Source organism: Streptomyces sp. NPDC087270 (assembly GCF_044744625.1).
GTDB lineage: Bacteria > Actinomycetota > Actinomycetes > Streptomycetales > Streptomycetaceae > Actinacidiphila.
Genome location: NZ_JBIUYR010000004.1, coordinates 424,288 through 478,060 on the forward strand (window position 1 = coordinate 424,288; position 53,773 = coordinate 478,060).

Annotated in this window: 42 protein-coding genes, 1 tRNA gene, 1 other RNA gene and 1 pseudogene; 29 read left to right on the top strand and 16 right to left on the bottom strand. The window is 72.0% G+C overall.

Annotation, left to right across the window (positions count from 1 at the left end; translation table 11 throughout):
- Positions 1-352: 352 nt before the first annotated feature.
- The gene (locus ACIPAE_RS10985; protein WP_402444376.1) at positions 353-1,075 is read right to left on the bottom strand and encodes an NUDIX hydrolase; all 723 of its coding nucleotides are present in this window, start codon (positions 1,073-1,075) and stop codon (positions 353-355) included.
- An 86-nt stretch (positions 1,076-1,161) separates the two neighbouring features.
- Here ACIPAE_RS10985 and ACIPAE_RS10990 point away from each other — a divergent pair, with 86 nt between their 5' ends.
- From ACIPAE_RS10990 to ACIPAE_RS11000, 3 genes are read left to right on the top strand one after another with little or no spacing between them, the layout of a single operon-like run.
- Complete coding sequence (locus ACIPAE_RS10990; protein ID WP_402444378.1) at positions 1,162-2,919, top strand: hypothetical protein; 1,758 nt, start codon at positions 1,162-1,164, stop codon at positions 2,917-2,919.
- Positions 2,916-3,848 carry a hypothetical protein gene (locus tag ACIPAE_RS10995; RefSeq protein ID WP_402444380.1) on the top strand — a complete coding sequence of 311 codons (933 nt, stop codon included), beginning with the start codon at positions 2,916-2,918 and terminating at the stop codon, positions 3,846-3,848. Before ACIPAE_RS10990 ends, ACIPAE_RS10995 begins: the two co-directional genes overlap by 4 nt.
- Before the next feature lie 35 nt (positions 3,849-3,883).
- Positions 3,884-4,549: a hypothetical protein gene (locus ACIPAE_RS11000; RefSeq protein WP_402444382.1), complete on the top strand. Its 666-nt coding sequence runs from the start codon at positions 3,884-3,886 to the stop codon at positions 4,547-4,549.
- 119 nt (positions 4,550-4,668) lie between these two features.
- On the opposite strand, the gene murF is transcribed toward ACIPAE_RS11000, so the two are convergent.
- From murF to ACIPAE_RS11030, 6 genes are all read right to left on the bottom strand, one after another.
- Positions 4,669-6,069: a UDP-N-acetylmuramoyl-tripeptide--D-alanyl-D-alanine ligase gene (gene murF, locus ACIPAE_RS11005; protein ID WP_402444384.1), complete on the bottom strand. Its 1,401-nt coding sequence runs from the start codon at positions 6,067-6,069 to the stop codon at positions 4,669-4,671.
- Entirely contained in the window at positions 6,066-6,650 is a 585-nt protein-coding gene (locus ACIPAE_RS11010; protein WP_402444386.1) for a C39 family peptidase, read from the bottom strand. The genes murF and ACIPAE_RS11010 overlap by 4 nt, the downstream gene beginning before the upstream one ends.
- Before the next feature lie 43 nt (positions 6,651-6,693).
- Complete coding sequence (locus tag ACIPAE_RS11015) at positions 6,694-7,791, bottom strand: ATP-grasp domain-containing protein (RefSeq protein ID WP_329367550.1); 1,098 nt, start codon at positions 7,789-7,791, stop codon at positions 6,694-6,696.
- Entirely contained in the window at positions 7,788-8,576 is a 789-nt protein-coding gene (gene dapF / locus ACIPAE_RS11020; RefSeq protein WP_402444389.1) for a diaminopimelate epimerase, read from the bottom strand. Before dapF ends, ACIPAE_RS11015 begins: the two co-directional genes overlap by 4 nt.
- A 63-nt stretch (positions 8,577-8,639) precedes the next feature.
- A complete protein-coding gene (locus ACIPAE_RS11025) occupies positions 8,640-9,179 on the bottom strand; it encodes a DUF6907 domain-containing protein (RefSeq protein WP_402444391.1) in 540 nt (179 codons plus the stop codon).
- Positions 9,180-9,277: 98 nt separating this feature from the next.
- Entirely contained in the window at positions 9,278-9,823 is a 546-nt protein-coding gene (locus tag ACIPAE_RS11030; RefSeq protein ID WP_402444392.1) for an ATP-binding protein, read from the bottom strand.
- A gap of 227 nt (positions 9,824-10,050) precedes the next feature.
- Between ACIPAE_RS11030 and ACIPAE_RS11035 the strand changes: the two genes are divergently transcribed.
- Complete coding sequence (locus ACIPAE_RS11035; protein ID WP_402444394.1) at positions 10,051-11,421, top strand: sporulation protein; 1,371 nt, start codon at positions 10,051-10,053, stop codon at positions 11,419-11,421.
- Positions 11,422-11,426: 5 nt separating this feature from the next.
- On the opposite strand, the gene ACIPAE_RS11040 is transcribed toward ACIPAE_RS11035, so the two are convergent.
- Entirely contained in the window at positions 11,427-12,461 is a 1,035-nt protein-coding gene (locus ACIPAE_RS11040) for a phosphotransferase enzyme family protein (protein ID WP_402444396.1), read from the bottom strand.
- 84 nt (positions 12,462-12,545) lie between these two features.
- Here ACIPAE_RS11040 and ACIPAE_RS11045 point away from each other — a divergent pair.
- Together ACIPAE_RS11045 and ACIPAE_RS11050 are read left to right on the top strand one after the other, a co-directional pair.
- Positions 12,546-12,921 (top strand): annotated as a pseudogene (locus tag ACIPAE_RS11045) (hypothetical protein).
- A 149-nt stretch (positions 12,922-13,070) separates the two neighbouring features.
- Entirely contained in the window at positions 13,071-13,823 is a 753-nt protein-coding gene (locus tag ACIPAE_RS11050; protein WP_329367561.1) for a hypothetical protein, read from the top strand.
- 219 nt (positions 13,824-14,042) lie between these two features.
- Here the strand turns inward: ACIPAE_RS11050 and ACIPAE_RS11055 are convergent.
- Positions 14,043-14,130 (bottom strand) — tRNA-Ser (locus ACIPAE_RS11055).
- 72 nt (positions 14,131-14,202) lie between these two features.
- On the opposite strand from ACIPAE_RS11055, the gene ffs reads away from it, so the two are divergent.
- The 9 genes from ffs (at position 14,203) to ACIPAE_RS11100 (ending at position 24,517) form a co-directional block, all read left to right on the top strand.
- An RNA gene (gene ffs, locus ACIPAE_RS11060) (signal recognition particle sRNA small type) lies at positions 14,203-14,299 on the top strand.
- A 163-nt stretch (positions 14,300-14,462) separates the two neighbouring features.
- Entirely contained in the window at positions 14,463-16,970 is a 2,508-nt protein-coding gene (locus ACIPAE_RS11065; RefSeq protein ID WP_402444399.1) for a DNA polymerase III subunit gamma and tau, read from the top strand.
- Positions 16,971-17,259: 289 nt separating this feature from the next.
- Positions 17,260-17,595 (top strand): YbaB/EbfC family nucleoid-associated protein, encoded by a 336-nt coding sequence (locus tag ACIPAE_RS11070; protein ID WP_103890964.1) that lies wholly within the window; start codon positions 17,260-17,262, stop codon positions 17,593-17,595.
- A gap of 227 nt (positions 17,596-17,822) precedes the next feature.
- Positions 17,823-18,422: a recombination mediator RecR gene (gene recR, locus ACIPAE_RS11075; RefSeq protein ID WP_328465981.1), complete on the top strand. Its 600-nt coding sequence runs from the start codon at positions 17,823-17,825 to the stop codon at positions 18,420-18,422.
- Between the two features lie 163 nt (positions 18,423-18,585).
- Complete coding sequence (locus ACIPAE_RS11080; protein WP_329374168.1) at positions 18,586-19,257, top strand: DUF5063 domain-containing protein; 672 nt, start codon at positions 18,586-18,588, stop codon at positions 19,255-19,257.
- A gap of 209 nt (positions 19,258-19,466) precedes the next feature.
- Positions 19,467-20,741 (top strand): aspartate kinase, encoded by a 1,275-nt coding sequence (locus ACIPAE_RS11085; RefSeq protein ID WP_328465980.1) that lies wholly within the window; start codon positions 19,467-19,469, stop codon positions 20,739-20,741.
- Between the two features lie 482 nt (positions 20,742-21,223).
- Positions 21,224-21,880 carry a SigE family RNA polymerase sigma factor gene (locus ACIPAE_RS11090; protein ID WP_329367568.1) on the top strand — a complete coding sequence of 219 codons (657 nt, stop codon included), beginning with the start codon at positions 21,224-21,226 and terminating at the stop codon, positions 21,878-21,880.
- Positions 21,877-23,316, top strand: coding sequence for a hypothetical protein (locus ACIPAE_RS11095; RefSeq protein ID WP_402444402.1), 1,440 nt, complete (start codon positions 21,877-21,879; stop codon positions 23,314-23,316). The genes ACIPAE_RS11090 and ACIPAE_RS11095 overlap by 4 nt, the downstream gene beginning before the upstream one ends.
- A 256-nt stretch (positions 23,317-23,572) precedes the next feature.
- Positions 23,573-24,517, top strand: a complete 945-nt coding sequence (locus tag ACIPAE_RS11100) for an SURF1 family protein (RefSeq protein WP_329367571.1) — start codon at positions 23,573-23,575, stop codon at positions 24,515-24,517.
- Here ACIPAE_RS11100 and ACIPAE_RS11105 read toward each other — a convergent pair.
- From ACIPAE_RS11105 to ACIPAE_RS11120, 4 genes are all read right to left on the bottom strand, one after another.
- The gene (locus tag ACIPAE_RS11105) at positions 24,497-26,341 is read right to left on the bottom strand and encodes a S9 family peptidase (protein ID WP_402444404.1); all 1,845 of its coding nucleotides are present in this window, start codon (positions 26,339-26,341) and stop codon (positions 24,497-24,499) included. The two genes, ACIPAE_RS11100 and ACIPAE_RS11105, sit on opposite strands and share 21 nt — an antisense overlap.
- 178 nt (positions 26,342-26,519) lie before the next feature.
- Positions 26,520-27,029, bottom strand: a complete 510-nt coding sequence (locus ACIPAE_RS11110) for a universal stress protein (RefSeq protein ID WP_329367574.1) — start codon at positions 27,027-27,029, stop codon at positions 26,520-26,522.
- A gap of 258 nt (positions 27,030-27,287) precedes the next feature.
- Complete coding sequence (locus tag ACIPAE_RS11115) at positions 27,288-27,866, bottom strand: TetR family transcriptional regulator (RefSeq protein ID WP_402444504.1); 579 nt, start codon at positions 27,864-27,866, stop codon at positions 27,288-27,290.
- Positions 27,867-27,924: 58 nt separating this feature from the next.
- Positions 27,925-28,692, bottom strand: coding sequence for a GNAT family N-acetyltransferase (locus ACIPAE_RS11120; protein WP_402444406.1), 768 nt, complete (start codon positions 28,690-28,692; stop codon positions 27,925-27,927).
- Positions 28,693-28,868: 176 nt separating this feature from the next.
- Here ACIPAE_RS11120 and ACIPAE_RS11125 point away from each other — a divergent pair, with 176 nt between their 5' ends.
- The 8 genes from ACIPAE_RS11125 (at position 28,869) to htpG (ending at position 41,533) form a co-directional block, all read left to right on the top strand.
- Positions 28,869-29,738, top strand: a complete 870-nt coding sequence (locus ACIPAE_RS11125) for an NAD(P)-dependent oxidoreductase (protein ID WP_402444506.1) — start codon at positions 28,869-28,871, stop codon at positions 29,736-29,738.
- Between the two features lie 108 nt (positions 29,739-29,846).
- Positions 29,847-30,449 (top strand): GNAT family N-acetyltransferase, encoded by a 603-nt coding sequence (locus ACIPAE_RS11130; RefSeq protein WP_402444408.1) that lies wholly within the window; start codon positions 29,847-29,849, stop codon positions 30,447-30,449.
- Between the two features lie 184 nt (positions 30,450-30,633).
- A complete protein-coding gene (locus ACIPAE_RS11135; RefSeq protein ID WP_402444410.1) occupies positions 30,634-31,404 on the top strand; it encodes an SAM-dependent methyltransferase in 771 nt (256 codons plus the stop codon).
- A 196-nt stretch (positions 31,405-31,600) separates the two neighbouring features.
- Positions 31,601-35,041, top strand: a complete 3,441-nt coding sequence (locus ACIPAE_RS11140; RefSeq protein ID WP_402444412.1) for a hypothetical protein — start codon at positions 31,601-31,603, stop codon at positions 35,039-35,041.
- Positions 35,042-35,683: 642 nt separating this feature from the next.
- Positions 35,684-36,799, top strand: a complete 1,116-nt coding sequence (locus ACIPAE_RS11145) for a DUF1996 domain-containing protein (RefSeq protein WP_402444414.1) — start codon at positions 35,684-35,686, stop codon at positions 36,797-36,799.
- 346 nt (positions 36,800-37,145) lie between these two features.
- Positions 37,146-38,903 carry a discoidin domain-containing protein gene (locus tag ACIPAE_RS11150; RefSeq protein ID WP_329367583.1) on the top strand — a complete coding sequence of 586 codons (1,758 nt, stop codon included), beginning with the start codon at positions 37,146-37,148 and terminating at the stop codon, positions 38,901-38,903.
- 62 nt (positions 38,904-38,965) lie between these two features.
- Complete coding sequence (locus ACIPAE_RS11155) at positions 38,966-39,421, top strand: DoxX family protein (RefSeq protein WP_402444508.1); 456 nt, start codon at positions 38,966-38,968, stop codon at positions 39,419-39,421.
- Positions 39,422-39,565: 144 nt separating this feature from the next.
- Positions 39,566-41,533 (top strand): molecular chaperone HtpG, encoded by a 1,968-nt coding sequence (gene htpG / locus ACIPAE_RS11160; protein ID WP_402444416.1) that lies wholly within the window; start codon positions 39,566-39,568, stop codon positions 41,531-41,533.
- Between the two features lie 33 nt (positions 41,534-41,566).
- Here the strand turns inward: htpG and ACIPAE_RS11165 are convergent, their stop codons facing one another.
- Positions 41,567-42,577 (bottom strand): ADP-ribosylglycohydrolase family protein, encoded by a 1,011-nt coding sequence (locus tag ACIPAE_RS11165; RefSeq protein WP_402444418.1) that lies wholly within the window; start codon positions 42,575-42,577, stop codon positions 41,567-41,569.
- Positions 42,578-42,960: 383 nt separating this feature from the next.
- Between ACIPAE_RS11165 and ACIPAE_RS11170 the strand changes: the two genes are divergently transcribed.
- The gene (locus tag ACIPAE_RS11170; protein ID WP_402444420.1) at positions 42,961-46,077 is read left to right on the top strand and encodes an SNF2-related protein; all 3,117 of its coding nucleotides are present in this window, start codon (positions 42,961-42,963) and stop codon (positions 46,075-46,077) included.
- A gap of 54 nt (positions 46,078-46,131) precedes the next feature.
- Here the strand turns inward: ACIPAE_RS11170 and ACIPAE_RS11175 are convergent, their stop codons facing one another.
- Complete coding sequence (locus tag ACIPAE_RS11175) at positions 46,132-47,238, bottom strand: DUF4232 domain-containing protein (protein ID WP_402444423.1); 1,107 nt, start codon at positions 47,236-47,238, stop codon at positions 46,132-46,134.
- A 245-nt stretch (positions 47,239-47,483) separates the two neighbouring features.
- A complete protein-coding gene (locus tag ACIPAE_RS11180) occupies positions 47,484-48,035 on the bottom strand; it encodes a YciI family protein (protein ID WP_402444424.1) in 552 nt (183 codons plus the stop codon).
- Positions 48,036-48,288: 253 nt separating this feature from the next.
- Here ACIPAE_RS11180 and ACIPAE_RS11185 point away from each other — a divergent pair, with 253 nt between their 5' ends.
- From ACIPAE_RS11185 to ACIPAE_RS11205, 5 genes are all read left to right on the top strand, one after another.
- Positions 48,289-48,825 (top strand): EF-hand domain-containing protein, encoded by a 537-nt coding sequence (locus ACIPAE_RS11185; RefSeq protein WP_402444427.1) that lies wholly within the window; start codon positions 48,289-48,291, stop codon positions 48,823-48,825.
- Positions 48,822-50,792: an acyl-CoA dehydrogenase gene (locus ACIPAE_RS11190; RefSeq protein WP_402444429.1), complete on the top strand. Its 1,971-nt coding sequence runs from the start codon at positions 48,822-48,824 to the stop codon at positions 50,790-50,792. Before ACIPAE_RS11185 ends, ACIPAE_RS11190 begins: the two co-directional genes overlap by 4 nt.
- A 349-nt stretch (positions 50,793-51,141) precedes the next feature.
- A complete protein-coding gene (locus ACIPAE_RS11195; RefSeq protein WP_402444431.1) occupies positions 51,142-52,428 on the top strand; it encodes a cytochrome P450 in 1,287 nt (428 codons plus the stop codon).
- 275 nt (positions 52,429-52,703) lie between these two features.
- Positions 52,704-53,450 (top strand): DUF4232 domain-containing protein, encoded by a 747-nt coding sequence (locus ACIPAE_RS11200; RefSeq protein ID WP_329367596.1) that lies wholly within the window; start codon positions 52,704-52,706, stop codon positions 53,448-53,450.
- Positions 53,451-53,510: 60 nt separating this feature from the next.
- Positions 53,511-53,639, top strand: a complete 129-nt coding sequence (locus tag ACIPAE_RS11205) for a hypothetical protein (protein ID WP_328465940.1) — start codon at positions 53,511-53,513, stop codon at positions 53,637-53,639.
- Positions 53,640-53,773 lie beyond the last annotated feature (134 nt).

A 53,773-nucleotide genomic window follows, 5' to 3' on the forward strand; every position in this document is an offset into this window, starting at 1 on the left:
GGGGGGGCGCCGCCCGGGGCCCCCCCACCCCGCGGGGGCCCCCGGGCCCCCCCCGGGGCCCCCCACGACGTTGTGCCCGGTGAGGCACTGGCGGAGGATACGAGATTCGAACTCGTGAGGGGTTGCCCCCGCTTTCCAACTGTTCGTGCGGCTGTCCGACGCAGTCCGTCAGCGTCCTGACCTGTGGAACGGTGACGGTTTCGAGAGCGCACGGACGGTGCTGGACGGTGCTGAATGCAACCCGAACTGCAACTCCGCGGAACGCGGGGACCACATCGTCCCCCTGGTTCGGGGCAGCCCGTAGACCCACCGATGCGCTAACCGCAGGCACGGGATCATGCTCGCGGCGGATCTATGCGCTGTGCCCACCATTCCGTAGCAGAGGCGGGCTGAGCATCCACGCGGCCCCCCGGGTGTAGAGGGCGGCAGGGCGGCCGGTGGGGGGCAACCGCCGTTCCCCGGTGGGCCGCACGAAGCCCTTGGTATTGAGCACCTTGCGGCGGAAGTTGCTCGGGTCGAGGGGCTGCCCCCAGATCACCTCGTAGATCGTTCGCAGCTCGCTCAACGCGAATGACTCCCCGCAGAAGGCCGTCGCGATGGCGGTGTACTCCAGCTTCCTGCGGACCTCCTCCAGGGCGTCCGCGAGGATGCCGGCGTGGTCGAAGGCGAGTTGGCCGGTGGCGCTCGTGAGTTCTGACACCGGCGCCCAGTAAGCGCGTTCGGCGTCGGTGCCGCCCACGGGCACGGGAAGGTCCGGCCCCAGGGCGAGATAGGCGACGGTGACGACGCGTCCTCTCGGGTCGCGTGGCGGATCCCCGTAGGCGCCGAGTTGCTCCAGGTGAAGCCGGTTGCCGTCGATCCCGGCCTCCTCCTGGAGTTCGCGCAGGGCTCCTGCGCGCAGGGTCTCGTCCTTCCGGACGTAGCCGCCGGGCAGCGCGGCTCGGCCGAGGTACGGCTCCCGCCCACGATCGATCAGGAGCACCATCAACCGGTCACTCCTGACGGTGAAGATCGCCAAGTCCACGGTCACCCAGGAGGGCTCTACTTTGGCGGAGCCCTTCAGCTGGTCGTTCATCGGAACCCCTAAAGGTCATATTGACTTAAAGACGCCTGCGCACTTATGGTCTCATGGACCTTAACTCTGCGAGGTAGGGGCACATCATGATCAGCGCACGTGCACTGCCGGCCAAGGAATCGGTCGGCGAACCCACCGCAGCCACCCGCCACTTATGCGCGGGTGTATACGTCGATGAACGGTTCCGCGACCTTGTGATCGACGAGGTGTGCACTGCCCCGTACCGGAGGGTCGCCCCCTCTTACGGGTTCGACATAGTCCCCGTCATGCACCACGCCTGGCGGGCCGCAGCCCTGTCCACGGTCCTCCGCTTGACTCTGGTAGGAGCGGTGGCAATCCCGGTCCTGGACGGTGCCCTGCCGTGCGCCGTCCTCGTCGGGTGCGGCCTCGCCCTGCTCTGGCTCCTGCGCATCATGAGGGCGCTGCGAGAGGCCGATCGGGAGAGACGGCCGAAGAGGACATCGAAACGTCGCAAATGGGAACTCGCGATCATCAGTGGTGACTTCCTCGGTTCGCTCTTTCCCTGGAGGAAGACCGAAAAGCCGCCCGTGTTCCGGCGGATCCGTGTCGTCGCGTTCTCGGTGACCGCGACCGGCGCGGCCGTCGCTGTCGCCGATCCGGGCCAGGCACTGGCGGCCCTGGCCGTCGCCGCGGGCGTGGCGGTCATGTGCCTCGGGGTCGGCGCCACGCGGCAGCTGATGCTCAACCGCATCCACCGGACACGGAGCCTTAGGCCCGCACGCCTGTCCGGCCGGCAGCGGGTCGCGGACCTCCAGCAGCGGCACGCCTGCGTGGTCTACCGCCGGCCCCGCCACAGCGAGGACGACGAAGATGAGGAGGAGGACCCCGCCTTCTTTACGCTCTTCGGAGACAGATCACCCTTCATCGGGGCCGGTGAACTCGTCTATCAGTGGAACCCCCCGATGAGCATCCAGTTGTTGCGCCCGAGCGACGACGACGGCGCACAGCTCCATGACCTCGAACACCAGGAACCGCCTTTCCAGACGCACGAACTGGTCGACTACTTGCGCAATGCGGTGCGGCTGCTCGATACCGACAACCAAGACGTCCGGCTTCCTGCCCAAGTCCGCGACCGCGTTTACGTGGCCGAGACCGATGTGGCGGCGGATCCGTCCCTCCTCGCCCGCCCCCTGGATGGCGCGGAGTTGCGATCCGTCATCAACAACACCCCGGCAGCCAGGCGGCACCACTTTCTCGAAGTCACCACCCCCATGGCCGGGTCGGAATACGTTGCGACTGTCCTGCTGCGCGTCGGCGTCCAGGGGAGGACCTTGAGTATCTCCATGGCGGCCTGTGTTCTGGCCCACACGCCACGCTCCTTCCAACGGACTGGGGAATTCGGTCAGCACGGCGCCACGGCCGTGGTCTGGTCCGCGTTCCGCGAACTGAGCACGCTGCCGCAGGAGATCCAGAAGTCGTGGCGAATCGTCCGCCACCTCCGCGCCCTGGGAAAGGCCGCCGTGCTCCCCCGCGACCTCACCAGCGAGCCGAGACGCAATCTGTTGATAGGAAGCCGGGTGAGCATAAGAGAGACGTCGAGTCAGGCGTGGTCCAAGGTGCAGTTGGAGAAGGGCGACATCCTGGGCCAGATGAAGACGATCGAGCTGAGGTTACTCCGGGCCGCCAGTGACTTCCTGTCCACCAAGGATGTGGACATATCCGAGTTCACCAACCGTGCCATGAAAATCATCAACAGCGGGATCTTCAATTTCGGTGACAACAACAGCTTCAACAACAACGCGGTGGGTGACGCGGCCCACGTCGGTGTCTCGGGGAATCAGCCCGCGGGCTCCGGCAACTCGAGTGCAGGAGGAAATCAGTGACCGGTAACCGAGGCATCATCAGCAACGGGAACAACAACAACTTCAGCAACAACGCGATCGGAGAACACGCCAAGATTCTCGGGAGTGCCGCCTCTGCTGCCGTCGGCCCATCCGCGAGCGGCGACAGAAGTGAAACCGAGTCCACGTCTGCATGGGACATTGGGGTGGTCACCATCCTTAGCGAGGAATTACGCTCCGTGATAGACGAGTTCGGCCTGCGGCGCCACAAGGAACCGGGGGGCCTTTACTTCTACCGGGGCAGTCTCATCACTCCGGACGCGACCGTTCGTATCGTGGCTACCCAGAGCCAGAGCCAGGGCCAGCGGTCGGCGATGGGAGCCCTGGAAAACCTGAACCGCCACTACGCACCGCGGCTATGGGCCATGGTTGGCGTGGGCGGTGGCATCGACACCGAGCGAGCCCGCATCGGCAACGTCATCGTCTCCACTGACGTCGTCTACTACGAGAACCGCAAGATCAACCCGCACGGTGACGTCCGGCGCCGCGGAGAGCACCGTCAGGCGCCCGCCCCGGTCGTCCACGCCGTCAACGCCTTCTTCGCGGAGAACGGAATGCCGGCACACCTGAGCCGCCGGCTTAGTTCGAGCACCCCAGAGGCATTCGACGTCCACCAGGGACTGATCGGGTCGGGCGAAGCCGTCATCGCAGACCGGGACAGCGAGATCCGACGCTACCTCAAGGGCTACCACGAGAAAATCCTGGCCGTGGACATGGAAGCCGGAGGGCTCAGCCAGTACTGGCAGGAGCACTCTGTCCGCGGTGCGGAGAACCCCGGCTGGATCGTCATCAGAGGCGTGTCCGATAACGCCGACGAGAAGAAGGGCCATGGATATCACGAACTTGCGGCTCGGAACGCCGCGCACGTCCTGCGCGAACTCCTTCCCTTCATCTGCTCACCGCTGTCCTGACCAGCGACGTCACGCAGTCACAGGAGATGGTTCGCATGACCCCCTTCCTCCTCGGGATAGTCAGTTCACTGGCGGCCAGCGCGATCGCTCTCGGGCTCGGCCTCCTCCGGGGCTCACGTCCGCTGTGGTGGCTGATCGCCGCCTGCTCCTCGTTCACCGGCACCGGCCTCCGCCGTGTCTACCGCCGACAAGCGTCCGCAGAGCGGGACGTCGCACGCGACCTCGACGACGCCCGCTGGATCAAGGTCCTGGCGGGACGTGGCAACGTGCTCACGCGCGAGGTGTTCTCCCCGGTGTGGTCCGGTGAGTTGTCACCCGACTCCGTCCAAGTCCTGCTTCCCGACTCCCAGGCAGGGCAGAACTCCTGGCTCGACAAGCGCTCGCAAGACGTGGAGCGGTTCGACCCCGGGTACACCCAGAGCCTGCTCAGAGGCCAGGTGCGGACGAACATGGACTACCTCACCCATGCCACATCCACGCGAGGAAATGTCGAACTCCGTGAGTTCAACCTGCCCAACACCTGCCGCGTCATCGCGACAGACCGAGCCGCATTCCTGACCTTCTACAGCAGCTCCGCACACGGCAGGAACTCGCCCTGTCTGTACGTCCGGGCTCCCGGCCTGCTCTACTCCATCGCCCTCCAGCAGTTCGACATCGCATGGACGCACAGTTCCCCCGTACGCCCATTGCCTCGTTCCTGAAGTACTTCTTTGTAGCCATCATGAGTAGAGGTGCGATGGCAAACCATTGGTCGAGAGCGGCCCGGCCGGCGTTTCGCCCTTGGGGTAAAAGATCGGGGCCGGGTCCCACGCTGATGCCATTAGACGCGAGGTTGATCTGTCTGCAGGGTGTCGGCGAAGTGTTCGAGGCCGACGGAGCGGCTGGCTTTGATGAGGATGACGTCGCCCGGGGTGAGGAGGGGGGTGAGGGTGTTCTGGAGGGTGTCGGCGTTGTCCGCTGTGGCGGTTGTCAGGGTGGGGTTGGTGGTGCGGGCGGCTTCGGTGAGGGCGGTGGTCTCGGGGGATGTGCCGACCGTGACGAGGGTGTGGATGCCGAGGTCTGCGACGAGGCGGCCGATGGTTTGGTGGGCTTCGACGGCGGTGTCGCCGAGTTCCTTCATTTCGCCGAGGACGGCGATGGTGCGGCGGCCCTGGGCGAGGGCGGCGAGGGTTTCCAGGCCCGCCCGGGTGGATTCGGTGTTGGCGTTGAAGGCGTCGTTGATGATGGTGGTGCCGTCGGGGCGTTCGAGGATTTGGAGGCGGCCGGCGGAGATGGGGGCGGCGGCGCTCAATGCCTTGGCGATGGCATCCGTGGCCATGCCCAGGCTGTGGGCGGCGGCTGCCACGGCCAAGGCGTTGTGGACTTGGTGGGCGCCGAGGAGTTGGAGGGTGACGGGGGCGGTGGCGTCGGGGGTGTGGAGGTGGAAGGCGGCGCGGCCGGCGGTGAGGTGGATGTCGGTGGCGCGGATGGTGGCGGTCGGGGAGGTGCCGTAGTAGGTCACGGCGGCTTTGGTGCGGTCGGCCATGGCGGCGACCAGCTCGTCGTCCGCGTTCAGGATGGCGACGCCGCCCTCCGACGCTGGTGGAAGTGCTTGGACGAGTTCGCTCTTGGCTTCGGCGATGGCCTGGCGGCTGCCGAACTCGCCGACGTGGGCGGAGCCGACGTTGAGGACGATGCCGATGCGGGGTGGGGTGAGGCCGGTGAGGTAGGCGATGTCGCCGCGGTGGCGGGCGCCCATCTCCAGCACCAGATACCGGGTGGTGTCGTCGGCGCGCAGGACGGTCAGCGGCAGCCCGATCTCGGAGTTGAAGCTGCCGGGGGTGGCGACGGTTGAGCCGTGGCGGGCCAGGACCTGGGCGAGAAGGTCTTTGGTCGTGGTCTTTCCGGCGGAGCCGGTCAGGGCGACGATCTGCGCGCCGGTACGGGTCAGCGCGTGCTGGGCCAGCTGACCGAGGGCGTTGGTGACGTCGTCCACGACGACGGCGGGTGCGCCGACGGGGCGGGTGGCCAGGACGCAGGAGGCGCCGGCGGCGATCGCCTGGGGGACGTAGTCGTGCCCGTCCACCCGTGCTCCCGATACGGCGACGAACATGCCGCCGGCGTGGACGTCGCGGGAGTCGCTGGCGCTCGGGGCGGTGACCAGCACCTGTTCGGGGTCGGGTGTGTCGTGGACGGTTCCCCCGGTGGCGTCGGCGATCTCGGCGAGCGTCAGCGTGATCACGTGGTGGCGGTCCTCTCGTGCGGTGGGGCGTCTTCGGTCTGTTCGGTGGCGGCCGGGAATCGGTGCAGGGGCGGGAAGGTGATCGCGCGGCCGGTGTACGAGGCCGCTACCCGAGTCAGGGGCAGGCGGTCGTGGGTCTGGCCCCAGAGGGAAGGGTCGCGGGTGAGGATCAGCGGACCGGTGCCGGCGTCGCCGCTGTCTTCGTATCCGCGGGCGATGACCAAGTGGCCGCCCCGGCGGCCGTCTTCGGGAAACTGGCTGGTGATCGAGATGATCAGCGGTCCGGCGGCGAGCCGTTCGGGAAGGTCCTCTGCCGCGACGGGCTCGGGCCGGCCCGGGACACCGTAGGACGCGGCGAGGTCGGCGAGTCCCTCGTGCGCGGCGCCGCGCGGGGTCATGATCTCGTGCTTGACGGCGAGCTTCAGCAGTTCGGTGACGGTCGGCGCCGGACGGCCGTATGCGAGCAGGATCATCCGCAGGCAGGCCATGCCGCACGCCCGGTCCGACCACTCCTCGCGGTCGCCGAGCGCCCACCCGCCGTGCTCCTCCCACTCCTGCGGGGTGATGAGTTGGCGGCACATGGGCACTTGGTGGACGTGCGGCACGCTTACTCCCGGCGGCGAATCAGACGGCAGGCTCCCGGGTGCGGTCCTCGGCGTCCTCGGTACCCAGCGCGGGAGTGGGCAGGGGCACATCGTACGGGCGGCGGGTCAGCGCCTCACGGAGGACGGCCCGGACGGCATCCGCATGGCGCAGCCCGCACGCCTCGGCGCCGACGGCGAAGTTCGATCCGACGGACATGCCGGGGGTGGTGTTGACCTCCAGCGCGTACGGCTGCCCCACCTTGGTGACGAGGAAGTCGATCCTGGCCCAGCCGCGGCAGCCCAGCCCGTCCCACAACGCCCGCGCGTGCCGAAGCACCTCGGCCTCGACGGATGCGGGTAGGTCCGCGGGCCCTACGGTCACGCCCCCGGTGGCGCCGGCGTCAAGCTTGGCGGCGGCGTCGTAGAACTCCGCGTCGGCCACCTCGGTTGCCAGCGGCGGGAAGAGCAGGAGCCCGCCGGGCAGTTGCAGTGCTCCGACGGTCACGGACCGCCCGTAGACGTACTCCTCAACCAGGACCTGCGAGGGGTCGCACGACCACGCGTACTCCAACGCCTCGGCGAGTTTGCTCTCCTGCCGGACCAGCCGCATTCCCACGCTGGACCCGCCGAGAGCGGGCTTGACCATCACCGTGGCGCCCGCCCACTTGAGCTTCTGGCCCGGCCTCCAGGTGTGCCAGGACGGCGTCGGAACGCCCAGCCCGCGCATGAACCGCTTGCACAGAGCCTTGTCCGCCGCCACCGCCGACGCGGCGACGTCGCTTCCGCACACCGGGACGCGCAGGTAGTCGAGGAGCCCCTGCAACCGGCCGTCTTCCCCGTACGGCCCGTGCAGGTTCGGCAGCGCGACGTCGAAGGCGGGCAGGGAGCGTACGAAGCCGGCGTCGCACGGGTCGAGGACGGTGACGTCCGCGCCGATCGCGGCGAGCGAGCGGAGCAGCGCGGTGTCGGAGCGCTGCTCGACGGGGCTCTCGGCGAGGTAGAGGCGGTCCTCGGCGGACAGCCCGCCGTAGACCATCGCCACTTTGAGCGGTGCGGCGAGACCGTCCTGCCACTTCCGTAAAGTGCTGAGTTCTCGGCGCACCGCCGCGCGGTCACGGAAGTCGATCAACGGGGTCATGTGAGTTCTCCTCGGTAGACCTGGGTGACGGGGCCGCCGACCCAGAAGGTGCTGTGGCGCTCGGCATGCGGACGCACCCGCAGCGGTGTTTCCGAGCGGTTGTGGACAGTGGCCTGTCCGTCGGTGACGAGCCCTCGCAGCCGGGCGATCACCACGGCCGCGACCGCGCCGCTGCCGCACGAGAGCGTCTCGGCCTCCACACCGCGCTCGTAGGTGCGGATGCGCAGGTCGTCGGGACCGGTGACCTGGACGAAGTTGACGTTCGTGCCGAGCGGCGCGAGCTGCGGGTGGTGGCGCATCATCCGGCCGCAGCGGTCGGTGTCGACGCGGTCGACGTCGGGGACCACCGCTACGACGTGCTCGGTACCGGTGTGCGCGGCGTCGTACCAGAACGGCCGGCCGTCGATGACTCCCTCGACACGTCGCAGCGCCGTCTCGCCGACCTCGGCCGTGACCCACACCTCGTCGTCCTCGACCAGCGCCTGGTGCTTCACACCGTCCATCACCAGTTCCACCGACCGGCGGCCGTACTCCGCAGCGGCCCACCAAGCGACGCACCGCAAGGCGTTGCCGCACATGGTCGCGACGGAGCCGTCGGCGTTGAGACATGTCACGTCGAGGACGAGCGGGTCGGTGGACGTCACGGCCGTCAGCACCAGGCCGTCTGCTCCGATGCCGGTCCGGCGTGCGCACAAGTGCCGTGCTGTGTCTGTCCAGTTCGTGGTGCCGTCCGGGTCGGGGCGGGAGAGGAGGACGAAGTCGTTGCCGGCTCCGTGGAGCTTCAAGAAGGGCAAGGGGAATCACCGCTTTCGTACGGAAGGGGACTCGTCGGTTCGGCTGGCTCGGACTCAGCTCCGGTCGGCGTCCGACGTGGCCGAGGGCGCCGTCGGCGTGTGGTGGGCGGCCCAGTCGGCGCGGGCGGCGACCAGAGCGGGCAGAACTTCACCGTCCAAGCGGTCAGCCTGCGCGCGTAGTTGCGCGGAGAACGACGCGAGGGCTTCGGGATCGAGGTCGGTGATCCAGCAATCGTCGGTCAGACGCATGTTGACCACCGGCACACGGGTGTCGGGAGGTTCGGCGTAGGGAGTGCAGTCGATGCCGCCGTGGAGGATCTCGACATCGGCGGATCGGCCACCGGGGTGGGAGGGGCTGTAGACCCGGAGGGTCTGGCCGGCGAGCGGGGAGTGGTGGGTGATGTCGGCCAACCGGACCTTCAGGTCGGTGTGGTGGATGCCGGTCTCGCTGGGGTCGTCGGTGGCCCAGTACGGGAGGTGGCCTTCGGTGGTCTGGCCGTCGAGGGTCGTGATCCGCCAGCGGCGCGCGGCACCGGAGCGCTGTAAGTCGGCTTCGTGTGCACCGTCGGCGAGTTGGTCGGGGGCGGTGGTCATCGTGGTTCGCTTCCTTGCTGTGGTGCGCGGGTCGATGCCGAGAGGCGGTGGCGACAGGACGTCCGGGGTGAGAGCCGCTGCAACGTCCGAGTGCGGGCTCACGCGCTCACTTCCGTGACCGCACCGGAGAGCGAGCACGGGGATAAGGCCCGTGGCCGCGCCGTGTGAGGTGCTCCTCCGCACGCGTCTGCACGCGGCCTCACCCACGACGACGGAAGCGCCAAGCACGCCCATACCAACTTTCCGGGTGGGCCGGCGGTGTAGAGGAACCCCCACGTGCCGCCGCTCAGCTCGGCGACGAGGTGCAGACCCCGACCGCTCTCCGCCTTGTCGGACGGAATCCGGAGCACGGGAACTCGTCGGCTCTCGTCGTACACGGCCACGTAGAGGCACTCCTCGTGGGTGCGCAGATCCACGGCGCATACGGGTGCTGCTGCGAGGCCCTGCTCCGGGGCGCGGCTGCCCTCACCCGCGTGCCGGACCGCGTTGGCGGCCAGCTCGGTCACGACGACGAGTGCGTCGTCCAGGACGTCACCGGGCACGTCCCACGTGCGGAGTACGTCGCGGGCATGGCGACGGGCGTGCGGGACCGCACTGGGCTCACAGGTCAGATCGAGTCGGCTGTGGTGACTTGCGGAAGCCATCGGTTCACCTCCTTGCTCACGGGACGGGCGCTGGCGGCGTCCGGCCGCTTCGGCGTATCCGCAAGTCAACGGCCGTGCGAGGCCAAGCGGCAGCGTCCATAGGGGAGTTCGCGTGCACAGGGAGGTTCAGGGCGCGGAGACGGGGTTCGCCGATGAACCCCCTGCCGCGCGCCGTCGCTGCGTGACAGCATTGCCACGTGCCGTCACCGTTCGATGGCAGGGGGATCATGGACAGAGAGCCCAACCACCGGCTTGCCATGCTGATGGCGGAGGCCGGCGCGTCCAACAAGGGCCTGGCCCGCCGTGTGCGCGATGTCGCGATGCGACACGGAGTACGCGCCGGTACCACGCACGTGTCGGTGCAGCGCTGGCTCGACGGCGCCGGCATCCAGGCGGACAACGCGGCCTACGTGGCCGAAGCGCTCAGCGCCAAGCTAGGCCGCCGGATCACCGCTTCCGACCTCGGTTTCGCCGGACTTACGATCAGGCCGGCACCTATCGGAACCAGTTACGCCGCCTCCCTCGCCGACGCGCTCGGCGTCCTCGACGGCCTGACGCAACTCCGGCCGGAGGAGAAGCCGCCCGCCGAGGAGCTGCTGCGCGACAACGAGGTCGACTCCGCCGTCCTGTCCTGGATCGTCTCGCGCCCGGACGGGTTGCCGACCGGCGGAGCAGCGTCCCGGCGCATCGGCATGCGGGATGTGGCAGCCGTACGCACGGCCAACGCGATGTTCATGCGGCTGGACTTCCTTTTCGGCGGCGGCCACGGCCATGCCGCGCTCCGCCACTACTTCCGCCAGGAGGTCCTGCCACTGCTGAACGGTGGCTACTCCGAGAAGGTCGGGCAGGCACTCTTCACCGCGGCGGCCGAGATGGGCGAAGTCCTGGCGTGGACCGCCTACGACGTCGGCAACCACCACCTGGCCAACCGCTACCTGCTCGCCTCGCTCCGCCTCACTCAGATCACCGACGACCGCATGATGGGCGCCACGATCCTCGCCAACATGAGCCATCAGGCGAACTACCTTGGAAAACGCCCGAGAGCCGCCCGGCTCGCGCGTGCGGCTGTCGAAGGAGGCCGCCACAGAACAACTCCCCGTGCCCGCGCCATGTTCGCCGCCCATGAGGCGCGTGCCCTGGCCAACTCGCATGACCTCGTCGGGGCTTCGCGTGCCATGAACGAGGCGGAGCGCCACTTCGAACAGGCGGAATCCGCCACCGACCCGGACTGGCTCGCCTACTTCGACGAGGCCGAGCTGATCGGCGAGTTCTCGCACTGCTTCCGCGACCTCGAACGTCCCGCCGATTCCCTACGGTTCGCCCAACTCGCCGTCGAGAAGACCGCGCCCCAGTACGCCCGCACCCTCGCGTTCTGCCGGATGGTCCTCGCGCAGAGCCAGTACCTCAACGGCGACGTGGACGCCGCTGTCGACACCGCCACGACGGCGGTACGGGAAGGGGAGTCCGTGCAGTCTGCCCGATTCAGGCACTACGTCGCCGAGTTCCAGCGCAGAGTCTCACCGCACGCGTCGAACGCCGTCGTGCGCGACTTCAACGAGCGTGTGCGGCTCGCACTCGCCGACCCGGACGACGAATAACGGGCTCACCCCGGTTGCCAGTTGCGTGGTGCGTGGTCATCCCGCAGCGACGCGATGCGCCGGCCGTACTCCGCGGCGGTCTCCGCGCTCTCCCGGACGTTCTGCATGAGCCAGGTGGTCATCTTGAACTCCTGGATCGCGCACAGCGTCTCGAAGCCCGGCCACTCCCGCAGATCACGGCCGTACGCACCACTGAACGCCGCGTACTGCTCGTCGGACACCCACCCGAGACGGTCGTACTCGTGAGCCGCGACCATGAGATCCCATTCACCGTGGTCGCGGCAGAAGGTCTCGAAGTCGATCAAGTGGACACGACCCTGGGGATCGACCATCAGGTTGTTCGTGTGGGCGTCGCCGTGAACCGGGCCGCTGGGTAGCTCGAAGTCCAACTTCGCCATCAGGCGGCTGAGTTCGACCCGGCGTCTGCGCAGGAAGTCGCGGTCCTCCTCCGGGATACCGACGGCCCTCTCAATCCTCAGCGCCGAGCGGCCCAGAGCGTCGAACGGCGGCAGATCCAGGCCACGGGGCACCGGCAACGCGTGAAGGTCGCGCAGCACCGCGCCGAGCTCACCGTACGTCGCTTCCCGGTCGCCTTCCTCGATCAGGTGCCAGAACGTGACCGGGTGGCCGGACACCACGACGGCCTGTTCGACGTCCTCCACGATCCGCGCGGCGGGAAACCCCTCGGCCGCGAGCCACCGCGCGACCCGCACTTCCAGGAGTGCCGCTTCCCGGTACTCCTCGGAGCGCGCGATCCGTACGATCACCGGGCGTCGGACCAGCCGGAACAACGCGTTCTCGCCGAGCCGGATCAGGCGGGCGCCGTCAGCGTCCAATCCCACGGCGCGGCATGCCTCCGCCGCCACCTGATGCGCTCGCGCCGAGGTGAATCCCCCATGCCCGAGCGCGGCTTCGGACGACGGCATTCCGCCACCACTTTCCAGGTTCGTTCCATGACGTGCCGCGAGGTGTCGGCGACACGAAAAGATCATCGCGTGCCGTCTCTGCCTGCCCGTCCGACGGTATCCGACTCGTGTCATCGAGCCCTCACAGCAATGGATGGCATTCGGCCGCACAACTCCAAGCGCACGATCGACTCGTGGACGCGCCGCTGCTCACGGGCGTTGTCGGTGCAGGCCGTTAGCGTGCCGGGGGTGGGAACGGGCAGCAGTGACACAGTCTTGGTCGTGGTGCGGGGCAACAGCGCGTCGGGGAAGTCCTCGGTCGCGGCGGGGCTGCGGGCGGGGTTCGGGCGACCACCGCGGCGGAACGTACGCGTACTACCTGGACGTGCCGTTCGAGGAGACGCTGCGCCGGCACGCGACGAAGCCGCAGGAGGGGGAGTACGGCGAGGCGGAGATGCGCGGCTGGTACCGCGCTGCCGACCTGCTGCCGGGTGGCGGTGAGACGGTCATCGGCGCGGACAGCACCCTCGCGGAAACCGTAGACCGCATCCTGCGCGCCACGGGCCTGGCCGGCCCGCGGGACTGGGAGCGCTGACGTGGCCGGGTCGCGGAAAGTCCTGGACGCGAGCGAACGCAACAAGAACCGCAACCGCAACCATGAGAGGCAGCGCGTCAAAGCACCGGCCACGGTGGATTCGGGCGACCGATGACTCCGTACATGCGTTCGTCATTAGGCTGAGAGGCGTGGCGGAGCATGTCGGGTTCGGCGCGAGGCTGGCGTGGGTGCTGGACCATCGAGAGCTTGGCGTCGAAGAGTTGGCGGATCGCGCTGGGCTGAGCGCAGAGGATGTTCGAGCGGTGATTGCTGGGGCGGCGCCCGGCGAGGGACCGCTGCGGCGGCTCGCTCCCGCGCTGGGGTTCCACACCGTCGATCTGCTCATCCTTGCGGGGCTCGCGGTCCCGGACGACCTGGCGCCGCTGGACGTTGGAGCGGAGCGGTGGGCGCGGGATGCTCTGCTGGACGTGGTGCGTATCCCAGCGTCGATGCGCGGTGAACCCCTTCGGGTAGCCCGTTCGCTGCCCCAGGAGGAAAGGACTGGGGGCTTCACGCCGAAAGGGCTCGCGCCTCTGGTCGATGAGCCGGGTAACAAGGTCATCCGTATGCTCCGCTACCGCAACCTGGGCTGGTCAGGCATGGCGCACGCCCTGGCGTTCGTGACGCCGACCTACCTGTCGGCGGCCACGTACGGCGTGATCGGCTCCGGTCGCAAGGACCTCACCCCCAGACTGATCACTGACTTCGCCGTCCTGCTGGGGATCGACGCCCGCGAACTTGCCGCGTTCACCGGGGTCGATCTGGGCGAGGTGTCATTGCCGTCTCCGGAGGGAGCGGACGCCGCGGCGCTGCTGTGGGAGTTGCGACGCCTCACCGCCGCCCAGGCACAGCACGTCGCCGAGCTGGCCCGCTCCCTGCGCGGAGACTCCCGCAACGGGTGAATGACCGACCTGCCCGGGTCGCGACGTACGCCAGTACCCGGCTGCGGGAACGGCGGCGGGCGGCGATCACGACCGCGCGGCAGCGGGGCCTCCGCATCCGTGCGGATACGGCCTGGATCTTGATCATCGGTGGAGTGAGGGCCGGCGTGTGTGCGGCCGTGAACGTCGAAGGGCCCCGCCTTGCGGCGGGGCCCTTCGACGTCGTGCCCGGTGAGGCACTGGCGGAGGATACGAGATTCGAACTCGTGAGGGGTTGCCCCCAACACGCTTTCCAAGCGTGCGCCCTAGGCCACTAGGCGAATCCTCCGGGGGAGACATTACAGGGTGGAGGGGGGTGGGAGCGAACTCGTTCGGAGGGCGGGGGGTGGGGTAGGGTGGGCGCAGCCCCTCACGTGGCGCTATCTCGCTGAACTCCCCCAGGGCCGGAAGGCAGCAAGGGTAAGTGGGCTCTGGCGGGTGCGTGGGGGGTCTTCGCATGCCTGGGGGCGTTTTCGGGTCCGGGTGGGGCGGTGTCGGGGCGGCGAGACCTCGGCCGGACCGCGGCAGGACCGCAGTCGGACTCGGGTGAGACCCGAGGCGGACCCGTGGTGGGGCGCGGGGTGGGGCGCGGTGTCGGTGGGCCCGGCTAGTCTCGGAGGCGTGTCACTCGCTCTGTATCGCCGCTACCGTCCGGAGACCTTCGCCGAGGTCATCGGGCAGGAGCACGTCACCGACCCGTTGCAGCAGGCGCTGCGCAACAACCGGGTCAATCACGCGTACCTGTTCAGTGGCCCGCGGGGGTGCGGGAAGACGACGAGCGCGCGGATTCTGGCGCGCTGCCTGAACTGCGAGCAGGGACCGACGCCGACTCCGTGCGGGGAGTGCCAGTCGTGCCGCGACCTGGCGCGGAACGGCCCGGGATCGATCGACGTGATCGAGATCGACGCGGCGTCGCACGGCGGTGTGGACGACGCCCGCGATCTGCGCGAGAAGGCGTTCTTCGGGCCTGCCGGCAGCCGGTACAAGATCTACATCATCGACGAGGCCCACATGGTCACGTCGGCGGGGTTCAACGCGCTGCTGAAGGTGGTCGAGGAGCCGCCGGAGCACCTGAAGTTCATCTTCGCGACCACCGAGCCGGAGAAGGTCATCGGCACGATCCGGTCGCGTACGCACCACTACCCGTTCCGGCTGGTGCCGCCGGGGACCTTGCGGGACTACCTCGCCGAGGTGTGCGGGCACGAGGCGATCCAGGTCGAGGACGGGGTGTACCCGCTGGTGGTGCGCGCCGGGGCCGGCTCGGTGCGGGACTCGATGTCGGTGATGGACCAGTTGCTGGCGGGCGCGAGCACCGACGGTGTGACGTACGCGATGGCGACGGCGCTGCTCGGTTACACGGACGCGGCGCTGCTCGACGAGGTCGTGGACGCGTTCGCGTCGGGCGACGGCGCGGCGGTCTACGGGATCGTGGACCGGGTGATCGAGGGCGGGCACGACCCGCGCCGGTTCGTCACGGACCTGCTGGAGCGGCTGCGCGACCTGGTGATCATCGCGGCCGTGCCGGACGCGGTGGAGAAGGGGCTGATCGACGCGCCCCGGGACGTGGTCGAGCGGATGCAGGCACAGGCGTCGGTCTTCGGCGCCGCCGAGCTGAGCCGCGCGGCCGACCTGGTCAACACCGGACTGACGGAGATGCGCGGCGCGACCTCGCCCCGGCTCCAACTGGAGCTGATCTGCGCCCGGGTGCTGCTCCCGGCCGCGTACGAGGACGAACGCTCGTTGCAGGCGCGGCTGGAGCGGCTGGAGCGCGGGGTCAGCCTCGGCGGCCCGGCGAACGCCGCGACGGCTCCCGGCGGCGGGCCCGGCTACGGTGACGCGCCCGGTGAGGCCCAGGCCGGCGGTGTCGCGGGTCCGGGTGGCGGTCCGGCGTACGGCGGCGGTCCCGCGGGCCCGTCCGGTCCGGCGGCGGCGAGGGCCGCACTGGGCCGTACGGCAACGGGCCCGGCGGCACCCGCACCCGCACCTTCGTACGCACCCGCGGCTCCCGCCCCCGCGCCGGAGGCGCAGCAGCAGCCCGCGGCCCCAGCGGCCCCCGCGTCGCCGCCACCCGCGCCCGTACCGCCGGCACCGCCCGTGCCGGACAGCGGGGACGCGGCCCCCGACCCTTCCTCCGCCCCGCGCCCGGGTGCGTGGCCGACCTCCGCCGCGCCGGGTGCGCCCGCCACCTCCCCCGCGCCGGCCCCGCGCCCGGGCGCGTGGCCGACCACGGCCGGCCCGTCCCAGCCGAACCCTCCGCACCAGCAGACGCACCAGCAGGCGCACCAGCCCCCGTCCGGCCCGCCGGCCGGAGCATCCGCGCCCCCGCCCGCCCCCGCGGCCACCCCCGCGCCCAGCGGCCCCATCGGCGACTCCTCCCGCGTCCGCGAGCTGTGGCCGCAGATCCTGGAGGCCGTCAAGCACCGCCGGCTCACCTGGATTCTGCTGCTCAACAACGCCCGGGTGGTCGGCTTCGACGGCGAGACGCTGCAACTCGGCTTCGACAACCTCGGCGCGCGCAACAGCTTCGCCAACGGCGACAGCGAGGACGTGCTGAAGCAGGCGATCGGCGCGGTGACCGGGGCGAGGTGGAAGATCGAGACCCTGGTCGACCCGGGTGGCGGCGGCAGCGACGGCGGCGGGCGAGGCGGCCCCGGGGGTGGTGGCGGCCGCGGCGGTCCCCCTCGGACGCAGGCACCCGGCGGCCCGGGCGGCCCGCCACAGGGCCAAGGCCAGGGGCAAGGCCAAGGACAGAGCCAGGGCCCGGCAGGTCAAGGCCCCGGCCGACCGCCCACCGGTCAGCAGCCGAACGGCCAGGGCGGCGCGCCCTCCGCGTACGGCTCGGCCCCGCCCGCCGCCGCCCCGCCCGCCCCTCGCCGGGAGGGCCAGGGCGGCACCGCCGTGCCCGGCCCCGGCGGCGGCCAGGGCGCCGGCCCGGGCATGGGTTCGGGTGCGGGCGACCCGCGTCCGTACCCCGGCGGCTCCTCCTTCGCCGAACCCCCGCCCCTCGAGGACGACATCCCCGAGGAGGACGACCCGGAACTGGTGGATTCGGCACCGGCTCTCAGCGGCCACGACCTGTTCATCAAGGGGCTCGGCGCGACGGTCATCGAGGAGATCAGCCACGACTGAGCGCGGGTGCGCACCGGCGTCGGCGGGCGTACGCGCACAGGCCCGCGCAGAAGCCCGTGCACCGGCCCGCGTACACGTATGGGCACGGGTGCGACGTGGGTACGGCGGTGCGTGCGACCAGGGGAGGGGTGCGCGCCGCGCCGATCCTCCGTACGGCGTAGGGCGCTGGGCCGTACGAGCACGTAGGCTCGCCCTGTCACGTAAAACACGCGGCAATCCCGTAAAACCCGTAGAGCCGCAGTACTCGCAGGGCCCGTAGACAACAGACGGCACAGGCAGGAGCGATTCCGTGATCCCCGGTGGTGGTCAGCCGAACATGCAGGCGCTGCTCCAGCAGGCGCAGAAGATGCAGCAGGATCTCGCGGCGGCCCAGCAGGAGCTGGCCGAGACGACGGTGGAGGGCTCGGCGGGCGGCGGCCTGGTACGGGCGACGGTGACGGGTGCGGGCGAACTGCGCGGGCTGGTCATCGACCCGAAGGCGGTCGACCCCGACGACACCGAGACCCTCGCCGATCTGGTGGTCGCCGCGGTGCACCACGCGAACGAGTCGGCGCAGAAGCTCCAGCAGGACAAGCTCGGCCCGCTCGCCCAGGGGCTGGGCGGGATGCCCGGGCTGCCGTTCTGAGCCTGAGCCGGCGCTCCGCCTGACGTCGTTCTGCCGGTTCGGCCGGTTGGACCGGTTCTGCCGGTTCGGCCCGTTCGACTCGGTCCGGCGCTCAAGGTCCGGCCGCGGTTCCCCGCCCCGGACCCCGATCCCCGGCTCCCGACCCTCACCCCCCGACCCTCACCCCCGAACCCCGACCCCCAGGCCAGAAGCTCCGTGGGCCCCGAAGATCCGAAGGAAGGCACGGCGTGTACGAAGGCGTGGTGCAGGACCTGATCGACGAGCTGGGCAGGCTGCCGGGCGTGGGGCCCAAGAGCGCGCAGCGGATCGCCTTCCACATCCTGCAGGCCGACCCGGCCGACGTACGCCGGCTGGCGCACACGCTCTCCGAGGTCAAGGCGAAGGTGCGGTTCTGCGCGGTGTGCGGGAACGTCGCGCAGGAGGAGCGCTGCCGGGTGTGCAGCGACCCGCGGCGCGACCCCGCGGTGATCTGCGTGGTCGAGGAGCCCAAGGACGTGGTGGCGGTCGAGCGCACCCGGGAGTTCCGCGGGCGGTACCACGTACTGGGCGGCGCGATCAGCCCGATCGAGGGTGTCGGCCCCGACGATCTGCGGATACGGGAACTGCTCGCCCGCCTCGCCGACGGCACCGTCACCGAACTGATCCTGGCCACGGACCCGAACCTCGAAGGCGAGGCGACGGCCACGTATCTGGCCCGCATGGTGAAGCCCATGGGTTTGCGCGTCACGCGACTGGCCAGTGGACTCCCGGTGGGTGGCGACTTGGAGTACGCGGACGAGGTCACGCTGGGGCGGGCCTTCGAAGGGAGGCGGTTGCTGGATGTCTGACGCCGTGGTGGACGAGGACGCGCGGGCGAGGAAGAGCGGGAGCGGCAGGAACGTGAGCGTGGCGGGCAAGGACGTGGCGGGAGCGGAAGCAGCCGCGGGCAAGGGCGGTACGGGCGCGGGCGGCCCGGCCGCCGGCAGGAGCGGTGCCGCGGGCGGGAGCGCCCTGCCGGGCCGGCCGGACGCCCCGGGGCCGACGCCGGAGCCGCAGGAACCGGACGAGTTCGCCGTCCAGATCAGCGACCAGATCGAGAGCTTCATCCTCTCGGTCCGCGAGGTCGCCAAGGGCGACGACCCGGACAGCGCGGTGCCGTACCTGCTGCTGGAGGTCTCCCAGTTGCTGCTGGCCGGCGGGCGGCTCGGCGCGCACGAGGACATCGTGCCGGACGAGCGGTACGAACCGGACGCCGGTCCTGAGCCGGACGAGGACGACCTGCGGCAGCGGCTGGCCACGCTGCTGGAGCCGATCGACGTGTACTCGGAGGTCTTCGACCCGTACGTGCCGCGGTCGACGCCGGTGGCCTGCCGGATCTCCGACGACCTGGCCGACGTGGTGGCGAACCTGGCCCACGGCCTCACGCACTTCCGGGCCGGCCGGGTGTCCGAGGCGCTGTGGTGGTGGCAGTTCTCCTACCTGTCGAGCTGGGGGCTGACGGTCAGCGCGTCGCTGCGCGCGCTCCAGTCGCTGGTGGCGCACGTACGTCAGGACAGCCCGCTGGACGAGCTGGACGGCCTGGACACGGGCGGCGACGAGGACGAGGAGCAGTTGGCGCGCGAGGCGGGCCGGGTGATGGAGGCGGAGCTGGGCACGATGGGGTTGCGCCGCCGCCGGCAGTGAAAACCCGGTGATCGCCCGGTGCGCGTGGTGATCGCCCGGTGCTCGCCGTCGCGCGCGGTGATCGCCCGGTGCTCGCCCGCCTCCGTATGGCGGTGATCACCTGGTGAACCCTGTGTCTCAGCATGTGATAAGGGCGGGGCGGTCGCGGGCGGCTCGTTAAAATGGGCCGACCGCATTCACCCTTGATCCACCCTGAGCGAGGAGCGCACGTGGGCCTTGTCGTGCAGAAGTACGGCGGCTCCTCAGTCGCCGATGCCGAAGGCATCAAGCGGGTCGCCCGCCGAATCGTGGACACCAAGAAGGCCGGCCACCGCGTGGTCGTCGTGGTGTCGGCGATGGGCGACACGACCGACGAACTGATCGATCTCGCCGAGCAGATCTCACCGATCCCGTCCGGCCGCGAGTTCGACATGCTGCTGACCGCCGGTGAGCGCATCTCGATGGCGCTGCTGGCGATGGCGATCAAGAACCTCGGCCATGAGGCGCAGTCCTTCACCGGCAGCCAGGCCGGCGTGATCACCGACTCGGTGCACAACAAGGCGCGGATCATCGATGTGACGCCGGGCCGTATCCGGACCGCGCTCGACGAGGGCAACATCGCGATCGTGGCCGGGTTCCAGGGTGTGTCGCAGGACAAGAAGGACATCACCACGCTGGGGCGGGGCGGCTCGGACACCACCGCGGTGGCGCTGGCCGCCGCGCTGGACGCCGAGGTGTGCGAGATCTACACGGACGTCGACGGGGTGTTCACCGCCGACCCGCGGGTGGTGAAGACGGCCCGCAAGATGGACTGGATCGCCTTCGAGGACATGCTGGAGCTGGCCAGCTCCGGCTCGAAGGTGCTGCTGCACCGCTGCGTGGAGTACGCCCGCCGCTACAACATCCCGATCCACGTCCGTTCCTCGTTCTCCGGGCTTCCGGGCACCTGGGTCAGCAACGAACCACCCCAAGGAGACAGGCCGATGGAGCAGGCGATCATCTCCGGCGTTTCGCACGACACGACCGAGGCGAAGATCACCGTGGTCGGGGTACCGGACAAGCCGGGCGAGGCCGCGACGATCTTCCGGGCGATCGCGGACGCCGAGATCAACATCGACATGGTGGTGCAGAACGTGTCGGCCGCGGCCACCGGGCTCACCGACATCTCCTTCACCCTGCCGAAGGCCGAGGGGCACAAGGCGATCGAGGCGCTCACCAAGGCGCAGACGGTGATCGCCTTCGACTCCCTGCGCTACGACGACCAGATCGGCAAGCTCTCGCTGGTCGGGGCCGGGATGAAGACCAACCCGGGGGTGACCGCGACCTTCTTCGAGGCGCTGTCCAACGCTGGGGTGAACATCGAGCTGATCTCGACCTCGGAGATCCGGATCTCCGTGGTCACCCGGATCGACGACGTGAAGCCGGCCGTGCAGGCGGTGCACTCGGCGTTCGGGCTGGACAGCGACAGCGACGAGGCGGTCGTCTACGGCGGCACCGGCCGCTGAACGTGCTGGTGAACGGCTAGGCCGTGTTTTGGAAGTAGCGCCGTCCGCCCAAAGGGCGGGGCCCGTGGCGTCTGGTGCGTGCGATCGCAAGGCGGAGGGTTGTCCTCGTAGTGGGCCTACTCGGACAAGCCCGACAACGAAGCGAGCGTGCGTGCCAGGCGCCACGGGCCAGGCGGGACTTCCAAAACACGGCCAAGCCGGGCGGCTGCTCGGCGGGCCGTTGCCCGCGACGTCGGACATTCGCTCCCCCTCGGCCGCAACCGATGGCCGTGGGGGAGCGTCTTTGTGTCAACGCACGCCCACGGGGCTCACAGGGCTCCCCTAGGGTGGTGCACACCGAGCGCCGACCCGGGGGCGGTCGGTGCAGGTGGGGCATTGCGCGGCATTGAGGAAGAGCTGGTACGCATGGCGATATGTGGCACTCCGTCGAGCGAAGTGCCTTGCGCGTACAACCCTCGCGGGGGGATGCGTGTCCAACTGGCGTGGCGGAGGCATGGGGTATCGAGACGGGATTCGGGCGGCGTGGCGGTACGATCGCGCCTCCGCGGCCCTCGCGTACGGCGACCGGCGGTCTGCCGGTGATCGCGCCCTGGCCGGTGCGGGTGGCCGGCGCGAACCACGACGGCGCTGAAGGGGCGATGGCCGTCGGCACCACCGTGGACCACCTCACCGAGACCTACCGCGCCCACTACCGCTCGCTGCTCGGGCTGGCCGCGCTGCTGCTGGACGACACCGCCTCCTGCGAGGACGTCGTCCAGGAGGCGTTCATCCGGGTGCACTCGGCCCGCAGCCGCGTCCGCGACCCCGAGAAGACCCTCGCCTATCTGCGGCAGACCGTGGTCAACCTCTCCCGCTCGGCGCTGCGTCGGCGCATCCTCGGCCTCAAGCTGCTGGCCAAGCCGATGCCGGACATGGCCAGCGCGGAGGAGGGCGCGTACGAGATCCTGGAGCGCGACCAGCTCAAGGCGGCGATGCGCAAACTCCAGCGCCGCCAGCGCGAGGTCCTCGTGCTGCGCTACTTCGTCGACATGACCGAGGCGCAGGTCGCGGAGACCCTGGGGATTTCCCTGGGCTCGGTGAAGGCGTACGGTTCGCGTGGTCTTGCGGCGCTGCGCGTCGCGATGGAGGCGACGTCATGAGACCTCCACACGACCCCCAGGGCCCCAACGGCCCCACTGGCACCCACGGCCCCGAAGGCCCCGACGACGCACCCGAGATGGACGAGCAGACCCCCCGAGCCCCGCACGACCCGCACGAGCCGCACGAGCCGCCGCAGGACGAGACGCGGGACGAGGCGCCCGCGCAGCAGGAACCGCCGACGCCGGCCGAACCGGCGTCCCCTGGCGCGGCGGACGCCGACGACTCGGGTTCCGCGGCGTCAGGTTCGGCGGATACGGATGCGGATGCGGCTGGGGTTGCCGACGACTCGGGTTCCGCGGATGCGGGCTCCACCGACGCGGGCTCCACCGACGCGGGTGCCGACGAGCCGACGGCTCCCGTCCGTGCGGTGTCCGGCCACGCCGATCCCGTCGGCGAACCGATCATGCACGACGTGACGCCCCTCAGCGGCGCCACCGACCTGGACGACCTGACCTCCGACGAAGCCTCGCTGCGTGCCCTCATGCACCAGGCCGTCGACGGGCTGCACGCCTCCCCTGACGCGCTGGAACACCTGCGGCGGGCCGTACCGCTGCGCCGCCAGCGCCGTCGCCAGGCGGTGCTCGGTGCCGTCGCGGCTGTCATCCTCGTGGGCCTTGCGGTGCCCGCCGTCGTCCGGGTCGCGGGCAGGTCGGGGCACACCACCGCCGCGCAGGTCGGCGTCGGCAGCTCGTACACGGTCACCCCCGACGCCGGCGGTCACCGCAAGGGCGACGCCGCGGACCCGTCCGGCAAGGCCACCCACCGGCCCGACAAGGACCGCCCGCCCGCCGGTACGCCCACCGGCCCCCGCAGCACTCCGTCCGGCAGCGGAGCCCCGGCGCCCGACTGCTCCAGTGCCCAGCTCGGCCAGGGCCTCAGCGAGGCCGACAGCCCCGACGCCGACGGCCGCGTCTACGGCTGGTTCCGGGTGGCCAACGTCTCCGACACCCCGTGCACGGTGCCCAGCGGCGGCGTCATCCGTGCCGTGGCGCACGGCTCCGCCGAGCAGGCCGCCATCCAGGTCGTCGGCCACACCCAGGGCGACCCGGCGACGGGCCTGCCCGCCGTCATGGCCGAGACCCCGATCGTGCTCGGCCCCGGCCAGGACTACGAGGTCGCCTTCGCCTGGGTGCCCACCTCGGGGACGACCGGCTGCGTCGCCACCACGACCCCGCCCACCTCCTCGACGCCGACACCGTCCTCGACCGGTTCGGACGGCAGCGACCAGGGCACGGACTCCGGCTCGGACTCGTCGAGCGGCAACGTCCAGCCGGCCGGCGGCGTTCCGCCCACCTCCGCGCCGGCCAGCGTCACCTTGGACCACACCCCGGCGGCGGGCGCGCCTGTCGTCGCCGGCCCGGTCATCCAGGGTGCCTGCGCGGGCACCGTCTACACGACGCCTCCGATAGCGGAGGCGCTCGCCACCGCGCCGTAGCCGCGGCGCCCCCAGCCCCCGCGGCCCGCGTACGTGGGCCGGGGGCGCGGATCACGCGTGGGCCGGAGCGCCGGCCGGGACCCCCGGACCGGGGCGCTGGACCGGGGCGCTGGACCGGAAGACCGGATCGGCAACCGGGGGACGGGAACGCCGGACCAGGCCCGTGAGCAGGCGCGAGCCTCCCGCGGCGGCGGCCGTGCCCGGGCCGGTCGGGGGCGGTTGCGGCCCGCCAGGACCCGCCCCGTAACGTGGTGGCGTGTACCGGTTCCTGCTCACTCCGCGTTGGTTGGCGGTCAGCCTGCTCGCACTGCTGGCTGTGCCGGTCTGCGTGTTCATGGGAAGCTGGCAGCTCAGCCGGTTCGACATGCGGGTCGACCAGCACAAGAGCGCCGAGCACGACGAGAAGCGCGTGGCCGCCGCGGCGCCGGTGCCCCTGGCGCGGGTGCTGCCGAAGACCGGCTCCGCGGTCGGGAGCGACGACAGCGGGCGGATCGTCAGTGCCACCGGCCGCTATGACACCGCGCACCAACTCCTCGTCCCGGACCGCCTGCTCGACGGCCACAACGGCTACTACGTCCTCACCCCGCTGCGCCTGTCCGACGGCGCCGCCCTTCCCGTGGTCCGCGGCTGGCTGCCGGGCAAGGCCGCCGACGCCCGCAGCGTGCCCGCCGCGCCCGCCGGGCAGGTGACCGTCACCGGGGCCATGCAGTACCCCGAGACGACCGAGACCAGCGGCGTGGACACCAGCGGTGCGCTGCCCTCCGATCAGATCGGCATCATCAGCGGCGCCTCCCTGGTCAATGTGCTGCCCTATTCCGTCTACAACGGCTGGATCACCGCCAACCACCCCGCGAAGCCGCTGACGGCAGTGCCCCCGGCCGCCCCGCCGAACAGCGGCCTCGACCTCAAGGCGTTCCAGAACCTCGGCTACACCGGGCAGTGGTTCGTCTTCGCGGGCTTCGTCGTCTTCATGTGGTTCCGGTTCGTCCGCCGCGAGGGCGAGGCACGCGCCGACGCGGAGCTCGGCATCCTCCCGGACCAGCCGGACGGACCGGACGGCCCGGGCGGCTCCGGCGGCTCCGGCCGGCCGGGTGGACCTGCCGCCCCCGACCCGCAGGCCGAGGACGGCGAGCCGGGGGAGCGGGACGCCGAGGGCGCCCGGGACACCGTGTCGGTCGGGTCAGCCGCCCACGTGGCGTAGCGCGAAGGCCAGTTCCAGCCGGACCTGCTTGATCCGCTCCTCGACGACCAGCGAGCCGTGCCCCGCGTCGTACCGGTACACCTCGTGCGGCTTGTCGAGGGCGCGCAGCCGCTCCACGTAGTTGTCGATCTGGCGTATCGGGCAGCGCGGGTCGTTCATGCCCGCGCTGATGTAGACGGGGGCGGTGACTTTGTCGACGTAGGTGATCGGCGAGGACGTCTCGTACCGATCCGGGACCTCCTGCGGGGAGCCGCCGAACAGGGTGCGGTCCAGGGCCTTCAGCGCCTCCATCTCGTCGGCGTACGCCGTCGCGTAGTCCGCGACGGGGACCGCGGCGATGCCGACCGTCCACGCCTCGGGCTGGGTGCCGAGGCCGAGCAGGGTCAGGTAGCCGCCCCAGGAGCCGCCGGTGAGGACCAGCCGGGACGGGTCGGCGAGACCGGAGCCCACCGCCCACTCCCGCACCGCGGCGATGTCCTCCAGCTCGATCAGGCCGACCCGGTGCTTGAGGGCGTCGGTCCACTCCCGGCCGTAACCGGTGGAGCCGCGGTAGTTGACCCGGACGACCGCGAAGCCGTGGTCGAGCCAGGCCGCGGGGCCCGCGGCGAAGGAGTCCGAGTCGTGCCAGGTGGGGCCGCCGTGGATCTCGAAGACCGTCGGGAACGGGGCGGCCGGCGCGTCGTCGTCACCGGCCGCACGAGGCGGCCGCTGCACCAGTGCGTGGATCGGTCCGCCCGGTCCGTCCACCCACACGTCCTCCACCGGCACCGAGTCCGGGGCGCGCAGCCCCGGCGCCTCCAGGACGACGCCGCCCGCGGTGGAGCGCACCGCCGGAGGCCGCTCGGCGGACGACCACAGGTACTCCACGCTGCCGTCGGGCCGCGCGCTCGCCCCGCCCACGCTGCCGGCCGGGGTGTCCAGCCGGGTCAGTGAGCCGTCCGCCAGGTCGTACCGGTACAGCTCGCCGCGGGCGTGGAAGTCGTGCACCACCAGGAGCGCAGAGCCGTCCGGATACCACTCGGCGTGCACGTCGCCGGGCAGGTCGAAGGCCAGCTCGGTCTGCTCGCCGCCGGCCACGTCCCACAGCATCGGCAGCCAGCGGTCGGCACGCTGGTGGCCGACGAGCAGCCGGGTGTCGCCCGGCACCGGGGCGAAGCCGAGGCAGTCCAGGCCCAGCTCGCGCCGGCCGCCGTCGGTGTCGTCCAGCTCCGCGACGGTGCTGCCGTCGGAGACGCGAAGAACCCGCAGCGCGCTGTGCATCGCGTCGCCGTGCTCGGTGTGCTCGACCACGACCAGGGTGCCGTCCTCGGAGAGGTCGCCGACGCCCGCGGACTCCGGGTGACGGTAGATCTCGTACGCCTCGCCGGTCGGGGGCACGACGTGGACGGAGGTGCCTTCGTCGTCGGTGGAGCGGCCGATCACGGCCAGGCCGCCGACGCCCAGCGCGAGGCCCGCCGGGTAGGAGGGGGGAAGGCCGGGCGCGGCCGGTATGTCGTCACCGCCGGCGAACGGCTGCTTCATCCACACGCCGAACTCGTCGCCATCGGTGTCGGAGAACCACCACACCCATGCGCCGTCCCTGCTGAGGGTGCCGTCCGTCGTGCCGTTCGGCCGGTCGGTGACCTGGCGGCGGCCACCGGTGGCACGGTCCCACGCGTACAGTTCGTACGTCCCCGTCACGTTGGACACGAACAGGCTGCGGTCCGGGGCGTCCTCGGCCCACTCCGGCAGCCCCACCCGAGGCGCGCGGAACCGCGTTTCCCACGCCGGCATGGCGCCGGCTTCCGACATGGGTCCGACGGCGGACCCGGTGATCTCGTTCATGACCCCATGATGCTCCGCCGCGCCCACCTTCGGTGCGACTCCCCGCACAGCCTGTGGATAACTCCGCGACATCGCAGGTCAGAGGCATGGGGGCGGGGAGGCGGACGAGGGCGGGGTGCCGATCGTATGCCTTCAGCCCGCCCGCTTTCCTGCTCGCGGTCCGCCCGCCCGCCTGCGCTCAGTCCGCCTGCTGGGCCTCACCGCGGACCACCACGACCGGGCAGGACGCGTGCAGCGTCACGGTGTGGCTGACCGAGCCGAGCAGCGTCGAGCGGAACGTGCCGTGGCCGCGGACGCCGACCACGATGAGCTCCGCCCCCTCGCCGCGGTCGAGGATGACCTGCGCCGGGTTGCCCATCACGGTGACCGGGCTGACGGTGGCGGCGCGGTCCGGCGGCAGGGCCTTCTCCAACGCCTCCCGCAGCGCCCGCGCCGCGGATTCGCCCAGGTCGTAGCCCTCCGGCAGGCCCGGCACCGCGCCGCCCCAGCCGAACGACGCGGGCATCTCCCACGCCGTCACCGCCTCCAGGGACGCCCCGGTCAAGGTGGCCTGGCGGTCGGCCCAGCGCAGCGCGTGCAAGGACGGATCGGAGCCGTCGACACCGACCACGATCCGGCCGTATTCCGTCGCCGACTCGCTGGTGGGCGCGCTCGTGGCCTCGCTCCGCTCGGTACCCGGCTCCGTCATGGCCTGCTCCTCACGCGCTACGTCCTGCGGCCCGCCGCAAGATCCGCCGCCGGACGTGCTGCCCGGCTCTGCCTTGCCCACGGCAAACCCTAGGGGACGTAGTGGGGCATTGCCGTACGGAAGGGGCGCCTCTCTCGGTGTGGCGGTGCGGGAGTCTCGGGCTACGGCTACGGCTACGGCTACGGCTACGGCTGGCACCGCGTCCGCGTACGGCACCGCGTCCGCGTCCGCGTCCGCGTACGGGTCCGTGCCCGCGCTTCAGCCCGCGGCGGGGGTGCCCGGCAGGCCCGCGCAACTGTCGAGCAGGGGGCCCAACTCGCGGGCGACCGTATGCAGGGGCGCACTGGACTGCTCGGCCCGGGCGATGAGGAGCGCGCCCTCGAGCGTGCTGATCATGAGCGTGGCGAGGGCGGGCGCCTGTGCGTCGGGCACACCGAGGCCGGCGAGGGCGGCGGCGAGGGGCGCGTTCCAGGTGGCGAAGGCGTCGGCCGCGGCCTTGCGGGTGGACTCGGCTGACTCCGCGCAGTCGACGGTCGCGGCGGCCACCGGGCAGCCGGAACCGTAGCCGTCGGTGTCGTACTCCCGCGTCCACTGCCCGATCATCGCGGTGAACAGCGCGCTCGGCGACGGCTCGGGCAGGGCGGCGAGGAAGCGGTCGATCCGGCCGGCGGCGTAACGGCCGGCCCAGGTCACCGCCTCGTTGACCAACTGCTCCTTGCCGCCCGGGAAGTAGTGCTGGAGGGAGCCGCGCGGTGCGCCCGCGTGGGCGGCCACCTCGCGCATACCGGTGGCGTTCACGCCGTCGCGGCGGATGAGTTGGGCCGCGCTGAACACCATCCGCTCGCGCGGGCCGTACGTACGAGGCCGCGCGGAGGTGTCTTCGCCGGCGCCCGCTTCACCCACGGCCGTGCCGACGCTCGCCTGGTCCGCGCTCGCCATGCCCGCGCTCGCCTGGTCCGTCTTGCCCGCGTCCACCGTTTCCCGCCTCCGTCCTCCACTCCGGGCCCAGCCTATAGACGCCGGTCAGCGCGTCGATGTCACGCGTCATCCGCACCGGCTGGAGCCGTCGGCCCAGCGCGCCCAACAGCGCCCGCCGGCCCGGGAGTACCGACGCGGACACCAGCCGCACACCGCGCGTCCGGGCCCGGTCGAACAGCGCGTCGAGCATGGCCGCCCCCGCGCCGAGCCGCTGCCAGCCGTCCACGACGAGCAGCCCCAACTCGCCGACCGGGCAGGGGTACGCGTCCGGGTCCGCGCCGCCGCGGGCGGCCGCGAGGCTGCCCAGCCCGACCGGGCCCGTCCAACCTCCGTGCTCCGCAAGGCTCTCGGGCACTCCAGGGCCCTGCGGGTACGCCACCACCGCGTCGTGCGACTCCGGCCGGCCGGCGAGCATCGCGTCCAGGTACGAGCGGGGCAGTTCCCTCGGCTGTCCGAAGAAGCGCAGCCGGACCGTCTCGGCGGAGCAGCGCGCGAACAGTTCGGCGAGCGCGGCCCCGTCCTGCGGACGTACGGCATCGACCCGCCAGCGCGGCGCGGTCCCGGGTGCGTAGGGCCCGGGCGCGTACGGCGCGGGGACCGGCGGTGGCTCGGGCGCGGGCCGTGGCTGGGGTTGCGGCCCGGGCTGCGGCCCGGGCTGCGGCGAACCCGTTATGACGGTCGTCATGGTCGCCAGTATTATGACCGTCGTCATAGATCGCAAGCGAGGGCACGGCGGGGTGGTCCGTAATGAACGCAGGCCGTACTGGCGGTACCGGGCGGGCCGGCGCTGGGGGAGAGGCGCCCGGCGCGGGAGGCGGGGGCGGCGCGGGAGGGGACAGCGGCGCCGGTGCCACCGGGTTCATCGGGCTCGGCGTCATGGGTCAGCCCATGGCGCTGAACCTCGCCAGGGCCGGCGTCCCCCTCGTGGTGTGGAACCGCACCCCCGCCCGCAGCGAGCCGCTGCGCGCGGCCGGCGCGGGCGTCGCGGCGAGCCCCGCGGAGGTCCTCGGCCGCTGCCGCACCGTCCTGCTCATGCTCTCCGACGGCGCTGCCGTCGACGCCGTGCTCGGCCGCGGCACCCCCGACTTCGCCGCGCGCGTCACCGGCCGCGTGCTCGTCCACATGGGCACCACCTCGCCGGAGTACTCGCGGGAGCTGGAGGCCGACCTCCTTGCGGCGGGCGGCGGTTACGTGGAGGCGCCGGTGTCCGGCTCCCGAGTGCCCGCGCAGGAGGGCCGGTTGGTGGGGATGCTCGCCGGGGAGGCGCGATCCGTCGCCGCTGTACGGACGTTGATCGAGCCGATGTGCCACGAGGTGTTCGTCTGCGGGGCCGTGCCCGAGGCGCTGCTGACGAAGCTCGCCGTGAACCTCTTCCTGATCACCACCGTCACCGGCCTGGTGGAGTCCTTCCACTTCGCCGAACGGCACGGCCTGGACCGCGACCGCTTCCTCGCCGTGCTCGACGCCGGACCGATGGCCAGCGGGGTGTCCCGGATGAAGGCGCCGAAGCTGCGGGACGGTGACTTCGCCGTCCAGGCAGGGGTGTCGGACGTCCTCAAGAACAACGAGCTGATCGCGTCCGCCGCCCGGCGGTCGGGCCTGGCCTCCCCGCTGCTGGACGTCTGCCACAGCCTCTTCGCCGAGACCGTACGGCTCGGCCACGGCGACGCGGACATGGTGGCCGTGCTGCGGGCCATCGAGGCCCGGACCGGGGCGGCCGGCGCTCCCTGACCGGTCCGTGCGAACGGTCTAGGCTGCAACCGCCGTACACCCCGAGCGAGTTGCGGCGGCGGAGCGGAAGACCGGCGGGACACGGACGTACGGAAGGCGGAACGCGCGATGGGCGTCGCAATACGCAGGGCCGGGGAGAGCGACCGGGAAGCCGTGGTGAAGCTGCTCGACGAGGGCTTCGCGCAGGACCCGGTCAGCAACTGGGTCTTCCCCGACAAGGAACACCTGCGCCGCAGCCACGCCGTGCTGATGGGCGCCTTCCTGGAGATCTCGCTCAGCGAGGGCTACACGGACATCACCGAGGACGGCACGGGCTGCGCGCTGTGGGCGCCGGTACCGGCGGGCGACCACGGCGACCCCGACGACCCGGCGCACTTCCGGGAGTCGGTCGACCCGGACAACGAGCGGGTCGAGCAGATCGCCCGGCTCACCTCGGCGACCCACCCCAAGGACCGCGCCCACGAGTACTTGATGATGATCGCCGTCGCACCGTCCGTACGCGGCAGGGGAGTCGGCGCCGCGCTCATCGCCAACACCCTGGAGCGCTGCGACCGCGAGGGACTGCCGGCGTACCTGGAGGCGAGCAGCCTGCGCAGCCGCGGGCTGTACGAGCGCCTCGGCTACACCTTCCTCGGCACCCCGGTCGAACTGCCCGGCGGCCCGCACATGTACCCGATGTGGCGCGAGCCGCGACCCGCGCAGCGGGGCTGAACCGTCCCATCAGGGCGGGCCGGAAGCGGGCCGGTCCGGAATGCGCCCGCGTACGGCCGCTCACCCTTTCGTGCCACCCTTTTGCGGTCCGCCGTTCGCAATCCGCCGTTCGCGGTCCGCCGTTCGCGGTCCGCGCCGAAATCCGTTTCCGGTCGGCCGATCCGGCCGCATAGCGTGCCCGCACATGGACGACGACCAGAGCACACCACCGCGCCTCACCCGCCTCACCTTCCACGGACCGCTCTCCGAAGCCCGGGCGACGAGGATCATCGACCGGCTGGCCGGCACCGCGCCGCCCGGGACGGTGCTCGACATCGGCTGCGGCTGGGGCGCGTTCATGCTGCGCCTGCTCGAAGCCGTGCCCGGCGCGACCGGCATCGGGATCGACCTGAACGCCGAGGACACCGCGCGCGGCCGCGCCGACGCCGAACGCCGCGGCCTGGCCGGACGTGTCGCGTTCGTTGAGGAGTCCGGTGTCGGCACGAGGCTGGGCCCGGCCGACCTCGTGGTGTGCCTCGGCGCCGGGCACGCGCTCACCGACCAGAGCCCACCTGACCACATCCGCGCCGCACTTGACGCAATCCGCGGCCTGGTGACCCCGCACGGTCGCGTGCTGTTCGGCGAGGGTTTCTGGGAGCATCCCCCGCCGCCCGAGCGCCTCGCCACCATGTGGCCGGACGCCACCGCCGACGAACTCCCCGACCTCGCGGGCCTGGTGGACTTGGCGGTCGCCGCCGGCTTCCGGCCCTCCTGGATCGAGACCGCCTCCGCCGCCGAGTGGGAGGACTTCGAATCCGGCTACCAGTCCGACGTCGAGGACTGGCTCGCCGCCCACCCCGGCCACCAGCTTGCCGAGGAGACCCGCACCCGTCTCGACGCCCACCGCGCCACCTGGCTGCGCGGCTACCGCGGCCACCTCGGCATGGCGTACCTCACCCTCACCCCGGTCCTCTGAGTCCTGTCCCTCTGAGGTCCGGCCCGCTGGGCCCCGCCCGGCCGGACCTGATCAGCCGCACCCGGCCGCACCCGGCCGCACCCGGCCGCCCCCGGACCGGCCCCGGACCGGCCCCCGTTCAGGCACCTCGCCCGCCACCCGTACCCGCGGGCGAAAACCTGTACGAAACCCCGTACCGGAACTGGAGGATGGGGGCATGCCGAACGCATCCGCCTGGCCGGTACGCGCCGCCGTCGACGAACTGCTCGCCACCCTCGACCCGTTGCCGTACGGCGAGCGCACGCGGGAGCTGGCCGCGTGGGTACGACGGCGGCAAGCAGGCTCGGACCCGGCCCGGACGTCCGATCTGCGCGCCGTGCTGGCCGAGTTGGACAGCCGGGGCCACTACGGGCGCCGGCTCGCCGGAGCCGCGGCGGTGATCGGGCAGGACGTGGGATTCCTGGCGGCCCGTCTCACCGACCCGGACGCGGCGGTGCGCAAGCACGCGGTGAAGGCGGCGCGCCGCCTGCCGGTGAGCGACACGGCTCTGGAACGGGCGATGCACGACGCACCCCAGGTCGCACGACGGCAGCTCGCCTCGGTGGTGGTGGCGAGCGGCCGGACCGCCCTCGCCGAGCGTCTGCTGCCGTCGGTACGGGAGTTGTGGGGCGACGAGGAGGCGGCACGGCTGCTTCCCGGCTGCGAGCCCGCGACGGTGGAGCGGCTGCTGCCCGAGCTCTTCTTCGCCGTGGCGAACTGGCGGACGCTCGGACGCAGCCACCCCGACCAGGTGCTGGCCGAGGTCAGCCGCCAACTCGCCGAGCTGCCACGGCAGTCCCGCACGCAGTGGTGGGCGCGCAACGCCGACGTCTTCCCGGCGGTGGCCGAGGCCCGGCCGCTGCGCGTCCTCGACCTGCTCGAAGCGCACTGCCCGCCCCAACTGCCTCTCCCGGTACGGAACATCCTCGGGTGGCTGGCCAGGGCGGCGCCCGGCCGCACCCTCCGGCTGATCACCGCACCCCGGCGCGGCACCATCCCCGCCCGTGACCTGCTCTCCAGCACCGCGCTGGCCCGCGTCGCCCGGCTCGACCCGCCCGAACTGGCCGACCTCGGCCGGGCCTGGAGCCACACCCCCGGCCACCTCGCCCTGCTGCTGCACGCGCTGCCGCCGTCCCGGCGGGAAGCCTGCTACGACGCCGCCACCGCCGGCCAGGACCTCACCCGCACCGGCCTGTCCGACGCCCTGCTCGACGTACTTCCGCGCCGCCGCGCCCAGTCCGAGGCGCGGCGGATGGCCGAACAGCTCGAACGGCGCGGGGCGCCCTGGGCCGTCGTGCTGTCCGTCGTCACCCACCTCCCGGTCGCCGAGGCCCGTCCTCGGCTGCTTGCCGCCACCCGCCGCCCCGCGGCCGAGGACCGCGCGCAGGCGTACCCGCTGCTGGTACGGAACGCCGCCAGGTCGGCCGACCCCACGGCCGTCGCCGAACTCGTCCGCGAACTGGGGCGGTTGCGCAACGAGCAGGAACCGGTGCGCACTCCCGCGCTCGTCGCGCTCGCCGAGGTCCCGCCGCGGCTGTTCTCGGGCGCGGACGCGGCCGCCCTCGACCGGATCACGGCCGACGCCGTGACGGCCCGCGACAGTTCGGCCGGCACCCGAGGCGCGCTGTCCCGGCTGGCCCTCGCCTTGCTGCGGGAGCACGCGGCCGGCGGCGAACAGCCCCTGCTCGCTTTCTCGTTGACGACCCTCACCCGGCTGGCGGGCGACACCGGCGGCGCCGACCTGGGCCGGCTGGACTCCGTGCTGCGCCGCGGGCAGGAGTTCCAGGTCTTCGAGGCGCTGCGGCCGTGGCTGGCGGCCGGCGCGGACAAGGTCGACCACTCGCTGACCTTCGCGCTGGCGCGGGGGCTCGGCCGCCGGGCCCACCGCATGCCGGAGCTGCAAGAACTGCTGTGGCAGGCAGTGCAGTTCGGGAACGACGCCACGGTGCGCACCGCCGTCGACCTGTGGCTGGACGCCCCCAGGACCAGGAGCGAGCGGGCCGTCCGGGTGCTGGAACTCGAACCCTCGGCCGCCGTTCTCCACCCGATCCTGCGCGTCCTCACCCACCGCCGCACCGACCTGCTCGACGCGCTCCTGGGAGAACGGCCGCCATACGGGCGCTTCCTCACCCCCGGTGCGCGCTGGTTGCCGCCCACCGACGGCGCGGGCAGGTGGCTGCCGCGCCAGCAGGCCGCTGCCGCAAGCCTGTTGGCGAAGGCGGCGGCCGACGCCTCGCTGCCACCGCACGAACGGGCCGACCACATCCGCGTCGTGGCCTCACTCCCTGACGTCGGGCTGCAGGTCGTCAGCCGCTACCTCGACTCCTCCGACACCGTCCTCGCCGAGGCCGCACTCGGAGCCCTCGGCTGGACCGACCGGCCCGCCGAAGCGCTCCCGATCCTGCTCGCGCACGCCGCCGACGACCGCGCCCGCGTCGCGCTGTACTCCGCCGGGCGCGCCGCGCGGTTCATCACCCCGTCCGCGCTGGAAACCGCCCTGCGTGCCGCGCTGTTGCCCGCGGCCGACGGAACACCCCCACCCGCGGCCAAGGTCACCAGCCGCAAGGAACTGGTCCGGCTGGCCGCCGACCGCCTGCCGGTCGACACCGCCGTCGCCGTCGTCAGCGCGGCCTACCACCTGCCTGGGCAGCACCCGGACGTACGGGCCGCCTGCGTGCCCCTCGCGGCGACGCGGCTGCTGCGCTCCCCGGTCGCCTGGGAACTGCTCGAAGACGCCGCCGCCGGTCCGCCCGCCACCCAGGCCGCGGTCCTGCGCACCAAGCCCTTCGAGCTGCTGTCCGGCGAACGCGCCCGCTACGCGCGGCTGGTGGCGCGGATACGGGAGTCCGCCGACGCGGAGACCGCCGACACCGCGACCGGCCTGATCGGCACATGGGCGCCGTGGTACCCCGAGGCCGCTCCGATCCTGGTCGCGGCGACGACCGACCTCACCAACCGAACGACCTGGCGCGCCGCCTCCGACGGGCTCGTCGCGCTCGCCTCCGACCCGGGCGGCGCGCCCGCGCTGCTGGACGCCTTCACCCGCCTCATCGCCGACGACGGGCACGCCGCGGAAGGGGAAGAGAACGCGGCGGGCGAACGGGACCGGCCGGCCCGGCAGCGGATCGGCCACCTGACCACGCGGCTGTCGACGAACGTGCTGGGCCGCGGCGACCCGGCCACCCGCGCCGCGGCCCGGCGTGCCGCCGACATGCTCTGCGCGCAACCGGAGTTCGTGGCGTTCGGCGTGCGGCTCGCCGCCGTCTCGCTCGACCTCGACGCCGAGCCGCCGGCCGCTGTGATCGGCGCGCTGGAAGACCTCGCGGCACTGCACGCCAGCCGCCCGGTGCTGGCCGTACGCACCGCGGGCGTCCTGCGCGCCCGCCTCACCACAGCCCGGCGCCCTGGCGACCCGCTCACCCTGCTGGCCGCGGTGGACCGGCTCGCCGGCGCCGAACCCGGGCATGTGGCAGGGCAGTTCGCCGTGGCGCTCACCGAGGCGCTCGGCGGGCGTACCGGCTGGACCGACGACTGGCGCACCCGCCTGCGTGCGCTCCGCCGCCACCCCGACCCCGACGTACGGGACGCCGCCTTGGCGGTGACCACCGCGGTGGAGTAGCGCGCGGCGCGGTCGTATGCGATCCGGCGCTTCCACGCGAAGGATCGCCGGGCGCCTCCTCCGCGGGAAGCGGCCGTCGTACGCGCACGTCCCCGTGGCGCGGCCCCCTCGGCGGGGCGGGCGCGAGCCGCCTCTCCAACGCGGCATCGGCGTACGCCCGTTCACGGCCGGGCGATACCCCGTTCACGGCCGGCCGTCACCCTGTTCGCGGCCGGCCGTCAGCCGTTCAAGCGAGCCCTCTCTCCGCCTGGACGCGGCGTCGCCGGGCCCGTCCGCCCGCGGCGGCAGAGCAACTCCACGCCCCGGCAACCCCTTCCGTCCCACGGCCACCAAGTACCGGAACCACGCCGAGCATCGGGTCGTTCACCTTCTCTTCACATTCTTCACGGAATCACCATGACCTGTGAAGCACCAGGCCAGCCCGGTTCCGGCGCCCTTGCACGGAGGTGCGCCGCCCTGCGCCCACTTCAAGAACTGTTGACACTCCTGAACCAGGAGCGCAACATGCCGTGACGCGGGAGAGCGCTCTCCGAACTCTCCGCGGCCTGGCGGCCGAACCGCGTGCGCCCCGGAAGCGGAACCCCGGAGGCGGAACGGCCGCCACGCGATATTCGCCGGAGCCACGAGAACGAGGAGGTCTCCGTGGCACACAGGTCGAGAAAACTTCCAGGGCTGCTCATCGCCCTCGCGCTGACCGCGGTCGGCGGCGCGGTGGCACTCACCGGAAACGCTTCCGCCGCACCGTCGTCGCACGGCACGGCGAGTGCCGCGCACGCGGTTTCGGCCAAGCAGGGCAGCCAGGCGATGCCGATGAACATGCCGGTGTCGACCAAGACGTCGGGTGACGACCCCGACGGCGACGGCTACATCATGGCCGACCCGCCGGTCACCGGCGTGACGCCGTCGACGTACGACCCGCCGCACGCGTACTTCCACGAGTTCCAGGCGAAGTGCGCGCCGTCCCACACGCTGCCGGACGACCCGATCGTCTTCCCCGGGCAGCCGGGCAAGTCGCACGACCACACGTTCATGGGCAACGTCAGCACCAATGCCGACTCGACCACCGCGTCCCTGGACGCGGCGAGCGGTACGACGTGCAACGCGCCCGGCGACAAGTCGGCGTACTGGATGCCGAGCCTGTTCAACGGCGACCAGAAGATCCTGCCGATCGGCCCGCAGACGATCTACTACAAGTCGGGCGTGAACGACTACACCAGCGTCCGGCCGTTCCCCAAGGGGCTGCGGTTCGTGGTCGGCAACCCGATGCAGACCGAGGACCAGTTCAAGAACCTCAAGGGCACGGTGGAAGGTTGGGAGTGCGGGGACAGCTACGGGAACTTCGACATCCCGGTCTCCTGCCCCAACACCCCTGACGTGCAGCTGAACATCCGCTTGCAGGCGCCGAGCTGCTGGGACGGCATCCACCTGGACACGCCGGACCACCAGAGCCACATGGCGTATCCGATCGCGACGGGCGACAACGAGAACGTCTGCCCGGCCGACCACCCGGTCGCGCTGCCGATGATCGAGTTCAAGATGGCCTTCCCGGTCAACGGCGACATGTCCCAGGTCCACCTGTCCAGTGGAGCCGGCTTCTCGTTCCACTACGACTTCTTCGCGGACTGGGACGACGCGACGCTGTCCGCCATGGTCACCCACTGCATCAACGGCGGCCTCCAGTGCGACGACCACGGCTATGACCAGAGCCAGCCCGACAAGGGTGCCGTGCTCGACAGCAACTACGAGTTGATCCAGTAACCCGTCCGCGGGTCTCTCCCGGGCGGGTCTCTTCGGACCCCCCGGGAGAGCGCTCTCCAAGTTCCAGCCTGTCCCCCCAACACCACAGGTGATCCATGCACACCCCCACACGCTCCTCGCATCAACCCCCCACGTCCCTCGACCCGCCCGCTCCTCCTCCTTCTCCTCGACCTCCTCGGGCCTCGCCCGTCTCCTCCCGGCTGTCGCGCCGTGCGGCGCTCGCCGGTGTCGGGCCGTTCGGCCACGTCCTCAACACGACCGGCCATTCCGTCAACAGCACCGAATCCGCCATCACTTACCTCGTGAGCCACCCGTGACCGGGCCCATCCGCACCAAGGAGGAAGACATGCAGCGACCTTTCAGGAAGGGACGGGCGCGTCGCGCCGTCGCCCCACTCGCGGCGACCGCTCTCGCCGTCGCGGGACTCGCCGTGATCCAGGCGCCGGCCGCGCACGCGGCGGGAAGCGTGGTCAAGGTGACCGGCTCGCAGGGTAATTGGCAGCTCACCGTGGATGGCGCCCCTTACGAGGTGAAGGGACTCACCTGGGGGCCGGCCGCGACCGACGCGGCACAGGACATGCCGGACCTGGCCAAGATGGGCGTCAACACGGTCCGCACCTGGGGCACCGACGCGACCAGCGCGCCGCTGTTCGACGCCGCGGCGGCCAACGGCATCAAGGTGATCGCCGGGTTCTGGCTCCAGCCCGGCGGCGGCCCCGGCGCCGGCGGCTGCGTCAACTACCTGACCGACGACACCTACAAGAACGACATGCTCACCGAGTTCCCCAAGTGGGTGGAGACCTACAAGGACAACCCGGGCGTGCTGATGTGGGACGTCGGCAACGAGTCGGTGCTCGGGCTCCAGAACTGCTACAGCGGCGACGCGTTGGAGCAGCAGCGCGACGCGTACGTCACCTTCGTCAACCAGATCGCGCAGAAGATCCACTCCGTCGACCCGAACCACCCGGTGACCTCCACCGACGCGTGGACCGGCGCCTGGCCGTACTACAAGCGGGACGCGCCGGACCTCGACCTGTACGCGGTCAACTCCTACAAGGACGTCTGCAACGTCAAGTCCGACTGGGAGGCGGGCGGTTACGACAAGCCGTACATCGTCACCGAAGGCGGCCCGGCCGGGTCGTGGGAGGTGCCCAACGACGCCAACGGCGTGCCCGACGAGCCGACCGACCAGCAGAAGGCCGACGGCTACACCAGCGCCTGGAACTGCATCACCAGCCACCAGGGCGTCGCGCTCGGCGCCACCCTCTTCCACTACGGCAACGAGGACGACTTCGGCGGCATCTGGTTCAACCTGGTGCCCGACGGCCTCAAGCGCCCCTCGTACTACGCCGTGAAGCGGGCGTACGGCGGTGACACCTCGGGCGACAACCAGCCCCCGCTGGTCTCCGACATGACGGTCAGCGGCGCCACCGACGGTGTGCCCACCGGCGGGAACGTGACCATCACCACCCACACCACGGACCCCGAGAACGACCCGATCAGCTACCAGGTGCTCTACAGCAGCATCTACGTCGACAACAACGGCGCGCTCACCCCGGCCGACTCCACCGTCAACGGCGACACCATCACCACGAAGGCCCCCGACAAGCCGGGCGTCTGGAAGGTGTACGTCAAGGCCACCGACAACCACGGCAACGTGAGCTACGGCTCCAAGTCGCTGAAGGTGGTGCCCCCGAAGGTGGACGGCACCAACGTGGCGCTCAACAAGCCTGCCACGGCGTCCTCGTACCAGACCGACCCGACCGGCGGCTGCCCGTGCACCGCGGGCGACGCGGTGGACGGCAACAACGGCACCCGCTGGTCGAGCGACTGGAGCGACCCGCAGTGGCTCCAGGTCGACCTCGGCCAGAGCACCACGTTCAAGCACGTGCAGCTCTACTGGGAGGCGGCGTACGGCAAGGCGTACGACATCCAGACGTCGGAGGACGGCACCAACTGGACGACGGTGAAGTCCGTCACCGACGGGGACGGCAACGTCGATGACATCGACGTGAACGGCACCGGCCGGTACGTCCGGGTGCAGGGCACGCAGCGCGGTACCGGATACGGCTACTCGCTCTACGAGTTCGGGATCTACACGTGAGCCCGGCCCGGTCCGCGGCCGCTCGTGAACCGAGCGCGGCCTCGGCCCCGGCCCCGGCTCCGGTGCCGGCGCCGGTCGCCCGGCTCGACGAGGCTCGGCCGTACGCGCTCAGCCTGTTCCGTGCCGTGGTCGGACTGCTCTTCCTCTGCCACGGTGTCGCGTCGCTGTTCGGGACGCTCGGCGACCACCGGATCGCCGCGGACAGCTGGCCGGGCGGCTACGCGGCCGTCATCCAACTCGTCGGTGGGGCACTGGTCCTGACCGGCCTGGCGACCCGCGTGGCGGCCCTGGTCGGCTCCGGCTCCATGGCCTTCGCCTACTTCGACATCCACCAGCACCACGCACTGCTGCCGATCCAGAACGGCGGCGAACCGGCGGTCCTGTTCTGCTGGACCCTTCTGCTCATCGTGTTCGCCGGCCCCGGCCCCCTGTCCCTCGACCACTACCTCGCCCCCGCCCTCCCCGGAGGCGCACCGGCAACCACCAAGCGGCGGGCCCAGATCGGCGCCCGCGCCTGACCGGTGGTCCGGCCCGACCGACGGCCCCGCAGGCACCCGGCCTGCGGGGCTGTTGGCCGGACCGCGGGCTGCGGGCGGAGCGGCTGATCTAGAGTGCTTCGGTCAGTACCCGTCACCCGGTGATCTGCGAAGGACCAACGGACAATGCCGACAGAGACGTTCGAGTTCCAGGTGGAAGCGCGCCAGCTTCTCCAGTTGATGATCCACTCGATCTACTCCAACAAGGACGTGTTCCTGCGGGAACTCGTCTCCAACGCCTCCGACGCGCTCGACAAGCTGCGGCTCGAAGCCCTCCGCGACGACTCCCTCGGCGTGGACGTCTCCGACCTGCACATCGCCCTCGAAGCCGACCCGGAGGCCCGCACGCTGACCGTGCGGGACAACGGCATCGGGATGTCGCGCGACGAGGTGGTCCAACTCATCGGCACCATCGCGAACTCGGGGACGGCGAAGTTCCTGCGGGAGCTGAAGGACGCCCAGGACACCGCGGCGACGGAGGGCCTGATCGGCCAGTTCGGCGTCGGCTTCTACGCCAGCTTCATGGTGGCCGACGAGGTGACGCTGCTGACCCGGCGGGCGGGCGAGAGCCAGGGCACCCGCTGGACGTCGAACGGCGAGGGCACGTACACCGTGGAGAGCGTCGACGACGCGCCGCAGGGCACCTCGATCCTGCTGCGGCTCAAGCCGGAGGACTCCGAGGACCAGCTGCACGACTACACCTCGACGTGGAAGATCCGCGAAATCGTCAAGCGGTACTCGGACTTCATCACCTGGCCGATCAGGATGGCCGCGCCGCAGGTGCCGCCGGTGCCGTCCGCGGCTGAGACGGATGCCGAGAGTGGCGGCGCGGAGGCCGGCGCGGAAGGCGACGTCGCGGAGGCGGCCGAGCCCGAGGTGCTCAACTCGATGAAGGCGCTGTGGGCCCGGTCGCGCGACGAGGTCACCGACGACGAGTACCACGAGCTGTACAAGCACATCAGCCACGACTGGACCGACCCGCTGGAGGTCATCCGCCTCCAGGCGGAGGGCACTTTCGAGTACCAGGCGCTGCTGTTCATTCCCGCGCACGCCCCGCAGGACCTCTTCATGCAGGGCTACCAGCGCGGTGTGCAGCTCTACGTGAAGCGCGTGTTCATCATGGACGACTGCGAAGAGCTGATGCCGCCGTATCTGCGGTTCGTCAAGGGCGTCGTGGACGCGCAGGACCTGTCGCTCAACGTGTCGCGCGAGATCCTCCAGCAGGACCGCCAGATCCAGTTGATCCACCGCCGCCTGGCCAAGAAGGTGCTGTCGACGGTGAAGGACATGATGTCCTCCGCACCGGAGCGGTACGCCACCTTCTGGCGGGAGTTCGGGCGCGTGCTGAAGGAGGGGCTGCTCGGTGACGTCGAGAACCGCGACGCGATCCTCGGCGCGTCCTCCTTCGCCACGACCCACGACAAGGACCAACTGACCACCCTGGCGCAGTACGTGGAGCGCATGAAGGACGGCCAGGAGCACATCTTCTACGTGACCGGCGAGTCCCGGCAGGCCGTCGAGAACTCGCCCCACATGGAAGCCTTCCAGGCCAAGGGGATCGAGGTGCTGCTGCTCACCGACCCCGTCGACGAGGTGTGGGTGGACTCCGTGCCCGAGTTCGACGGGCGGCAGTTCCGCTCGGTCGCCAAGGGCGAGGTCGACCTCGGCACCGACGAGGAGAAGGCGGAGGCCGGCACCGAACGCGAGAAGCAGCAGGAGGAGTTCGCCGGCCTGCTCACCTGGATGACAGCCCGACTGGCCGACGAGGTCAAGGAAGTACGGCTCTCCTCCCGCCTCACCGTCTCGCCCGCCTGCATCGTCTCCGACACCAACGACGTGACACCGGCCCTGGAGAACATCTACCGGGCCATGGGCCAGGAGCTGCCCCGCGTCAAGCGCATCCTCGAACTCAACGCGAAGCACCCCCTGGTCGTCGGCCTCAACCGGGCGCACGGTGAGCGCCAGGACGACCCCGCACTCCAGGAGACGGCCGAACTCGTCCACTCCATGGCGCTGCTCGCCGAGGGCGGCGAACTCGCCGACCCCGCGCGCTTCGTGAAGCTGATGGCCGAGCGCCTCGAGCGCAGCCTGTAGAACCGGCCGTCCAGGGCGCCGCTCACCGTCGGGTCAGACGTCCCAGGCGGCGCCCAGGGCCAGCAGGCGTTCGCGGTATTCGATGGCGTCCACCCACGGTGCCGGCCAGGCACCGGCGCCGTGGTGGGCGCCGGCGAAGGCCCCGGCCAGGGCCGCGATCGAGTCGGAGTCGCCGGAGGAGTACGCGGCCCGCCGGACCGCCGCGGGCGGGTCGTCGGGGAACAGCAGAAAGCAGTACAGCGCGGTGGCGAGCGCCTCCTCGGCGATCCACCCGGCACCGGTGGCCGCGCACGGGTCGGTCTCGGGATCGGGGGAGCGCAGCGCACGCTCGACGCGGTCCAGTACGGCCAGGCACTCGTCCCAGCCGCGGGCCGCGAAGGACACGGGGTCGGCGTCGTGCGCGCGGTCGGCGAGGTCGCCGAGCCAGTCGGCGGGGTAGTGGCCGCGGCTGTCATGGGCGTACGCGCGCAGCTCGGGCAGCAGTTCGGCGGTCCGGGTGCCCTCGGCGAGCAGCTGGACGGCGTGCGCGGTCAGGTCGCTCGCGGCCAGCGCGGTCGGATGGCCGTGGGTGAGCGCGGACTGCAACTGGGAAGCGCCGGAGCGCTGTTGGCGGTCCAGCCCCGGGATCAGGCCGAGCGGCGCGACCCGCATGTTCGCCCCGCACCCCTTGGAGCCGATCTCGCTGGCGGCCTGCCAGGTGCCGCCCCGGCTCAGCACCTCGCAGGCGCGCAGGCACGTCGTGCCCGGCGCGCGGTTGTTCTCCGGCGAGAAGCACCACTCGACGAAGCGCGCCCGAACCGGCGGCTCCAACCCGGCTGCCGTCAGCGGCCCTTCGGCCAGCGTTTCGACCAGCCCCTCGCCGAGGGCGAGCGTCATCTGCGTGTCGTCGGTGACGTAGGCCCGACCCGAGGAGAGCGGCAGCGGCATCGTGCGCCATGGGCCGCACTTCGCTTCGATCTGCGCCATCGTGTTGAACTCCGTCGGAAAGCCCATGGCGTCTCCGAGCGCCAGACCTGTCAACGTTCCTGTCGCCGCCTGTTTCACGCGGCCCCCTCCCGTACTGTGCCTGCTCTCAGGTGTACCGCATGCGAGGTGCTGCGGGGCTGGTGAGGGGTGCGAGGTCGAGGTCCGAGGGGTCGGGGCGGCCACGCGGGGCGTACGGGCGGCGAGCGCGGGCGGCGCGTACGGGCCTCGGGGTGGCCCGGAAGCACGGCCGGTACCGGGTAAGGGGGTACGGGTACGGGCTGCGGGGCTGCTGCGGGCGCGGGCTGTACGGAGCTCGCGGGATGCCGCTGCGGCAGGGGTGTCCGTGCTGGTGGATAGCTTGGACGTGCGGGGACGGGGACGGCGGTGTGCCGGCCGTGGCTGGGGGCGTCGGGCGGCGATCTGGTAGGCGAGGGGACGGGCGGGCTTCGAGGGTGGTGCGAGTGTCAGGGCGTTGGGCGGTGGGCGTGGATGCGGGCGTCCCCGCGCGGCCGGCCGGTGCCGAGGAGGTGGCCGAGCCGGTCGCGGTGGAGCGTGCGCGGCTGTTCGGGGCGCTGCCGGAACTGGCCGCAGGGGAGGCGATGTTCCTTCCCGCCGATCCGCCCCGGCGGGGGCGCGTGGCGTTCTGGACGCCGGGCGGTGGGCCGCCGGATCTGGGCGTCGAGCCGGAGTGGCACGCGCTGGTCCGACCGGCGGGGGAGCCCGGGAGCGCGGAGCCGGCGCCGGTCGTGCGGGCGGGTGCCGTGAGCGTGACGGTGGCCGACGCCGTACCGCTGCTGACCCGCTGCCGGGCGCTGGGCGCGAGCGGACGGGCGTCGGCAGGAATGGCGTTCTGGGGGGCCGCGGCCACGCTGGGACTGAGCCTGCTGGCGCGGGGGCGGTCGCGGTCGGAGCGGTCGCCGGCGGGCTTCGACGTGTGGCGGGTCGGCCCGCTGGACGGCGCGGACGAGGACCGGTTGGGTGCCCTCGCCGCCGCCATGCCGCCCGAGGCCCGCGCCGTACCGGTGTCGGGCGGCTCGCCGCTCGCGCTTCCGTCGGCCGAGGCGACGCTGCGGGCGTTCCTGGACGCCGTGGCCGACGCGCTGACGCGTACGCCGGCTGCCCGGCACGTGGCGGGCGGGTCGCCGTTCGCGGCGGCTGCGTCTGTGCGGAAGGCGCGCCCGGCGCCGGAGCGGCGCACCCCGGCCGGAGAGGTGGCGAAGGGCGCCGGGGCGGCGGCCGTTGAGGACGAGGAGGCCGACGGGGCTGCTCGCGCTCGCGAGGCGGCCCTTCGGGTGTCGCTGCGGCTGGAGGTGGTCGCCGGCGGCCTCTCCGGCGAGAGTCCGAGCGGCCAAGAGGGTCTGCATACAGGCGGGTTGGGCGAGGCCGAAGCCCAGGGACGCGTCGAGGACGACGAGGGGCCCGGCGCCGGCTCCTTCCGGGCCGTCGTCCAACTGCACAGCCTGGCGGACCCGTCGGTGCTCACGGACGCCGCCGACCTCTGGGCGGGGACGGCCGCGGCGCCCGAACTCTTCGGCGTGCGGGCCCTGGCGGACACCCGGCTCGCGCTGCGGCGCGCATCGCGCGTATGGCCGCCGCTCGCAGGGCTGTCGGGGTCCACCGCCCCCACCGGACTCGACCTGTGCGACGACGAGGCCCGCGACCTGCTGGGCCGTACCGCCGAGCGTCTCGCAGCAGCGGGCGTGGCGGTGCACTGGCCCGGGGACCTGGTCCGACGGCTGACGGCGACGGGCGTCCTGGAGCCGTCCGGCGACCGCCCCCGGAGCACGACCTCTTCGGCCGCGTCCTTCCTGACCTCCGACGGGCTGCTGGACTTTCGCTGGCGGGTCGCCCTCGGGGGCGAGGAACTGACCGCGGACGAGGTGGAGCGGCTGGTCCGCGCGCACCGCCCGGTCGTCCGGCTGCGCGGCCAATGGGTGCTGGTGGACGGGGAGTTGGTGCGGCGCCTGCGGACCGCGGCCCGGGCCGGGGGGCCGTCGCTGACGCCGATCGAGGCGCTGGGCGCGGCGCTGACCGGCCACGTGGAGGTGGACGGGGAGCGGGTCCCGGTCGCCGCGGGTGCCCTGCTGGAAGAGCTGCGCGCGCGGATCGCCGACCCCGAGGCGCGCGCCGCGCGGGAGCCGCACCGCCCGCCGAAGGCGCTCGCGGCGACCCTGCGCGGCTATCAACTGCGCGGCCTGAACTGGCTGCACCGGATGACCTCGCTCGGTCTGGGCGCGTGCCTGGCGGACGACATGGGCCTGGGCAAGACCGTGACGCTGATCGCCCTCCACCTGCGCCGTCAGGAGCGGAAGGCCACCGCGGGCCCCACCCTGGTGGTCTGTCCGGCGTCCCTGCTGGGCAACTGGGAGCGGGAGATCCGCCGGTTCGCGCCGACCGTGCCCGTACGCCGCTTCCATGGCCCCGGCCGCGAACTGGCCGGCCTTGATGACGACGCTTTCGTGCTGACCACGTACGGCACGATGCGCCGCGACGCCGAACTCCTCGCCGAGCGGCCCTGGTCACTGCTGGTCGCCGACGAGGCCCAGCACGTCAAGAACCCGCACGCGCACACCGCCCGCGCGCTGCGCCGCATTCCGTCGTGCGGCCGGGTCGCGCTGACCGGCACCCCGGTCGAGAACAACCTGTCCGAGCTGTGGGCGCTGCTCGACTGGACCACGCCCGGACTGCTGGGCACCCTCGGCTCGTTCCGCGACCGCTACGCCCGGGCCGTCGAGGGCGACCACGACGCGCAGGCCGCGGCCCAACTGGCCTCGCTGGTAGGACCGTTCCTGCTCCGGCGGCGCAAGTCCGATCCCGGTATCGCTCCGGAGCTGCCGCCGAAGACCGAGACGGACCAGCCGGTGTCGCTCACGAGGGAACAGGTCGCGCTGTACGGCTCCCTGGTACGGGAGTTGATGGCCGAGATCGAGGGCGCCGACGGCATGGCCCGGCGCGGGCTGGTGATGAAGCTCCTCACCGGTCTGAAGCAGGTGTGCAACCACCCGGCGCAGTACCTGAAGGAGCCGGACGGCGCGAAACTGGCCGGCCGGTCGGGGAAGTTGGCGCTGCTGGACGAACTCCTGGACGCCGTGCTCGCCGAGGACGGGTCGGTACTGGTCTTCACGCAGTACGTGGCCATGGCCCGGCTGATCGAGCGCCATCTCGCCCAACGCGGCGTGCCGAGCCTGCTCCTGCACGGCGGCACCCCGGTCCGACGGCGTGAGCAGATGGTGGACGCCTTCCAGTCGGGCGGCACGAAGGTCTTCCTGCTGTCCCTGAAGGCCGCCGGCACGGGTCTGAACCTCACCCGCGCCGGGCACGTCGTCCACTACGACCGCTGGTGGAACCCGGCGGTGGAGGACCAGGCCACCGACCGGGCCTACCGGATCGGGCAGACCCAGCCGGTGCAGGTCCACAAGCTGGTCGCCGAGGGCACGGTGGAGGAGCGGGTGGCCGGGTTGCTGCGGCAGAAGCGTGCACTCGCCGACGCCGTACTGGGATCGGGCGAGGCGGCGTTCAGCGAGCTGAGCGACGGCGAGCTGGCCGAACTGGTGGCTCTGCGCGGTCGGCGGGCATGACCCGCCGCGCCAGGCCGGCGCGTCGAACGGGTCTGGGGTGCAAGGGCAGTTGACTCATGCCCCGGTGGGGAGCGTGAGCGACACGAAGGGCAGGCCGCTCGGCAACCCCCTCGTGAGCATGCGCCAGTTGATGTACAGGTTCGGGCCGGGGAAGGACGACGCCTGCGGGATGGTCGCCCGGACGGCGAACCGGACCGAGCCGTGGGCGGGAACGCTGTGCACGGCACGGTTGTTGAGCAGGTACGACTTGCCGCCGTTGTTCAGTCCCTCGCGCCCCTGCGTGCCCGTGCACAGGACCTCCAGGGTGAAGCCCGGGCGTCCGGCCAACGACACGGCTTTGCCGGTGGGGTTGGTGAGCGTGACGGTGAAGTCGACCGGTCGGCCGAGCCGTACGCTCTTCGGCACGTCCGTGGCGCGCGCGGTGAGCGTGCTCAGCGTGGAGGTGGCGGGGCGCGGGTCCGTGTTTCCGTCGCCGTCGGAGAGCGGTCCCGGCGAAAGGAACGAGGTGACCTGGGGGTGCAGGTCGTCGTGGACGCACCCCGGCACGGTCTGGTCCATCAGCCGCACCGCGACGTCGCCCGCCCCGGGCAGATCGGCGTCGAGGGTGTAAGTGCCGTGCTGCGTGGGGCAGTAGGGGCCGCCCCAGTCGATGCGGAAGTTCGCCTTGCCGCCCGGCGGCAGGCCGACCGCCGGGCGGGATCGTGAACCGCTGTGCGGGAGCGGGACCGTGGTACCGCCCACCGCCAGCCGCAGTTTCGGGATGCCTTGCAGCTTGCACGCGGTGTGCGAGGTGTTGGTCAGCACCGCGTAGCCGAACAACGAGGCGTCCATGATCGGGTCGTTCACCTCGCCGTTGGTGCTCTTGTGTATCCATCGGGTGAGGGCGCCGGTCAGTTGGGAGGCGTGGCAGGTCGGCCCGGTGACGGGTGCGGGGGCTGCGCTGGGCGCCCTGAAATCGGCGTCCGTCGCCGGTTCGTCCACCCACGGCACGGTGCCGTCGGGCTCCAACGTCGCTGCCGCGGACACCCGCGGGGCCGTCGTCGGCGGCGTCCCCGTGCTTCCGGTGCCGTCGTCCCCGCTCTGGTTCCCGCAGCTCGTGACGGCGACGGCCAGCGCGGCCATCCCCACCGCGAGCGTCCCCAACTGACGTGCCTTGCGCATGACTTTCCCCCCGGGTGGTCCGCGTGCCCCCGTCGGCCGGCGGGTCGCCGTCCTCGGGGACGTCCTCAGGAGTCCCCTGGACGTTCCTGGGACGTTCCTGGGACGTCCTCGGGCGCGACCGACGCCCGGAAGTGTAGGGCAGGGCGGCAGGGGGCAGGGCGGTGACCGGCCGCTGTCGGTCAGCGGGGACCGGGACGCTGTCGGTCAGCGGCGGCCTGGGCGCGACGCCCGGAGGTCGGCTCGGTTCACGAGGGGCGGCCGCCGAACTGCCAGTCGTGGACCTCGATGTCGGCGTAGCGGCCGGCGGTGAGGACGGTGCGTGCCGTCGCCGGGTCCGGCGCCCGCAGCAGCGCGGCGGTGCCCAGCCAACCGGCGGCGTCGTCGGACAACAGCGGCCCGTAGGCGATCAGTTCGTGCCGGTCGGTCGGCGCGGTGAGGTCGGCGGCTTCGCCGGCGCCGAGGCCGATCACCAGGTAGCGGTTGCCGCCGGTGCGGCCGCCGGGGAAGTCCCACATGGTGCGCCCGAGCGTGTTGCGCCATCGGCGCAGGAGCACATCACGGTAGACGCCGGCCTGGTAGTTGGGCTCGTCGAAGGCGAACGCGCGGGCGGCGGCGACGTCGGGCAGGTCGACGATGTGCACGCTGCCGGTGGGGGTGTCACCGTCGTCGGCGAGCGTCGGGCCGCGCGCGATCAGCTCCTTGGCGTACCGGTCCATGTAGGACCAGTGCGCTTCGGTCAACTCGTCGCGCAGCGTGAGGGAACCGGGCCGATCGCGGTGGTAGCAGAGGAACTCCATGCCCCCAGGGTCCCTTCCGCCGGCCGCCCTGGTCGAGCGGATTGTCGTTCCGCGGCGCCGAGCCCGTGCCGGGCGGTTTCGCCGTGCCGCAGCGTCGCCACGCCCGGCCCCGGTCGTCCGGTAGGCGCCGCAATTCGTCCCGCGGGATTTCTGGAGGGCCGATTCACTCGATCGAGTGGGGTTGATTCCGCCTATGCACGGGGAAAATTCATGGTGTGGCGGAATATCCGAACTGAAGGGGTGGAGGAGCGTTATGGGGGCCCTGCTGGACCAGAAGTACGAACGGCTTTTCTCGCTGTTGGACGTCAATGGCGACGGCGTGATCGCGGAGGACGACTTCGTGTTGATGGCCGACCGCGTGCGGGCCTCGTTCGGTGAGGAGCGCACCGCGGCGAAGGGCCAGAGGTATGCCGACGAGATGCTGAACTACTGGCATGCGCTGCGCGCGACGGCCGACACCGACGGGGACGGCCGGATCGACAAGTCCGAGTTCCGCCAGGCCGTGCGACACGTGAGCGAAAACTTCGACACGCTGATAGGCCCGCTCTACGAAGCCGGCTTCCATTTCGCCGACCGCGACGGCGACGGGCTGGTCAGCAGGGACGAGTTCGCGGCGGTCGTGGCGGCCATCGGCGTCCCCGAGGGCGACGCGGGCGCGACCTTCGAGCGTCTGGCCGGCGGCGCCGACGGCACGCTGACGCTGGCGCGGTTGATGACCGCGGCCACCCAGTACTACTGCGACGAGGACCCGGCCAACAGCGCGAGTCATCAGCTCTTCGGCCCCCTGTGAACCCCGCCCGCACGGCGGCCGCGTGGCTGCCCGAGGGGCGCACCGGCGGCGGCACCTCGGAGCGTACGGCCGACGGCGCCACCGACCCCGGAGGCGCGGTGCGCGCGGAGTTGCTGACCGAGGTGCTCTTCGACGGGCGTTTCGACGACCTGCACCGGCAATGGACGGAGGTTCTCTCCCGGCGCTTATTCCGATACCAGGACGGCTTGTCGATTCCTGAGCGTGCCGAACTCGCATATACGCGGCTACGGGCCGTCAACGACGAAGTCGATTCGGTCGAGGAACTCGTCACGGCGACGGACCGATTGGTCGCGCTGCACGAATGGCTGGGAATGGTCGACGGCACCCTGACCACCCTGGCGACCGTCCACTACAACCTCTTCCTGGGCAGCCTCCTGCGTCTCGACCGCGAGCACGCGATCGACCCGACGCCGTTCACCCGCCTCCGGGAGTACGGCACCGTTCTCATCACCGAACTCGGCTACGGCAACAACGCCGCCGAGTTGGAGACGACCGCGACCCACCGGCCGGAGACGGACGACTTCGTCCTGCACACCCCCACCGCAGGCGCGCAGAAGTTCATGCCCAACACCGGCTCCGCGGGCGGACGCAAGAGCGGTCTGGTGGCGGCCAGGTTGATCGTCCGCGGCCAGGACTGCGGCGTGTTCCTCTTCCTCGTGCCACTGCGCGACGAGCGGGGGCCGCTTCCCGGCATCCGGGTGCGCCCGCTCTCGGAGATACCAGGATCGGCCGTCGACCACGCCATCACGTCGTTCGACCGGGTGGTCGTGCCCCGGACCGCGCTGCTGGCCGGTGACCACGCCGAGTTGACCGCCGACGGGACCTTCCACAGTGCGGTCGGCAGCCGGCGGCGCCGGTTCCTGCGGTCCATCCAGCGCGTGACCACCGGCAAGCTCTGCCTGAGCGCGGCGGCACTGGGCGGCGCCCGGGCAGCGCTCACGGTCGCCGTGCGGTACGGGCATCGCCGGCACACGTTCGCGCCCGCCAGCAGGACCGGCGTTCCCGTCTTCGCCTACCGCTGCCACCAGACCAGGCTGCTCGGGGCGGTGGCGCGTGCGTACGCGGCGACGTTCCTGCTGCGCGAGGCCGTTCACGCCTGCGGACGCGGGGACGACCGCGTGGTGGCCGGGTCCGGGGCGGCCGGGCGCGGCACCAGGGTCGAGGCCGCCGTCGTCGATGTCGCCGAGGCCGCCGATGCGGAGGTCCTCGTCGCGGCGGCGAAGGGCTGGATCACCTGGCAGTCCAGGGACATCGTGACCGAGTGCCGGGAACGCTGCGGTGCCCAGGGCCTGCTGTCGGCCAACCGCGTCGTCGACCTGTTCGCGCCGATCGAGAGCACCATCACCGCCGAAGGGGACAACCTCGTCATCTGGACCAAGGCCGCCGCGGACATGCTCACCGGGCGCGGCTACCGTCCGCCGCCGCCCGACCGCGCCGCGTCCGCCGGCCCGCCGACCGACTCCCATCACCTCCTCGACCTGCTCGTACGGCACGAGTCGCAGTGCCTCCAGCACGCCCGCAGCCGGCTCGGCCTGCCCAGCGCCGACCCGTTGGACCGCTGGAACCACACGGTGAACCCGGCGCTGGAACTCGTCGACGCGTATGGCACCCGACGCGCCGCCGAGGCGTACCTGGCCGCGGTCGGCCGGGTCGGCGACGCCACCACGCGCGGGGTGCTCGACCAGCTCTTCCGGCTGTTCGCGCTCCAGCGCCTCGCCCCGCACGCCGGCACGCTCCTCGCGGACGGCCACCTCACCGCCGAAGCCGTCCGCGAACTGCGCCCCGCCGTCGACCGGATCAGCGCCGACCTGGCACCGCACGCACTCGCGCTCGTGGAGGCGTTCGCGGTCCCGGACGGAATCCTGCAGGCGCCGATCGCGACGGAGGGCTACGCCGCCGCGTACGACGACCCGGCAGGGCCGTGGCAGGCGGTGGTCGTGGGCTGAGGCAAGCGGGAGCCCGGGCGAACCGGACGTGAACCAGGCGTGCGCCGGGTGGATGCGGGGCCGGGCCTGCCCGCGCCTTCCGTTGCCGGGTGGCCCGCGCTCGCGGCCCGCGGTCCGCGGTCTGCCGGCCGACGGCTGCCGGCGACGGTCCGCCGATTGCGGTCGGCGGACCGCCGTGCGTTCGCCGCCGCGGGGATGCCCGTTGCCGGTGGGCCGAACGACGTACACCCGTGAGCCGATTGAGGAGCGTTCGCGCGCCATGAGCAACGCGTTCAGCCGTGAGCCGCGGTGGGACCCGCGGCGGTTTCCGCCCGCGCCGAGGGCGCCTCGCGCCGTGCAGACGGGCCGTATGCTCCTCGACCCCTTGGGTTACGGACTCGCCCTGCGCCGGGAGCTGGGTTCGGTCTTCTCGGTCCGCACCTTCCCGTACCGCGCGGGCCTGGTGTGCGCGGCCGACGCCGAGGTCAACCGGGCGGTACTGACCGACCACGAACGGTTCGTCGGCGGGGACGGGGCCGCCCTGCTGCGGCCCGCGGTCGGCGCGGGCTCACTGATCTGCACCCCGCCGCCCCTACACCTGCGCCACCGCAAGCTCCTGCTGCCGCCCTTCCACGGCACCCGGATCACCCGGTGGGCCCAGCGGATGCGGGAGTTGGTGCACGCGGGGCTGCCGGCGCTGCTGACCGGCGACGGCGTACCCGTCCGCCCGTGGGCGCAGCGACTGGCGCTCGACGTCATCCTGCGCGTGGTGTTCGGCCTGACCGACCCGGGCCGGGCCGCGGTCTTCCGGCGGGCGCTGACCGCGTTCGTGGGCATGGACAACCTCGCCGTGCTCTTCCTGCCGAAGCCGTGGCAACGGGACCTCGGCCCGCTGTCGCCGGGCGGTCGCTTCAACCGGTTGCGCGCGACCGTAAGGGACCTGACGCGGGCGGAGATCGCGGGGCGCCGCGCCCGGTCCGACCGCGCCGCCGACGGCGGTGACAGCTCCGGCCGCGACGACGTGCTGTCCCTGCTGCTCGACGCCCGGGACGAGCAGGGCGCGGGCCTGGACGACGAGGAGTTGCTGGACGAGCTGACCGGGCTGGTGCTGGCCGGGTACGAGACCACCGCGACCACCATCGCCTGGACCCTGCACCTGCTCGCCCACCACCCCACCGCACGCGACGCCCTCATCGCGGATCTCGACGCGGGCTCCGACCGGCTCCTCAAGGCGACCGTCAAGGAGTCGAGCCGGCTGCGCCCCGCCGTCTTCTACGCCATCCGCACCGCCGCCCACGACACCGAACTCGCCGGCCGCCCGGTGCCGCGGCACGCTTTCGTCGCGGCGCTCTTCCCACCGGTCCACCTCGCCCCCCGGCTGTGGCCGAGTCCCCACGCCTTCCAGCCCCGACGCCATCTTGACGCGGACCCGCCGCCGTATGCCCTGACGCCGTTCGGCGGCGGCCTGCGTCGCTGCGTCGGAGCGCCGCTGGCCCAGCTGGAGATCGAGACGGTCCTCACGGAGATCCTCGCCCGCGCCGTCCCCGCCCCCGCGGGCCCACCGGAATCCGCGCGGCTGCTCTCCGTCACGCTCGTCCCCGCCCACGGCGCCCGCGTCCGCTTCCACCGCCGCCGCCCACCGCCCGCCACCCGGTGAGGTCGCGTGGGTGGGCGGCGCCGGTCCGGGCGTCGACCCCTTCGCCGTTGCCGCGGCCGTAGCCGTACCCCGCGAGGGGCCCCGCGGTCGTGCCGGCAACCCGCGGCGTCCCGTTCCGGCGTTCCAGGGGCACCGTATTTCCGCTGGTCAGATGGGCTTTTGGCGTTCCAGTGTCCCCAACTGCCCGGCAGGCATGGCGGCTGGGACAGGTCACCCCACAAGCTCTGGTCATCCAAGCAACACAGCCACTCGAACGGCGAAAGAGGAACTCCCACATGTTCAGCATCCGCAACCCCCGTCTTGGCCTCGTAGGTGCCGCCGCGACCGTCGTGCTCGCCGCGCTCTCCCTGACCGCGTGCAGTGACGACGGATCGGGCAGCAGGAACGAGGGTGCTTCGACGGCTGACGTCTCGGCGACCCTGGCGCCTTCGGCGGGCGCTTCCTCGGCGGCGGGTTCCACGGCCGCGGGTTCCGCTGACGGCGTGTCCGCGCCGGCCACCACGGCGCCGTCCGGGATCAAGCCGTCGGCGGGGTCCGGTGCCACCCGGCCGGCGGCGAAGGGTGTTCCCACCAAGGTCCCGGCCGCCTCGGGGAAGCCGGTCACGTGCCAGGGCTCCGACACGAAGGTGGTGGCGGCCCCGTTGAACCGTCCGGTGAACCACATGCTGCTCACGGTCACCAACACCGGCAGCAAGACGTGCTACCTCTACAACTACCCGGAGCTGCGGTTCACCGGCGCGCAGGCGGTGCCGCCGGTGATCAAGGACTCCGTGCCGCAGGCCGTGGTCACCCTGGAGCCGGGCCAGTCCGGCTACGCCTCGGTCGCCTTGTCCGCGAGCGACGGCAGCGGCACGAACGGCCGCACCGTGAAGAGCCTGGAGGTCTACTTCTCCGGCCGCTCCGGCGTCGGCAGCGTCGGCACCGCCGCCCACCCCCCGCTGCCCGCCAAGGGCGTCTACATCGACGACTCCCTCGCCACCACCTACTGGCAGCAGACGATGGACCTCGCCCTGGCCTGGTGACCCCGGCGAACAGCCCCGAGCAGCAGCGTCCCGCAAACCCGATCGGACAGGTGACACATCATGCGCAGCACCCGCAAGATCTCCCGTTTCGTGGCCGCTGTCGCCGGCGCGGTCTTCCACGTGGTCGTCCTGGGCGACGTGGGCGCCTCGGCGCTGGAGGCAGGGGTCTTCAGCCGCGGTACGAACTGATCCGTATCCCTCAGGGAGCCGGGCGGGGGGGGGGGGGGGGGGGGGGGGGGGGGGGGGGGGGGGGGCGCCCCCCCCCCCCCCCCCCCCCCCCCCCCCCCCCGCCGCCCCCCCCCCACCCCCCCCCCCCCCCCCCC

What these genes read in the sequence shown, in the direction of transcription:
- ACIPAE_RS10985 (WP_402444376.1), bottom strand. Translation starts at nt 1,075, where the DNA reads ATGAACGACCAGCTGAAGGGCTCCGCCAAAGTAGAGCCCTCCTGGGTG.
- ACIPAE_RS10990 (WP_402444378.1), top strand. Translation starts at nt 1,162, where the DNA reads ATGATCAGCGCACGTGCACTGCCGGCCAAGGAATCGGTCGGCGAACCC.
- ACIPAE_RS11000 (WP_402444382.1), top strand. Translation starts at nt 3,884, where the DNA reads ATGACCCCCTTCCTCCTCGGGATAGTCAGTTCACTGGCGGCCAGCGCG.
- ACIPAE_RS11010 (WP_402444386.1), bottom strand. Translation starts at nt 6,650, where the DNA reads ATGTGCCGCCAACTCATCACCCCGCAGGAGTGGGAGGAGCACGGCGGG.
- ACIPAE_RS11015 (WP_329367550.1), bottom strand. Translation starts at nt 7,791, where the DNA reads ATGACCCCGTTGATCGACTTCCGTGACCGCGCGGCGGTGCGCCGAGAA.
- ACIPAE_RS11025 (WP_402444391.1), bottom strand. Translation starts at nt 9,179, where the DNA reads ATGACCACCGCCCCCGACCAACTCGCCGACGGTGCACACGAAGCCGAC.
- ACIPAE_RS11030 (WP_402444392.1), bottom strand. Translation starts at nt 9,823, where the DNA reads ATGGCTTCCGCAAGTCACCACAGCCGACTCGATCTGACCTGTGAGCCC.
- ACIPAE_RS11035 (WP_402444394.1), top strand. Translation starts at nt 10,051, where the DNA reads ATGGACAGAGAGCCCAACCACCGGCTTGCCATGCTGATGGCGGAGGCC.
- ACIPAE_RS11040 (WP_402444396.1), bottom strand. Translation starts at nt 12,461, where the DNA reads ATGACACGAGTCGGATACCGTCGGACGGGCAGGCAGAGACGGCACGCG.
- ACIPAE_RS11095 (WP_402444402.1), top strand. Translation starts at nt 21,877, where the DNA reads ATGAGACCTCCACACGACCCCCAGGGCCCCAACGGCCCCACTGGCACC.
- ACIPAE_RS11105 (WP_402444404.1), bottom strand. Translation starts at nt 26,341, where the DNA reads ATGAACGAGATCACCGGGTCCGCCGTCGGACCCATGTCGGAAGCCGGC.
- ACIPAE_RS11110 (WP_329367574.1), bottom strand. Translation starts at nt 27,029, where the DNA reads ATGACGGAGCCGGGTACCGAGCGGAGCGAGGCCACGAGCGCGCCCACC.
- ACIPAE_RS11115 (WP_402444504.1), bottom strand. Translation starts at nt 27,866, where the DNA reads ATGGTGTTCAGCGCGGCCCAACTCATCCGCCGCGACGGCGTGAACGCC.
- ACIPAE_RS11120 (WP_402444406.1), bottom strand. Translation starts at nt 28,692, where the DNA reads ATGACGACCGTCATAACGGGTTCGCCGCAGCCCGGGCCGCAGCCCGGG.
- ACIPAE_RS11130 (WP_402444408.1), top strand. Translation starts at nt 29,847, where the DNA reads ATGGGCGTCGCAATACGCAGGGCCGGGGAGAGCGACCGGGAAGCCGTG.
- ACIPAE_RS11135 (WP_402444410.1), top strand. Translation starts at nt 30,634, where the DNA reads ATGGACGACGACCAGAGCACACCACCGCGCCTCACCCGCCTCACCTTC.
- ACIPAE_RS11140 (WP_402444412.1), top strand. Translation starts at nt 31,601, where the DNA reads ATGCCGAACGCATCCGCCTGGCCGGTACGCGCCGCCGTCGACGAACTG.
- ACIPAE_RS11150 (WP_329367583.1), top strand. Translation starts at nt 37,146, where the DNA reads ATGCAGCGACCTTTCAGGAAGGGACGGGCGCGTCGCGCCGTCGCCCCA.
- htpG (WP_402444416.1), top strand. Translation starts at nt 39,566, where the DNA reads ATGCCGACAGAGACGTTCGAGTTCCAGGTGGAAGCGCGCCAGCTTCTC.
- ACIPAE_RS11175 (WP_402444423.1), bottom strand. Translation starts at nt 47,238, where the DNA reads ATGCGCAAGGCACGTCAGTTGGGGACGCTCGCGGTGGGGATGGCCGCG.
- ACIPAE_RS11180 (WP_402444424.1), bottom strand. Translation starts at nt 48,035, where the DNA reads ATGGAGTTCCTCTGCTACCACCGCGATCGGCCCGGTTCCCTCACGCTG.
- ACIPAE_RS11185 (WP_402444427.1), top strand. Translation starts at nt 48,289, where the DNA reads ATGGGGGCCCTGCTGGACCAGAAGTACGAACGGCTTTTCTCGCTGTTG.
- ACIPAE_RS11195 (WP_402444431.1), top strand. Translation starts at nt 51,142, where the DNA reads ATGCTCCTCGACCCCTTGGGTTACGGACTCGCCCTGCGCCGGGAGCTG.
- ACIPAE_RS11200 (WP_329367596.1), top strand. Translation starts at nt 52,704, where the DNA reads ATGTTCAGCATCCGCAACCCCCGTCTTGGCCTCGTAGGTGCCGCCGCG.
- ACIPAE_RS11205 (WP_328465940.1), top strand. Translation starts at nt 53,511, where the DNA reads ATGCGCAGCACCCGCAAGATCTCCCGTTTCGTGGCCGCTGTCGCCGGC.